The following is a 54239-nucleotide window of genomic DNA, read 5'->3' as shown; positions in this document are numbered from 1 at the left end:
CGTTGCGCAGTCGATGGCGGATGAACAGGGACAGCAGCGGTGCGCCGAACATCTGCCGGCCGTACCCGCTGAGCAGCCCACCCCGGGTGTACGTGCCGCCGACCAGCGCCAGGGTGCCGCCCGGGGTGAGGGCGCGGCGCATCAGCGACAGTAAGCAGTCGCCGCCGGTGTCGATGACCACGTCGTACACCGGGCCGTCCCGGTCGACCTCCTCGCGGGTGTAGTCGAGCACCTCGTCGGCGCCGAGGGAGCGGACGAAGTCGGCCCTGGCGGGGGCGCAGACCCCGGTGACGGTGGCGCCGTACGCCTTGGCGATCTGCACCGCCTGTGATCCGACGCCGCCGGAGGCCCCGATCACCATGACCCGCTGCCCCGGCCGCACTGTGCCGCTGTCGCGTACGGCGCGCAACGCCGTCATCCCGGAGACCGGCACCGCGGCGGCCTGGGCGAAGGACAGGTTCGCCGGCTTGTGGGCCAACCGTCGTTGCGAGGTGCCGACGAACTCGGCGTACGACCCGCGTAGGCAGGTGCCGAACACCTCGTCGCCCGGCCGGAACCGGGTGACCCGGGGACCGACCTCGGTCACCACCCCGGCCAGGTCCCGGCCGCGTACCGCCACCCGAGGGCGGCGCAACCCGCTGGCCAGGCGCACCACGTACGGCTGACCGGCCATGAGGACCCATACCCCGGGGTCCACCCCGGCCGCGCGTACCTGCACGAGCACCTCGTCGTCGCCGACGGAGGGCCGGTCCACCTCACCCAGCCGCAGTCCCTCGGGTGGTCCGTAACTGTCCTGAACGATGGCCCTCACGGTGCCACCTCCTCGGAGTCGGGGTACTGGAACACGTCGTCGAGCCGTACGCCGAACACCCGCGCGATCCGGAAGGCCATCTCCAGGGAGGGGGAGTAGCGCCCCTGCTCGATGGCGATCACGGTCTGTCGGGTCACCCCGATCCGTTCGGCGAGATCGGCCTGGGTCATCTCGTCGTGGGCGAAGCGCAACGCCCGGATGGTGTTGGTGACGCGGGTCGGTTTCACCACTGCGGAACACCCCTGCGGTAGACGATCACCTTCGCCAGGGAGCCGATCACGGCCGACAGGGCGAAGCAGAGGTAGATGACGTTGGCGATCCAGAACCAGTGCCACTCGGCCATCGCCATCAGCATCGCCGACACCGCGCCGATGATCACGAACGCCTGGCCGACATGGTCACCGAGGCGCCCGATCTCCCGGTCGCGGACATCTTTGACCCGGGAGGCACGCGGGTTGGCCATGCCCATCACGATCTCGGCCACGATGCTCGCGACCATGGCCCCGCCGACCGTCCAGAGCAGCGCGCCGACGTAGGGCACCGCGGTGAGCGACCCGCCGTCCTGTCGACCCAGCACGACCGCCACATAGCCGGCGTACGCGATCACGCTGACCACCAGCATGATCCAGGCCCGTTTCTCCTCGTGCGTCATGACGGCCTCCCGAGGTAAAGAATCTTTGACATCCTCAGAGTAAGGCGTTCTTGACACCATGTCTAGAAAGCTTTACATGAGAGTTGTTGGCGGGCGGTGTTTGGCCGCGAGGGCCCGGCGGCAGCGGGGGTTCACCGCTGGTTCACCCGGAACGCAAAGCTGATTCATAGCCTCGCCCGGTTGGATGTGCTGGTCCCTGTCCCCGCAGAGATCGGCTCACCTGCATGCGCTCGTGGCTCCGTCGGGCTACCTCTCCCGCCCAAGAACCGCCGCCAGCCCGCGCACCGTCCACCCCCGATGGTGGACCGGAGACCGGTGACGACCGGGGCGGCCATGCGCTGCGGGCACCGAGCAGGTTGCACGCCTTCAACCGGTACGAGATCAAGTATCTGGTGCCGACCGGCGACGTCCCGGCGTTGCGCGAGCGGTTCGCCGCCCGGATGGACCGGGACAGCCACGGCGGCGACACCGGGTACGGCGTGTGGAGCGTCTACTACGACACCGCTGAGCTGCGCTTCTACTGGGAGAAGATCGAGGGGCTGAAGTTCCGCCGCAAGCTGCGGGTGCGCCACTACGGCGAGGTGTCCACGGTCACCGATGACAGCATCGTGCACGTCGAGATCAAGCAGCGGGTCAACCGGGTCACCCAGAAACGGCGGGTGGCGTTGCCGTACCACCTGGCCCGTGACCTGTGCGACCGGCGGCAGTTGATCGAGCACGCCCCGGAGCAGCGGCCCTTCCTCGACGAGGTGCTGGAGCTGCTCTGCGGCCTGGACCTGCGGCCGGTGGCGATGACCGGCTACCAGCGGGAGGCGTTCGTCGGCCGGGACTCCGACCTCGGCCTGCGGGTCACCCTCGACCACCGGGTACGCGGCCGGGACCGCGACTTCCACCTCGGCGCGGACGCCGAGAACCGGCTCATCGTGCCGCCGAAATACTCCGTGCTGGAGATCAAGGCCAACGAGCGGGTGCCGTACTGGCTGACCGACCTGGCCGCCCGGACGAACCTGTCCATCGTCCGCATGTCGAAGTACTGCCAGAGCGTCGAGGCGTTCGGTCACGCCCCCCGCTCCCTCTTCCACGTTCCCGACGACGCCGACCGGGCTACCGCCGGCAGCCCCGTGAAAAGTGAGGCCTGAACCCCATGCCGTTCGAGTTCCAGGATCTGTCCGGCACCTTCAGTGTCGGCGACATCGCCCTGGCCCTGTCGCTGTCGTTCCTGCTCAGCGCCATGATCGGCTGGGTCTACCGGTTCACCCACCGCAACGTGTCGTACAGCCAGTCGTACGTGCAGACGCTGGTCATCCTGGGCATGCTCATCTCGCTGATCATGCTGGTGGTCGGCTCCAACATCGCCCGCGCCTTCGCCCTGGTGGGCGCGCTGTCGGTGGTGCGGTTCCGCAACGCCATCAAGGAGACCCGCGACGTCGGGTTCATCTTCCTGGTGATGGGCGTGGGCATGGCCTGCGGCACCCGGTTCTACCTGCTGGCGGTGGTCGCCGCCGTGACGATCAGCCTGATCATCGTGCTGATGTACCGCTTCAACTGGTTCGCCTCGAACGTCCAGCGCCAGGTGGTCAAGGTGCAGGTGCCGCCCGGCAGCCACACCACCCACATCCAGGACGTCCTGATCCGCTTCACCAGCGAGTTCGAGCTGGTCAGCATGGAGACCATCCGAGGCGGCGCACTGACCGAGATCATGTACACCGTGCGGTTGAAGAAGGGCACCGAGCCCGCCGAACTGATCAACGCGCTGGCCGAGCGGACCGGCGGCCAGCGGGTCACCGTACTGACCGGCTACGACCAGACGGACCTGTGATGCGCTGGAAGCACCGGATCCCGATCCGTGTCCGGCACTACTGGAAGTTCCTGGCGGGCTGCCTGGCGTTCGCGCTGGTGCTCACCGTGACCCTCAGCTCGGTGCCGATCCGCCCGTACGTGACCAGCACCAGCACCAGCACCGGCGACCTGGTCACCCAGAACATCGCCGGCACGGTCGACCTCTTCGACGAGACCGTCGCGCACCGCATCGAGTTGGTCTTCCGCGACGCCGACTACGAACGGATGCTGGACGCCTTCTACGACGAGGAGGAGAAGGAGTATCTGGAGGCCGACCTGGTCATCGACGGCACCACCATCCCCAGCGTCGGCATCCGGCTCAAGGGCAACTCGACCCTGCGCGGCCTGACCCGCAACGGCCAGACCCCGCAACGCGGCGGCGGCCCGGAAGGCCCCGAGGGCCGGGTGGCCCCGGGCGGACCGGATGGTCAACGCCGACCCGGCGGCCAGGACGGCCCGCGCGGCCCCGGCAGACCCGGCGGTCAGTTCGGGCCGGGTGGTCAGTTCGGGCCGGGTGGTCAGTTCGGGCCGGGTGGTCAGTTCGGGCCGGGTGGGCAGACCGCGACTGATGGTCAGACCGCGCCCGATGGTCAGACCGCGCCCGATGGTCAGACCGCGCCCGATGGTCAGACCGCGCCCGATGGTGAGGCTGGGCCTGGTGGTCAGGCTGGGCCGGGCGGTGCCGCGATGCCGGGCGGGTTTTCTCGGACGTCGTTGCGGGCTGAGGAGCCGGAGACCTTGCCCTGGTTGATCCGCTTCGACGAGTACGTGGACGGTCGCCGGTATCAGGGCCACCGGGAGATCAGCCTGCGCGTCGGCGGGATGGGCGGCGGCACCTCCGTGCTCAACGAGGCGGTCACCCTCAACCTGCTCGCCGCCGCGGGCGAGGTGACCCAGGAGTACGCCTACACCAGCTTCACGGTCAACGACCGGCCGACCACCGCCCGGCTGATCGTGGAACATCCCGACGAGCATTTCGCCGAGGACTTCGACGGCGCGGGGGTGCTCTACAAGGCGTTGGCCACCAGTCGGTTCACCGACCAGGGCGACGACCAGACCGCGTACGCCGACGACTTCAAGCAGATCACCATGAAGGGCAGCCAGGACCTGCAACCGGTCATCGACCTGATCAAGTGGGTGGACGCGGTCGGCGACGCCGAGTTCGACGAGCAGCTCACCGACCGGCTCGACGTGACCTCCTTCGCCCGGTACCTCGCCTGGCAGAACCTGCTGCTCAACTCCGACGACATGGCCGGTCCCGGCCGCAACTACTACCTCTGGTACGACCTTGACGCGAAACGGTTCACGGTGATCGGCTGGGACTACAACCTGGCGTTCAGCGGCAGCGCCGACCAGGGGCCGCACGACGAGGGCCGGTTCGGCGCTCGGGGCAACGCAGGCCCCGGCGCTGGTGATCCCGGCGCTGGTGACCCCGGTGGCGCTGAGGGCCCCCGCGCTGATGGCGCGGGCGGCCCTGGTGGCATCGGTGGCCCCGGTGGCGGTGGTCACCGGCTCAAGGAACGCTTCCTGGCCAGCGAGAAGTTCACCCAGTTGTACGAGGACGCGTACCGCGACCTCTATCAGCGGGTCTACCGCGACGGTGCGGCGCTGGCTGCGGTGGACGCGATCAGCGGGGTGCTGGCCACCGTGGACGGGTACGACGCTTCGGTCGCCACCGGCGATGCGCAGCGCCTTCGTACCCTGATCGAGCAGCGCACCACGAGCCTCGCCACCAACGAGGTGATCACCCGCGACTGAGTCGGGGTCAGCCGCCGGTCGACCGGGCCGACAGCAGCGCGTCGAGGGAGTCCAGGGCCCAGGCCCAGGACTGCTCGCTGTCGGGGAGGCTGTGGCTGAACGCGCCGGCGAGTTCCAGGCTGGCGAAACCGTGGAACACGCTGCCGAGCAGGCGTACCGCGTGGGTCTGCTCCGGCTCGCCCAGTTCGTAGCAGCGCAGGACCGCGCGGGCCAACTGGGCGTGCCGGGGGCCGGCGCTTGCCGCCGCCGTCTGCGGGTCGAGCCGCAGACGGCTGGCGGCGTACCGGCCGGGGTGCTCGCGGGCGTAGTCGCGGTAGACGTCACCGAGGGCGACCAGGGCGTCCTTGCCGGCCCGGCCGGCGACGGCCTCGGCCGCCCGGTCGGCCAACTCGTCCAGCGCGAACAGCGCGATGCGGACCTTGAGGTCCTGGGTGCTGCGGATGTGCGAGTAGAGGCTCGCCACCTTGACGCCGAATCGCTGCGCCAGTGCCGAGGCCGTCACCCGGTCGAAGCCGACCTCGTCGGCCAGTTCCGCACCTTCGGCCGCGAGCCGCTGCGGAGTCAGTCCCAGCCGTGCCATGTTCCCTCCGAGGTCCGTGTTCCATGACACCTTTAAAGGTTTTGCCTAAACTCTTTAGGAACAATACCTTGGCCTTATGGAAGCACTGACCGAGTCAGAGATCCGTGCCGCCTTCGTCAACTGCAGCAAGGGGGAGGCCAAGCGCCTGTACGTGCCGCGCGACCTGGCCACCCGACCCTGGGCCGACCTGGATTACCTGGGCTGGCGCGACCCCAAGGCGGAGGACCGGGCCTACCTGGTCACCGAGCAGGCGGGCCGCCCGACGGCGTTGGTCCTGCGCAGCCCGAGCGCCTCCGCCGGGCGAGGCAGCCGCAACATGTGCGCGATCTGCCTGACCTCTCCGGAGGCCGGGGTCAGCCTGCTGGTCGCCCCCAAAGCCGGTCGAGCCGGCCGGGACGGCAGCTCGGTGGGCACCTACCTGTGCAGTGACCTGTCCTGCTCGCTCTACCTGCGGGGCAGGAAGGACGGCGGGGCCGGGGCCCGGCTGCCCGAGACGATCAGCCTGGACGAGAAGATTGCCCGCACCACGACCAATTTGGCAGGCTTCATAGCCAAGGTGATGAACTGACCGGTTCGTCATCACCAGCTAGCTGGAAGGATGCGATTGTGCTCAGCACCACCCGCCGTACCCGTGCCGCTGTGCTCGCGGCCGTTCTGACGGCCGGGCTGCTCACCGGCTGCTCGTCCGACACCCCGACCGGGCCCGCGTCGCCGACCACCCCGTCAGGCACTCCGTCGGCGACCCCGTCGGCCGGGCCGGTAGCGGTCGACTTCGGCCCGCTGGAGCGGGAGTTCGACGCCCGCCTGGGGGTGTACGCCGTGGACACCGGCACCGGGCGCACCGTCGAGCACCGGGCCGACGAGCGTTTCGCGTACGCCTCGACCTTCAAGGCCCTGGCCGCCGCCGCGGTGCTGAAGGCGACCACCACGGAGGAGTTGGACCAGATCGTCCGCTACTCCCGCGAGGACCTGGTCACCTACTCGCCGATCACCGAGAAGCACGTGGCGACCGGCATGACCCTGCGGGCGATCGCCGACGCGGCCGTGCGCTACAGCGACAACACCGCCGCCAACCTGCTCTTCGACCGGCTGGGTGGTCCGGCCGGCTTCAAGCAGGCGCTGCGTGACATCGGCGACGAGGTCACCGAGCCGGCACGGATCGAGACCGCCCTCAACGAGGCCGCCCCGGGCGATGTCCGCGACACCAGCACCCCCCGCGCCCTGGCCACCTCCCTGCGGGCGTACGCGGTCGACGACGCCCTCTCCACCGAGGACCGGGAGGTGCTGGTCGACCTGCTCAAGCGCAACACCACCGGTGACAAGGTGATCCGAGCCGGTACCCCGGACGGCTGGGTGGTCGGCGACAAGACCGGCTCCGGCGGCTACGGCACCCGCAACGACATCGCCGTGATCTGGCCCCCCGGCCGCGACCCAATCGTGCTGGCCCTCCTCTCCACCCGCCACACGGAGGACGCCCAGCCCCAGGACGCCCTCCTGGCCCGAGCCACCGAACTAACCCTGACCGCCCTGCCCTGACCCACCCCCCTCCCCACCCTCCGCGCCAGGGGAGGGGGTGGTTAGGGGATGGGCCATTCGTGTACTGGGCGGTTGCTGTGCATCAGGTCCACGTAGTGGCGGACCATCTCGCGTAGTGCTGTCGGGCGGTCCAGGTGGTCGGTGGACTCCAGGCGGTGCAGGGTGGCGATCTGCCAGGTCGCGCCGTTGCGTCCGGTCAGGCACCGTTGCTCGATGATGCTCAGCAGGCGGTCCCGCTCGTCCGGATCGAGTCCCCACCGGTCCAGGCCGTACTGGGCCAACGGCAGCAGGCGCCGCAGCACCAACTCGGTGACCGGCAGGTAACCCAGGCCGGGCCAGAAGACGTGCGCGTCGATGCCGTGCCGGGCACAGGTGTGGAAGTTCTCCTCGGCCGCACTGAACGACATCTGGGACCACAGGGGCCGGTCGGCCTCGGCCAGGGCCCGGATCAGTCCGAAGTAGAAGGCCCCGTTGGCGACCGTGTCCAGCACGGTCGGCCCGGCGGGCAGCACCCGGTTCTCCACCCGCAGGTGCGGGCGACCCCGGAACACGTCGTAGACCGGCCGGTTCCACCGGTAGACCGTGCCGTTGTGCAGTCGCAGTTCACCGAGGGTGGGCACCCCGCCGGCGGCCAGGGTCGCCGCGGGATCCTCCTCCTCGCAGACCGGCAGCAGGGCCGGGAAATAGCGCACGTTCTCCTCGAACAGGTCGAACACGGAGGTGATCCACCGTTCGCCGAACCACACCCGGGGTCGTACGCCCTGGGTCTTGATCTCCTCGGCGCGGGTGTCCGTGGCCTGCTGGAACAGCGGGATGCGGGTCTCCCGCCACAACTCCCGCCCGAAGAACAGTGGCGAGTTGGCGCCGAGGGCCACCTGTACCCCGGCGATGGCCTGGGCGGCGTTCCAGTAGTCGGCGAACTGGTTGGGGCCCACCTGCACGTGGAACTGAGTGCTGGTGCAGGCCGCCTCCGGGGTGATGGTGTCCGCGGTGACCGCCAGCCGCTCCACCCCGTTGATGGCGATCCGCAGATCCTCACCCCGGGCTGCGAAGATCTGCTCGTTGAGCAGGGCGTACCGGGGATTGGCCGACAGGGTGGCCGCGGTCAGGTGCTCCGGCAGCACGGTCGGCAGGATGCCGATCATCACCAGGTGGGCCCCGACCGTACGGGCCCGCTGGTCGGCGGCGTTGAGGGTGTCCCGCAGGTGCTGCTCGAACTCGACCGTGCCGGTACCGGCCAGGCGCCGGGGGGTCACGTTGATCTCGATGTTGAACTGGCCCAGCTCGGTCTGGAAGCTCGGATCGGCGATCGCCCGCAGCACGTCGGCGTTGCGCATCGCCGGCATCGAGTCCTCGTCGAGCAGGTTGAGTTCGATCTCCAGCCCGGTCATCGGCCGGTCGATGTCGAAGCGGGACTCGCGCAGCATCTCGGCGAAGACGTCGAGGCAGCGACGAACCTTGTCCCGGTAGCGAGCCCGATCCTGACGGCTGAAGGTCTGTACGCCGACTTCCTCGCCCATGGTCACCACCTTGTCACCACTGGTACCCCCAACGTCGCATGTCCATGCACTCCGGGAAAAGTCCGGACGTCCGGTTGTCCACCATCCGGTGCACGGATGTCCGGCCTTGCTGCCCGACCCGGCCTCGCCGTGCCGACCCGGCCTCGCCGTGCCGACCCGGCCTCGCCGTGCCGACCCGGCCTCGCCGTGTCGACCCGGCCTCGCCGTGTCGACCCGGCGTCGCGGGCCGGGGCGGCAGCGGCACTACCATGGCCCTCGTGCGCGACAAGGTGACCCGGTTGTTCGTGATGGCGGCGATCGCGGAGGCGATCTCCTGGGCCGGCCTGTTGGCCGCAATGGCGGTCAAGTACGGCCCGCCCGGCAACGAACTGGGGGTGCAGATCTTCGGTCCGGTGCACGGCGCCCTGTTCGTGATCTACGGGGTGCTGGTGCTCGCGGTGGCCCGGCTGCGGGGCTGGCGCATGACGACCGCGGTGGTCGCGCTGATCTGCGCGGTACCCCCGTTCGCCACCATCGCCTTCGAGCGCTGGGCCCGTCGGCGCGGCCTGCTGGGGAGCACCGAACCGGTACGCGAACCCGCCCCGGTCGGCTGACCTGGCCGCCGCGGACGCGGCGGCACCTCAGCGTCACCGGCTGCGGCACCCTCAGGTCAGGGCGGTGCAGGCACCCAGCCCGGCGATCAGCAGCACCCCAAGGGTGGCCTGCAACAGCAGCGGGGGCCCGAGATGCGACCACATGGTGGCCGTACGCGGGCGCAGCAACTGTCCGGTGGTCAGGTTGACGATCCGCTCGATCTTCGGCGCCAGGTCGGGGTCCCCCTGGTCGCGCAGGGTCAACTGGACGAGGTCGGCCGAGTGCAGGGCACTCTGCGGCAGATGCCCGTGCAACTCCACCTCGTACAACCGGCCGTTGTCGTCGCGCAGCCGGATCGGGGTGACCAGGTATTCCGGGCCCTTCTTCAGGTCCTTGAACTTGCGTCGACCGCTGCCCGAACCGGCGGACAGGGCGGCGCGGACCAGCTTGGCCAGCAGGCCGACCACCCCGGCCGCCGCCAGTACCAGGACCAGCGCGGGCTGCTTCACCCGTACCTGTCGGGGATAGCCCTCCATCAGGCGGACCACCCGGGCGGTGAGGATGCGGCCGGTGGGGTGCAGGCTGCGCCGGGAATACGATGTCGTGTCCATTTCCCCACCACCCTGAGTCCGCGACTGTGCACAGATCGTATCGATCCGCACGATTGATCAACATGAATGAAATTCGGTCATGTGATTGGTCATGCGGTCGGTCACCCGGCGACGAGGAGGTGACAAGCCGGGTGGGGCGGGTAAGCGCGGGGCCGAGCTGGAAAGGGGTCGAGCATGCAGTTGTCTTTTCTGCGCCCGCTCTACGACCGTCCTGGTCCGTGGTGCTCGGTCTACCTGGACGCCTCCCTGGACACCGAGGACGCCCACGCGGCACTGGATCTGCGCTGGCGTGACCTGCAACGGCGACTGGCCGAGCAGGGCGCCGACGAGCCGACGATCGCCGCCATCGACCGGGTGATCCGGGGTCACGATCCCATGCCCGGCGACTACGGCCTGGCCGTCTTCGGCACCCGGGGCAGAGTGGTGCTCTCCGAGTACCTGTCCGCCCCGCCGCGTCGTGACCTGGCCGCCTACTCGGCGCTGCCGCACGTCATGCCGCTGCTGGCCCAACGCGGCGAGCAGGTGGCCTGGGTTCGGGTGCTGGCCGACCGCACCGGGGCCGACGCGATGTCGGTGAGCGCCGGTGGGGTGCCGCGTCGGGCCCAGGTCGTCGGCCGGGAGGACTTCCAGTTGCGCCGGGTCCAGCCCGGCGGCTGGTCACAGTCGCGCTACCAGCGCGCCGCCATGGAGGCGTGGCACCACAACGCCGGAGATGTCACCGCCGCCACCGTGGAGCTGGCCGAACGGGTCGGCGCCGAGGTGGTCGTGGTCGCCGGGGACATCCGCGCCACCGGCATGATCGCCGCACAGATGCCGCAGCGCTGGCAGGACCTGGTGGTACGCACCGATGCCGGCTCCCGGGCCGGGGGCGCCGACCAGACCCTGCTGGACGACATCACCGTGCAGACCGTCGCCGAGGTCGCCGACCAGCGGATCAGCGCGGCCCTGGACCGCTTCGGCATGCAGGAGGATGTCGGCGCCGGGCTCGACGCCGTGGTGGCCGCCCTGCAGCGTAACCAGGTCGACACCATGCTGATCGTGGACGACGCCTCCGCCGACGGTGAGCTGTGGATCGGCCCGGCCGCCACCGACATCGCCACCGAGCCGGATCAGCTTCCCGGGGTCGGGGACCCCGAGCGGGTACGCGCCGACGCGGCCCTGGTCCGCGCCCTGGTGGGCACGGACGCGGAACTGACCGTCCTCGGCCCCGACGAGGCGCCGGAACTGGCGGACGGAGTGGGTGCGGTGCTGCGGTACGTCGACCCCGCCACTCCGGGACGGGGCGGTGCCTGATCCACGGCTGTCGGACACGGTCGTCGCACGGCTGGCGGCCTGGCGGGTACCACGGGTGTTCGGCATCCCCGGGGAGCCGGTCGCGGAACTGGTCGAGGCGTTGCACGCGGCCGGCGGTGAACCGGAGCTGGTGCCCGTCCGACACGGCGGGAACGCGGCCGCCATGGCCATCGCGCACGCCCGGCTCACCGGCGGGGTCGGCATCTGCCTGAGTCCGGCCGGACCGGCCGCGTACGGGCTGCTCGGCGGCCTGGACGCGGCCCGGCGGGACACCCCACCGGTGGTGGCCATCATCGGTGGGGAGGACCCCGTCCGGGTCGACCAGGTGGTCGCCGGGCTGTGCCGACAGGTGTGGCATGTCGAGGATCCGCGACGGGCACCGGCCCGGGTGGACGAGGCGGTACGCGCGGCCCTGGCCGGCCGGGGACCGGTCTGCCTGGTGCTGCCCGGTGCCCTGGGCGGCCCGCGGCCCACCCCCGCCGACCCGGCCGGGGCGGTCGTCGAGGAACTCTCCGCCCGGTTACCCCCGGCGGCCACCGTGACGGTGGACGGGGAACCCGACCTGATCCGCCACGCCGGCCGACTGCCGTCCGACGCCACCGTCCTGGCCTGCGCCGCCCACGAGGCCCCCGGGGCGGCGCTGTCCTGTGCCGTGGCCGCCAAACTGGCCGACCCGGACCGGCCGGTGTTCGCCCTGGTCACCGACGACGGGATGCGCGCACAGGGGTTCACCGAGCTGGTCACCATCGCCCAGGGCTGGCCGAGGTGGCCCGATCCCCGGCTGGTCGTGCTGGTGCTGCACACCCGGGCCGGTCACCCGGCCGACGAGGTCCCCTACGCCGGCTGGGCCCGCCTGCTGGGCCTGCACGGCGTACGCGTCACCCGCCCGCCCCTGCTAGGCCCCGCCGTCACCCAAGCCCTGACCGCCGACCGCCCCTCCGTCCTCGACGTCCCCCCCACCCCCCACCCCTGACCCACCCCACCACCCCCCGCCCTCGTCGCCCCGCCCGCCCCCTTCACCCCTCGATCTTGCACTTTGTGTCGCCTTTATGCACTGTTTGCGCCCTTTGTCGGGGCAGGAAGCGCATGATCGCCGCGTGAGGGTGTTCGCCGCGTGGGGGTGTGGGGTGGTGTCGGGAACGGTCAAGATCCGATGGTTGATGCCGATGGGTGGGGTGATGCCCTGTTTAACCCGCATCCGGGCGGGAAGCCGGGGCGCGTGAGCGAACGGGGCAGGGTGGGGCCGGTGCGCAAGGTGCGGCGGGAGGTCATCGCGGCGGGTGCCGGGTTGGCCGGTGACCGGGTGGTGGCGATGGGCAGTACCGCCCGGGTCCTGGTCGCGGCCATCGCCCGGGGACTGCGCGGGGAGGACTGCGCCGATCTCGGCCAGGTGGGACCGATGTCCCGGTTCGTCGGCACTCCCGATCCGGTCCGCCGGGCGGTGGCCGTACGCTCCGCCGGTCGGGTGGCCCTGACCGCCGGGCAGGCCGCCGAGGTGGACGCGGCCCGGGTCGCGGAGTGGTTCGTCGGTCAGTATCCGGCCGGCCGCTACCCCGGGGTGCTGCTGGGCTCGCCGCACGGCGCCGCCGCCCACCTGGCGGTGGCCCTGGGGGTGCCCTGGCTGCCGGCGGGGTTCGAGATGGTCGCGCACTGGCCCAAGGGCTCCGTGGACCGCCCCCGGGCCGCCCTGGACCACGGCGCCGCCCTGGCCGGACGGATGCTCGCCGGCAACCCCGACCTGCACCTGCGGCAGGTGCACTGCCCGGCCAGCCGGGGCGCGCTGGCCTCGGCCACGGTGGCGATGACCGCCCGGTGGCTGAGTCTGCCGCAGGCCTACCGGCGCTTTCTGGCGCAGCGGCTGGAACCGGGGGCCCCGGTGGTGGTGCTGCGCGACGCCCGGACCTGGCCGGTCTTCGAGGCCGCCGAGGGGCACAGCTTCCAGGTGGGCTGCCCGGCCAGCGGGCTGGACCCGGTGGACTTCCACCCTGACAGTCACACCCTGCGTCAGGTGCTGCGGTCCGCCGGGGGCGACGGGGTGCAGTGGGAGCCGCCGGAGATCTCCACCCCGCCCGAGGGCGCCGAGCACGGGGTGGAGGCCGGTTTCGACAGCAGTGTCGCCGGCTGGGCCGGGCGCGAGGGGCATGCCCTGCACCAGATCGTCGTCCCCAGTCCCGCGGCGTTGAGCGCGGCCACCGCCGACCTGTACCGCCGCTGGCTGCGGGCCGCCGGCAAGACCGGCAACCGTCTGGTGGTCGAGTGCGGCCGGCTGCTGGACCCCTGGCAGGTGGTCCGCGCCGGCATGGTGCCGTACTGGTGCGAGAACGCCACCCGGCGCTGTGTCGAGCAGGCCGAATGGTGGCTGGCCGGCAGCGAGCCCTTCACCTCGGTGGACGTCCTGCCGGAGCCGCCCGGGGTGCGGTCCCCGGCCCTGGCCGGGCTGCCGCAGTGGCTGGCCGTCGCCGGCTTCGGCCGCCGTCGTCGGGCCCTGGACCGAACGGCTGCCCGCGGCTACCCGGTCACCTCGGTACCCACCCGCCGGGCCACCGAGGTGCTCCGCGCCCAGCCGTACGACCTGCCCACCCCGCCCCGCATCGAGGTGGCAGACGCCCTCGCCGCGCTGCGGGCCGGCAGCGCCGCGCACGGCCTGCTGGTTCGTTGACCTGGCGAAACATCCTCGCGAACCCGCGCTCCCGTGATTGAGTACCTACGGAGCGGGAACACCGCCGGCTGCGACAGGCTGATCACCTTGGCGTGGCAGAGGGCCGTCGCCCGCTCGCATCCCAGTCATGTAACCCAGTCCACCGGCCCGTGCGTGTCCACGCCCGGGTGCGGTGCCGGCCGAATCCGGGCGGGGTCCTTCCTGAGGGAGGCGCGGATGTTCGGACAGACCACCACGACCACACCACCATCCACCGATCGGGGCCTGGAGGACCTCGACGCGGCGGCGCTGGCGTACGCGGCACGGATCGAGGGGCTGCCCCCGGAACGTCGCCATGAGGCGCGCGACGACCTGGTGCGCTTCGCGATGCCCTTCGCCGGACGTCTGGCGCGCCGGTACCGGGGGCGTGGGGAGCCCCTGGAGGATCTGGAGCAGGTGGCCCGGTTGGGTCTGGTCAACGCCGTTGACCGGTACGACCCGGAACGGGGCTCGTTCACCGCCTACGCGGCGATCACCATCGTGGGTGAGATCAAGCGGCATTTCCGGGACCGCACCTGGGGTGTGCATGTGCCCCGTCGGCTGCGGGACCTGATCCTGGAGGTGGGGCAGGCTACGGCGGCCCTGACCAGTGAGCTGTCCCGGGCCCCGACGGTGGCCGAGTTGTCGAAACGGCTGGAGACCCCGGAGGAGGAGATCCTCGCCGCCCTGGAGTCGGCCGCCGGGTACAGCCCGGCCTCGCTGAACGCGCCCGTGGGTGGGGAGAGTTCGGCCGAGTTCGGTGACCTGGTGGGCGAGTCGGACATCGCGTTGGAGTCGGTCGACGACCGGGTGACCGTCAGCGGGCTGCTGCACCGCCTGCCCTGGCGGGAGCGGCGGATCCTGGCCATGCGGTTCTACGGCAACCAGACCCAGGCGGAGATCGCCGCCCGGTTCGGCATCTCCCAGATGCACGTGTCGCGGCTGCTGTCGCGGGCCCTGACCTGGCTGCGTCAGGCGATGCTCGCGGACACCCCGCCACCCTGGCAGAACGGGACCGCCGAGACAGAGTCGGCCAACCCAACCGTCCCGCCTCGGTACGGGCCCGTTGACACCCTGACCGGCGGAGACGGACGGTCAGCAGGGCGGCACCGACCGGTGCCGCCCTGCTGACGCGCGTACTCCCGCTCAGTTGTCCGGGGTGTCGCCGTGGCCGCGCGGATGCCGCCACTGGTCGGAGGACTGCGGACCGCGATCGGCGCCCAGGGGGTTGTCCTCCGGCTCGTCGGTCTCCTCGAAGCCGGGCCGGAGCACCTCGTCCGGTTCCGGCACCTCGACCGGTCGGGCTCCGGAGCGGGGATCGGGATGGTAGGCGGTGGCCTTCTGGGCGCCGTGCGCCCCCTCGGCGCTGGGCGACTCGGGCCGGTGCTTCTCCCGGTGCATCTCGTCGTGCAGTTCCTGGGGTGGGCGGGTTGCCCGCTGCGGCAGGTCACCACCCAGATCGGAGACGTACGGCCCGTACTTGGCGTCGAAGGCCGGGCGTTCGGAGCGGATCCGGGGCATCTGGTCGAAGTTGCGCAGCGGCGGCGGGCAGGTGGTGGCCCACTCCAGCGAGTTGCCGAATCCCCAGGGGTCGTTCACGGTCACCACGGCGCCGAACCGCCACGACTTCCAGGCGTTCCAGATGAAGAACAGGGTGGAGGCGCCGAGGACGAAGGAGAAGATGCTGGAGATCGTGTTCAGCGTGGTGAACCCGTCCGTGGGCAGATAGTCGGCGTACCGGCGGGGCATCCCCTCGTTGCCCAGCCAGTGCTGCACCAGGAAGGTGCCGTGGAAACCGATGAACATGGTCCAGAAGTGCAGCTTGCCGAGCCGCTCGTCGAGCAGCCGCCCGGTCATCTTGGGCCACCAGAAGTAGAAGCCGCCGAAGAGGGCGAACACCACCGTGCCGAACAGCACGTAGTGGAAGTGGGCCACCACGAAGTAGCTGTCGTGGGTGTGAAAGTCCGCCGGCGGGCTGGCCAACTGCACCCCGGTGAGCCCGCCCAGCAGGAAGGTCACCAGGAAACCGATCGCGAACAGCATCGGGGTCTCGAAGGTGAGCTGCCCCTTCCACATCGTGCCGATCCAGTTGAAGAACTTCACCCCGGTCGGTACGGCGATCAGATAGCTGAGGATGCTGAAGAAGGGCAGCAGCACCTGGCCGGTGGTGAACATGTGGTGCGCCCACACCGTCATCGACAGCACGGTGATCGCCACCGTGGCCAGCACCAGACCGGTGTAGCCGAAGATCGGCTTGCGGGAGAAGACCGGGATGATCTCGGTGATGATGCCGAAGAACGGCAGGGCGATGATGTAGACCTCGGGATGGCCGAAGAACCAGAACAGGTGCTGCCACAGCATCGGCCCGCCGGTGTCGGCGTTGTAGACCTGCGCGTCCAGCAGCCGGTCGGCGCTCAACGCCAGCAGGGCGGCGGCCAACAGCGGGAACACCAGGATCACCAGCACGCTGGTCAGCAGGATGTTCCAGGTGAAGATCGGCATCCGGAACATGGTCATGCCGGGCGACCGCAGGGTCAGGATCGTGGTGATCAGGTTGACCGCCCCGAGGATGGTGCCCAGCCCGGAGATGACCAGGCCCATCACCCACATGTTCGTGCCGACCCCGGGGGAGTGCTGGGCGCCGCTCAACGGGGTGTACGCGGTCCAGCCGAAGTCGGCCGTCCCCTGGGGGGTGAGCAGCCCGCCGAGGACCATCAGCCCGCCGAACAGGTACAGCCAGTAGGCCAGGGCGTTCAGCCGGGGGAACGACACGTCCGGGGCGCCGATCTGGATCGGCACGATGTAGTTGCCGAATCCGAACGCCGCCGGGGTGGCGAACAGCAGCAGCATCACCGCGCCGTGCGAGGTGAACAGCTGGTTGTACTGCTCGGGGGAGAGGAACTGCATCCCCGGCCGGGCCAGTTCCGCGCGGATCAGCATCGCCTCGATCCCGGCCACCAGGAAGAAGCCGAACGAGGTCATCAGGTAGAGCAGCCCGATCTGTTTGTGATCGGTGGTGACCAGGAACCGGACCAGCTTGCCGCCCGGCAGGGTCTTGTTCAGGGCGCCGGGATAGCCGCCGAACTGGGCCGGTGCGAGGATGGCCGGCCCACGGTCCTGGCCGGTCTCGGTCGGTACCCGCTTGGGCATGATGCTTCCACCCCGTCGACGACGCCAAAGGACGGGCGTGACTACCCGACCCGCCGACCATGTAACCAGGCGAGAGGGGGGAATTCGGTCAATTCGCCAGTAGTGTTGCCCAGACGGCCTTTCCGTCGCCGGCCGGTGCGCTACCCCACCGGGCGGCCAGTTCACGGACCAGCAGCAGGCCCCGGCCACCCTCGTCGCGCTCACCGGGACGGCCGGGCTCGGCCGTCTCGGGGCTGCCGTCGACCACGGTCAGGTGCAGCCAGGGCCGGCGCAGGGTCAAGGTCACCTGCATCGGGGTGCCGGCATGCCGGACCACGTTGCCGACCAGTTCGCTGAGCACGATCGAGGCCGGTTCGACGGCCGCGGGCAGATCCCACCGGGCGCAGGCCTCGGCGACCAGTTCCCGCGCGCGTCGGCAGGCCGCCGCGACCGGCTCCAGCCGCAGCCGCACCCGCGGCACCGCCGAGGCGCCCGCCACCCGGGCCGCCTCGTCGCAGTCGTGGCGTACCGGCACCGCCCGGCAGGCCGGGGAGGCGGCCAGCGAGGCGGCCGGGTCCGGGTGCGGCGCGCAGATCACCATCGGCACCACCGGCCAGCCCGCGGCCTGCCGCGCCGCCGCCGTGAACACCGCCACCGCCAACGGGTCGTGCACGGTCAGCCCGGTCAGGTCGACCACGAGCGCGTCGGGCTGGGTGGCCAGACACCGGTCCAGCGCCGCGAAGGCCTGGCGGGTGGTGGTCAGATCCAGGCTGCCGGCGAGGCGTACGACGGTGACAGGTGTCCCGTCGTCCACGTCGCAGGTGATCCGGCTCGCCATCTCCGCCCTCGTTCCGCCGGTGTCGCAGGGCTGTCAACTACCCGGCGTCCCGCCCACCGAAACGGCCTCCCCGGGCCGGGTGGGCCCTCATGTGGGGCGGGTCACGCCGCGGCCACCCGGCGTGGCAACCGGTGGCGCAGTTCGGCCAGGGGCGGCCGTTCCTCGACCCGTACGTCACTGACGACGATCTCCCGGTCCAGGTTCGGCAGCGCCTCGGAGCCACCCCGGCGGAACTGGGTCAGCACGGCCGTGGGCAGCATCTCCGGGCTGGCCCAGCCCCGACGCTGCAACCGGGACCAGACCGTCAGCATGATCTGGGCGGACATCCGCCCCAGGGCGGCGGTGTCCTGGTGCCGGTGCTTGCGTTCACCCAGGTCGACCTGGGCCAGGGCGTCCAGGCCGACGAGTTCGAGCAGGTCGATCAGCATGGCGGTCTCGACACCGTAGCCGGAGACGAAGGGCACCCGGGCCAGCACCTCGCGGCGGCCCGCGTACTCACCGGCCAGGGGCTGCACGAAACCGGCCAGTTCCGGCCAGAACAGGTTGAGCATGGGGCGGGCCATCAACTCGGTAACCCGGCCACCCCCGTCGGCCTCCACCGCGTTGCGGCCGATCAGCGGCCGGTGGTAGAACCCCTTCACGAAGTCCACCGAGGGGTCGGTGAGCAGGGGGCCGAGCAGCCCGGTGACGAAGTGAGGGCGGAACTCCCGCAGGTCGGCGTCGATGAAGGCGACCACATCCCCCTCGGCGGCGGCCAGCCCGGCCCACAGGGCGTCGCCCTTGCCGGTCAGCCGGGGCAGCCCGTGGGTCATCGCGTCCTGGCTGACCACCTCCGCCCCGGCCGCCCGGGCCACCTGGGCGGTGCGGTCGGTCGAGCGGGAGTCCACCACGATCAACTCGTCGACCAGGGGCACCCGGTCCACCAGATGTTCGCGGATGGTCGACACGATCGCCCCGACGGTGGCCTCCTCGTTGCGGGCCGGCAACACCACACTGACCCGGCTGCCCCCCTTGGCCCGCAGCAGCCGCCGAGTCGGCCAGTCCGCGGCGGAACTGGTCCGGTAGGTGGCCCAGGCCTCGACAACCGGCGAGACCAGAGGTTCGGTGTTCCGCACAGGCACCCCCTTCGCGGGAGCACCGGGATTCCCCGGTGCTCCGTGTTAGCTAACCGGATCGCTGTCTCTAGCTTGATCACAGCCCTGCTCCGGGCAGGTTCCCGGCCGGTGAAGCTTTGATTGCGGTGCTGCTTTACGCCCGACTCTGCGCCCTGCTCCTCGCCCTAGTCAGCCGGGGTCGCCCCGGGTCGCCGAGGCGGTCGGTCCGGACGACGCGGCGGCCGGGCTACCTGGGCGTAACCTCAAGGCGCGCCGGGGAGGGCGCGAAAGAGGCCTCCGGTCGCGTACCGTTGCCGCTCATGGGTGTGTCGCAACGGTTGAAGACCAGGTTCCGCCGGTTCCTCCAGCGCCCGGGGACCACGGTCGACCTGGCCCCGCTGGAGAAGCTGCTGCCGGCCATCGAGGCCCGTGAGGAGAAGGTCCAGGCCTTCGACGACGCGGAGCTGACCGAGGCGGCAGGGGTGGCCTCGACCTACGAGGAGATCTGCGCCCTTGGGCGCGAGGCCGCCCGCCGCGGCCTCGACCAGCGGCCGTACGACGTTCAGCTGCTCGGCGCGATGTCGCTGCTGTCCGGCAAGGTCGCCGAGATGGCCACCGGTGAGGGTAAGACCCTGACCGCGGCCATCGCCGCCTACGGGCATGTGCGGCTGGGCAACGGCCCGGTGCACGTGCTGACGGTCAACGACTACCTGGCCCGCCGGGACGCGCAGTGGATGGAGCCGGTCTACACCCTGCTCGGGCTCACCGTGGGCTGGGTCAACGAGGCCTCGACCCCGGCGGAGCGGCGGGCCGCGTACGCCTGTGACGTCACCTATGTGGCCGTCAGCGAGGCCGGTTTCGACTTCCTGCGTGACCAGCTCGTCACCGACGTAGCCGACCGGGTCCAGCCGGCCCTGCGCACCGCGATCGTCGACGAGGCGGACTCGATCCTGATCGACGAGGCCCGGGTGCCGATGGTCCTCGCCGGCTCGGTCCCCGGCGAGCAGGACCCGGTGCACGCCGCCGCCGCGCTGGTGCGCGGCCTGCGCAAGGGCAAGCACTACACGGTCGCCGAGGACGGCCGCAGCGTCGCCTTCACCTCCGCCGGCCTGGCCGCCGTCGAGGCCAAGCTCGGCATCGACCTGTACGACGAGGAGAACGTCGAGCAGCTCTCCGCGGTCAACGTGGCGTTGCACGCGCACGCCCTGCTGCACCGCGATGTCGACTACATCGTCCGCGACGGCTCCGTGGAGCTGATCGACGAGATGCGCGGCCGGGTGGCCCAGCGCCGCCGCTGGCCGGACGGGTTGCAGGCGGCGGTCGAGGCCAAGGAGGGCCTGGACGCCACCGCCGAGGGTGAGGTGCTGGGCACCATCGCCGTGCAGGCGTTCATCGGTCTCTACCCGAAGGTGTGCGGCATGACCGCCACCGCCGTGCTGGTCGGCGACCAGTTGCGGGAGTTCTTCGGGCTGGAGGTCGCGGTGATCCCGCCGAACACCCCCTGCGTGCGGGTGGACGAGCCGGACCGCATCTACGCCACCCGGGCGGAGAAGGACGAGGCCCTGATCGACGAGATCCAGCGCTGCCACGCCGCCGGACGCCCGGTGCTGGTCGGCACCCTGGACGTCAAGGAGTCCGAGCAGCTGGCCGCCGGGCTGGGCGCCGTCGGGGTGCCGTGCGTGGTGCTCAACGCCAAGAACGACGATGAGGAGGCGGCGATCATCGCCGAGGCCGGTGCCCACGGCGCGGTGACCGTCTCCACCCAGATGGCCGGTCGAGGGGTGGACATCCGCCTCGGCGGCAGCGACCAGAGCGACCAGGAGCGGGTCGCCGAACTCGGCGGCCTCTACGTCATCGGCAGCGGCCGGCACGACAGCCGCCGGGTCGACGACCAGCTGCGCGGACGGGCCGGCCGGCAGGGCGACCCGGGTGGGTCGGTCTTCTTCGTCAGCCTGGAGGACGACCTGGTCGTGCGGCACGCCGGCGACACCGTCCCGCCGTCGCCCCGGATGAACGCCGACGGTCTGGTCACCGACCCGCAGGTGGACTACGCCGTGGAGCACGCCCAGCGGGTCGCCGAAGGGGTCAACCACGAGATCCACCGCAACACCTGGCGCTACAGCGTGGTGATCGAGCAGCAGCGCAAGGCCCTGGCCGAGCGTCGGGAACGACTGCTGACCAGCGACGTCGCCGCCCTGATGCTGCTGGACAAGATGCCGGAGAAGGCCGGGGAGATGGACGAGGACCTGCTCGCCCGGGTGGCCCGGTCGATCGCCCTCTACCACCTCGACCGGCTCTGGGCCGACCACCTGGCCGAGCTGTCCGAGGTCCGCGAGGGGGTGCACCTGCGCGCCCTGGGCCGACTGGACCCCCTGGACGAGTTCCACCGGGCGGCCGTGCCGGCCTTCACCAACCTGGTTCCGGAGATCGAGGCGCGCACCCTGGCCACCTTCACCGAGACCGAGTTCGACGAGGACTGGCAGCCGGACGCGGCGGAGCTGGTCCGGCCGAGCGCCACCTGGACCTACCTGGTGCACGACAACCCGTTCGGCTCCGAACTGGACCGGCTGATCGCCTCGGTCGGTCGACGGCTCAGCGGAGCGGGCGCTCGCTGAGGCGTACCGACCGATCCGGTCGCGGCCCCTCCCGGAGGTACCCGTACCCTGGGAGGGGCCCCGCTTTGCACCGTTTCGACCGTAGTTGTGGCGGGTAGTAGGGCGGGTCGTTGACGCCAGGGCCGCCGTCGGGGCCGCCCTGGTGCCTGTCTCGGAGCCGAGGAGGAGACCGTGAGGACGCTGGCCAGGCGTACGGGGGCTGCGGGTCGGTGAACCTGGAGACGAGTCCACCGCTGACGGAGACCCTCGGCGTGTTGGAGACGGCGGCCCTGTTGCGGGAGCTGACCGCCGGACTGATCGGTCTGGACGATTTCGACGAGGCGCTGTCCGCCCTGGTCCGCATCACCCGGGACGCCATCGCGGGGGTCAACTGGTGCGGGTTCACCGCCCTGCGGGCCGGTGAGCCGGTCGGGGTGGCCGCCTCCGACGCCCCGATGAGCGGGCTGGACGACCTGCGGTACGGCTCCGACACCCCGGCGATGGACGCCATCCGGCTGCGGGAGATGGTCCGGGCGGAGAACCTGGCCACCGAGCCCCGCTGGCCGCACTGGCGGGCCCAGGCCACCGAGTTGGGGGTACACGGGGTGATCTCCGCCCCGGTCGACGTGGACGAGCAGGTGATCGGGGCGATCAACCTCTACGCCGACCGGTCGGACGCCCTGACCACCGGCCACCAGCTCACCGCCATGCTCCTGGCCGAGCAGGCCGGTCTGCTGCTGGCCGCAGTGCGGGACCGGCAGCGGCGCAGCGCCCAGGCCGACGCCCGGGACGCCGCCCTGCTCGGCGAGGGGGTGATCGGCCAGGCCATCGGGGTGATCATGACCCAGCGGGGCTGCCCCCCGGAGGACGCCCTGGGGGTGCTGCGCAGCGCGGCCTCGTCGCTGTCCATCCCGTTGCGGGAGGTGGCCGAGCGGTTGGTCAGCACGGTCTCCCGCCCCAGGGACAACTGAGCCTCCCGGCCTCGGGACACTGAGTCCGGCTCTCGTTTCGCCCTGGTGGCCCCCGGGTAGCACCCTGGACTGGTGGGCTGATTCCAATCCCAGGGGGGAACGATGCAGAGCCGACTGCGGGTGCAGGGGCACCCCATTCAACCGATGCTGGTGACGTTCCCGTACGGGCTGTTCGTCTGCGCGACCATCTTCGACTTCGCCCAGGTGGTCGGCGGCCCGGCCCTGCTCGGCGAGGTCGGTTACTGGACCGTGGTGGCCGCCCTGGTGGCGGCGGGACTGACCACGGCGGCCGGCATGGTCGACCTGTGGGACGTGCCGCCGGACCGGACCCGCCGTACCGCGATCAGCTTCAACCTGGTCAACGCCGGCATGGCCGGGCTGTTCCTGCTCTCCTGCCTGGTGCGGGCGCAATCGCCGACCCGAGGTGCGACCGCCGTACTGCTGGTGGTCGAGGTCCTCGCCCTGGCCGTCGGGGGTCTAGGGGTGGCCCTGGGCGCCCGGCTGATGCGCCATTACGAGCCCGGTCGGGCGGAGCCGACCAGCTTCGACGCCCTGCGTGGCTCCGGCACCCCGCGTGCCGCCGCCCTCAGTGGTGTCGACGCCCGGACGGTCGAGATCGTCCGCCCCCGTCCGTAGCGAGCCGGGCCGGGGCGCCACCCGGGAAAAGGCGTTGCCGCCGGGCCGCCACCCCGGACACCCTGAGCCCGTGTCCAGACAGGCGAGTTTCGAGGAACTGGTCGCTGAGGGGGCGACCGCGCCGGTCGAGGGCTGGGCCTTCGACTGGCTCACCGGACGGGCCACCGAGGAGCGTCCACCCTGGGGGTACGCCCGCCTGGTGGCGGAGCGGATGGCGACGGTCGACACGGCGCTGGACATCGACACCGGCGGGGGAGAGGTGCTCGCCGAGGTGCCCCACCCGCCGCGGCTGCTGGTGGCTACCGAGGCCTGGCCGCCGAACGTGCCGGTGGCCCGGGCCCGGCTAGCCCGGATCGGGGCCCGGGTGGTCGCGGTGGGTCCGCACGCGCCGCTGCCGTTGCGCAGCGGCGCCTTCGACCTGGTGGTCAGCCGGCATCCGGTGCACACCGACTGGCCCGAGGTGGCGCGCGTGCTGCGGCCCGGTGGGACGGTGCTGTCCCAGCAGATCGGCCCGGGCACCGTACGCGAACTCAGCGAGGCGATCCTGGGGCCGCTGCCGCCCCCGGCCCAACGGCACCCGGAGCAGGCGGTCGCCGCCGCCGAGGCGGCCGGGCTGACCGTCGTCGACCTGCGTACGGCCACCCTGCGTACGGTGTTCCACGACATCGGTGCCGTGGTCTGGTTCCTGCGCAAGGTGGTCTGGACGGTGCCCGGTTTCACCGTGGCCGCCCACCGGCCGGCGTTGGCCCGGCTACACGAGCGCATCCGCGCCGAAGGCCCCTTCGTGGCCCACGCCAGGCGTTTCCTCATCGAGGCCCGGCGTTGAGGTCAGGCGGGGCGGAGCAGGGTGAGCATCTCGGACAGGTCGAAGAACTGCGCGGTCTCCACGGCGGAGGGGTTGCCGTGGTCCGGGTCGGCGCCGGCGGCCAGCAGGGCGCGTACCGCCTCGGCGTTGCTGCGGAACACCGCCGCCGCCAGGGCCGTCTGTCCCCGGTCGTTGGTCCGGGTGTGGTCGGCCCCCCGGTCTAGCAGCGCGGCCACCGTCTCCGGGTGGGCGTGGTACGCCGCCAGGATCAGCAGGGTGTCGCCCTTGTCGTTGGTCAGGTTGACCGGCAGCCCCGCGTCGACGTACCCGGACAGTTCGGCGGTGGCCCCGTCGCGCGCCAGGTCGAACATCCGGTGCGCGAACTCCAGGGTCTCGGCGTCGAGTTCCTCGCTCACCGGGTCAGGTTAGTCGCCCCGCCGAGGGGGCGCTCGGCCCGGCCATCCGTGACCCTCACTGGCTGGGGATGCGGTAGCCGTCGAAGGAATCATGTCCCGGCATTCGGGATAACCTACTAAACCTATAGGGTTTACATCCTAGACTGGTGGGGATCCTGCCGACCATCGCGAGGGACCTCATGCCTGCCCTGTTCGCCACCGAACCCGACCTGCTCGCCGTCGCCCGGCGCTGGGCCGGTGACCCGACCCGCTGGCCGGTACCGCTGCGCTTCGACCCGGCCACCCGGTGGTACGCCCGGCTGGCCGCCGACGACGACCACGAGGTGTGGGCCCTGAGCTGGTTGCCCGGACAGGGCACGGACCTGCACGACCACGGCGGCTCCTCCGGGGCCTTCCTGGTCGCCTCGGGAGTGCTCACCGAGCAGACCGTCAGCGGGGCGGGGCTGCGTCCACATCTGCTGGCCGCCGGCACCGGCCGCCGATTCGGCCCCCGGCACGTGCACATGGTCACCAACCGGCATCCCGAGCCGGCGGTCAGCGTGCACGTCTACCGCCCCGCCCTGCGTCGGATGACCCGCTACCACCTGGACGGAGGTCGGCTGCGCGTCACCGAGGTGGCCGAGGCCGGCGTGGCATGGTGAACCCCCTTCACCCCGCGCAACACCTGGAAGGAACGATGATGCCGCAGACCGACCCCGCCGCCCACTGTCCGACGCCCCCGCCGGGCTCCCGGGGGATCGAGGAGATCCTCAGCGCAGCCCGAGCCCGGCTGGACCGGCTCGACCCGGAGCAGGCCCACCTGGCGTACCGGGGCGGGGCCCTGCTGGTCGACATCCGACCGGCCGCGCAGCGGGCCGCGCACGGCACCGTGCCCGGGTCCCTGGTGGTCGAACGCAATGTGCTGGAGTGGCGCTTCGACCCCCGGTGTCCCGCCCGGCTGCCCCAGGCGGTCGGCTACGACCTGCCGGTGATGGTGCTCTGTCAGGAGGGCTACACCTCCTCGCTGGCCGCCGCGTCGTTGCAGGATCTCGGCCTGTTCCGGGCCACCGACGTGATCGGTGGCTTCGCCGCCTGGCGGATCGCCGGCCTGCCGGTGCTGGGCCCCACCTCGTTGATCCGCCCGTCCACCCCCGCGCCCCCGGCGACCGCCGGCCGGGTGTCCCACTGATCAGCCACGCCCACCCGGCGTGGCGGTAGCCCCCAGGAGGCCGTCGTGTCCGTCGTCGCCATCACCCCACGCCAACACCCCTCCGGCCGTACCCACCGGGGTCGCCGCCTCCGGCGACGCACCGGACCCACCCTGACCATCACGGTCGACCTGGCCGCCGCGGCGACGAGCCCGCGCCTGCATCGGCTGGTGGAACTGCTCGGCGAACTGGCCGAGTCGGGGGAGGGGCGGCTGTCCGGCGACCCGGTCGCCGCCCCGCCGGCCGATCCGAGCGTCCTGCGCATCCTCACCGGACCCCGGACCGTCCGGCAGGGCGACCGGGTGATCCCGCTGACCCGCATCGAGTACGACCTGCTGCTGTTCCTGGCCGAGCGGCCCCGGCGGGTCTTCACCCGCCTCCAACTGCTCAACCAGGTCTGGGGGTACGACCACGCGGTGGCCCGCACGGTGGATGTGCACGTGCGTCGGTTACGCGCCAAACTCGGCGTCGGTACCCCGCTGCTGACCACCGTGCACGGTGTCGGCTACCGACTGGCCGACGATGCCCGGGTGAGCGTCGAACGCTGAGTCGACGTCCAGCGTGGCGGGTCCCGGTCGGGGCCGCGCCACGCTGACCAGGTCCGGACCCGGAGTCTGGGCAGTTCGGCAGGCCCCCGTTCGGGCAGGTGATCGCGGCTCCCGACGAAAGGTGAACTCCGGTGTCGACCCCCCGTATCGGGTCAAGCTGGCGACTCTGCTGTAATCATCTGGCCTCGTACGCAGAGCGAGCGGACGGCTCCGAAGTGTCGGCCAATTGTCACATTCACACAACGCAGCCGCCCCTTGACCCGCACACCGGCGCCGGGAAACATCGATAAAGCGGCGTCCCGGGGCCGTGGGGAAAGCCCGGACCAGCCTAGGAGGACCATGTCGGTCAGCCCCGCTTCGTCGCGCGCCGGATGGCATACGTCCCAACCAGCGGTCCCCGGTCGGCCACCCGGCGGTCAACGCCGCCCCACCAGCACGGCGACCCCGGTCATCACGGTCACCCTGTCGATTCCGCTGGCCTGTGAGGAGTCCCTGACCCCGGCCGCCCGCCAGCTGTTGGAAGCCGCCAGGGAGCTGCTGGAGAACGGCGAGGGCACGATCGTCAACGGGGGCCCGGCGGTGCCGGAGCGGCGCACCGAGGTCGTACCGGCCGGGCGGGCACCGACCCGACCTCTGGCCCCGACCATCCCCACCCTGCACATCCTGGCCTCCTCACGGTCGGTGCTGCGCGACGGCGAGCCGCTGCCGCTGACCCGGCTGGAATTCGACCTGCTGCTGCACCTGGTGGTGCATCCCCGTCGGGTGTTCACCCGGCTTCAGCTGCTCAACGCCGTCTGGGGTTACGAACACGCCGGTGTGCGTACGGTCGACGTGCACGTACGCCGACTGCGCGGCAAGGTCGGGGTGGACGTCCCCCTGGTCACCACGGTCTACGGGGTCGGCTACCGGCTGGCCGACGAGGCCCGGGTCACCCTGGACGAGACCGGCTGAGCGCCACGGGCGATCGGTCCGAGGACCACCGGGCAGGATTGTCGGATGCGTGTGCGTCCCATCTCCCCGCAGCGACTGGTCACCGAACTGGCGCAGCGACTCGCCGACACCGACCCGACCCGGCGCCTGCGGGTGGCCGTGGACGGCCCGCGCGCCGCCCGCCCCGAGGAGATCGCCGCGGCCCTGGTGGATCCGCTGCGGGCGTGGGGTCGCCCGGCCCGGCACCTCCGCTCCGAGGATTTCCTGCGCCCCGCCTCGGTACGCCTGGAGCGGGGCCGGACCAACCCGGACTCGTACTACGAAGGCTGGGTGGACGAGGCCGGACTGCGCCGGGAGGTGCTCGATCCGGCCGGGCCGGACGGGGACGGGCGGATCCTGCCCTCCCTGTGGGACCCTCGCACGGACCGGGCCAGCCGGGCCGAATACGTCGAGTTGCCCCCGAACGGGATCGTCCTGGTCAGCGGCGCCTTCCTGCTCGGCGGAGGGCTGCCCTTCGAGATCACCGTGCACCTGGAGATGTCGGCCGCCGCCCTGGAACGGCGTACCCCTGCCGACCTGGCCTGGACCCTGCCGGCCCACGCCCGCTACGCCGAGGAGGTGGCCCCGGCCACCTTCGCCGATCTGGTGGTCCGGTTGGAGGACCCGCGCCGACCGGCGATCGTGGAATCCGTGCCGGACGCGGTTTGACCTTCGGGCCACCGGGGTAATCGCGGGGCTCACAGCGCCCGGGTGATCACCCGCCTGGGCGGTAGGACCGGGTGGGGTGGTCCCATCCGCGATGACGATGAGTCCCAGGAAGGCAGGCAGCCATGCTCGTCCACGACACGGTCGGCACGGGCCGATCCCAGACGGAGATCGATCAGATTCGGCTCTCCCTTCAGGCCCGCTACGCCGAACTGTCCGAGGAGTACGAGCAGGCCGTGCAGCAGAGCCAGGTGCTGCGGCTGGTGGAGGTCGGCGACACCGCGGGCGACGACCAGGCCGACAGCGGCACCAAGACCGCCGAACGGGACACCGCGCAGTCGCTGTTGCGCACCATCCTCGACCGCCGGGCCCAGTTCGAGCACGCCCTGACCCGGCTCGACGAGGGCACCTACGGCTTCTGCGAGGGCTGCACGGCACCCATCCCGGTGGAACGGCTGGAGATCTTCCCATCGGCCACCACCTGCGTGACCTGCAAGCAGACCCGGGAACGTCGGGCCGCGTGAGCGGGAGCGGTCGGCGGTCGGTCCGGAACGCGGAGCAGGGCACCCATGGGCGAGATCACCGTGGGGACCGCCTCCTGGACCGACCGCACCCTGCTGGACTCCGGGTGGTACCCCCAGACGGCGGACACCCCGGAGAAGCGGCTGGCCTACTACGCCCGGCAGTTCCCGCTGGTCGAGGTCGACGCCACCTACTACTCCCCGCCGGCTGAGCGGACCGCCCGGCTCTGGGCCGACCGCACCCCGCCCGGCTTCACCTTCAACATCAAGGCCTTCAGCCTGCTCACCGGCCACCCCACCAAGGTCAGCGCCATCTACCAGGACCTGCGGCCGGCCACGGACAAACGCAACCTCTACCCGGACGACCTGCCCCCGCAGGCGTACGAGGAGGTCTGGACCCGGTTCCTCAGCGCCCTGGACCCCCTGGTCGAGGCGGGCAAGCTCGGTGCCCTGCTGTTCCAGTTCCCACCCTGGTTCACCCTGCGCCGGGACAACAAGCAGTACCTGCTGGAGGTGACCCGGCGCTGCGCGCCGCTGCGTCCGGTCTTCGAGTTCCGGCACGCCTCCTGGTTCGACGGGGACAACGCCGCCGAGACCCTGGACTTCCTGCGTGAGCATCGGTTGGCCTACGTCAGCGTGGACATGCCGCAGGGACACCGGTCCTCTGTTCCGCCGGTGCTGGCGGCCACCTCGGATCTGGCGGTGGTCCGCTTCCACGGCCACAGCGACAAGTGGACCAGCCGTGACATCCACGAGAAGTTCGGTTACCGCTACTCGAAGCGGGAGTTGGCCGACTGGGCCCCCAAGCTACGCGAACTGGCCGACCAGACCCGGCAGACCCAGGTGCTGATGAACAACTGCTACCGGGACTACGCCCAGGTCAACGCCAAACAACTCCAGGCCCTGCTGACCGAATCCGACTGACCGCCGCCGGGGCATCTCACCCGGAGGGGGTGAGGGTGGGTCACCTCGCCTCGGCGCAGGGTGGTGGCAGCGCGGAGATCGTCCGCGCGAGACGACCGCACGGAGGTGGATGGCGATGACGGTGACACCGCATCGGCGGCGGAACGCCGTCCTGCGGGTCGTCGGGGCAGCCGACCGGGCTCGGCGGGCAGGTCCCGGGCTGGGCAGCCCGATCCGCCCGCGACCCGGGCCGGTGGGGCCGCCGCGACGCCCCGACGACCGACGGTGGGAGACCGACCTACGGAGGTGGACAGATGGCTGAGCGGTTCGAGTCGGCGATAGAGTCCTCGGTGGACAAGACCAACCTGATCCTCAAGGACATCGAGCAGGCGTACGGCTGGCCCAAGGCGCAGCGCAACCAGTCCTACGCGGCCCTGCGTACGGTGCTGCACCTGCTGCGCGACCGGATGCCGGTGCAGGAGTGCGCCCAGTTCTCCGCGCAACTGCCGATGCTGGTGCGGGGCCTCTACTTCGAGGGCTGGCAGCCGGAGAAGGTGCCGATCAAGCTGAACCGGGAGGACTTCCTCCAAGAGGTGCGTCAGGGCTTCCCCTACGACACGCAGGGCGGCCCACAGCGGGTGGTCCAGGTGGTGCTGGACACCCTGCGCCGGCACCTCTCCCCGGGCGAATGGGAGGACGTCCGGTCCACCATGCCGGAGGATCTCGTCCCGCTCATGCCCTGACCGTCCGGCTCACCTTGATCGACTTCGCTACGCCGGAATGGCGGTTTCCCGCAGCCCTGGATCCCGCCGTTTCGGCGTAACGGCGCGGGCTACCCACCCTGCCGGCCTACCAGAGGTCGAAGTGGAACACCTCGAACGAGGTGCCGTAGCGCACCCCCAGCCGGGTGCCGACCGGTCGGGCCCCACCTTCCAGGAACTCCTCGGCGTCGAAGCTGCCGTCACCCAGCCCGGTCAGGTACGCCTCGTGCGCCAGCAGGGAGGCCACCCCCTTGTCGAAGGTCTCGGTGGTGTCCACCCCGTGCTTCGACCGGGGAGAGGAGGCCGCCCAGACCTGGCGTACCCCGCCCCAGGGCTCGATCGCCTCGGTCAACTGCTCCGGGAAGATCCACCGGTTGCCGGCGTCGCGTACCGCGTCCAGGGTGGCCCGTCCCACCGCGATGTGATCGGCCTGGTTGAGGGTGTCGGCGCCGTCCCAGGTGGCCCGGAAGTTGCTGGTGATCACGATCTCCGGCCGGTGTCGACGGACCACGGCGGCCAGTTCCCGGCGCAGGGGCACCCCGTACTCCAGGATCCCGTCCGGCAGGCCCAGGAACTCGACCGTGTCCACCCCCACCAGGGCCGCGGAGTCGCGCTGCTCCTGCTCGCGTACCTGCCGGGCCTGCGGTGGTGGCATCCCGTCGATGCCGGCCTCCCCGCTGGTGACCAGGCAGTAGACCACCTGTTTACCCTGCCCGGTCCAGCGGGCCACCGCGGCGGCGGCGCCGAACTCCAGATCGTCGGGATGGGCCACGATCGCCAGGGCGCGCTGCCAGTCCTCGGTCACCGGCTCCAGGGGTTCCAGTGCTTCGGTCATCGCCACCTCCGTACTGCTCGGCTCGCCCCATCCTGTCACTGTCGGGCCGTATTGCACCGGAATCGACCTTCGCCACCGCAGCCCGCACGCCGGTCCCTCGGGTGGGGGTACCGAGCGGGGCGAACCGGGCGTGTCGCGGCGAATCGGCGTCTACGGTGGGTGGCACTGGTTTAGAGAAGATCGCGCGTGGGGTACCACGCGCGGCACGGCAAACCCCACCGACGGCGGGGGCTGGTTTCATCCGAGGGAGCACGATGCCACTCAACGACGACGACATCCAGAGCACCAGCGGCGGCGGCCTGGAAGGCCCGGCCGACGGCGGCGCGACCCCCGGTCAGCACGATGGTGGGGCGGACGGCAGCGCCGAGGGTCCGGCCGATGGTGGTGCCACGCCTGGTCAGCACGATGGTGGGGCGGACGGCGCCGCCGAGGGTCCGGCTGACGGTGGTGCCACGCCGGGTCAGCACGATGGTGGGGCGGACGGCAGCGCCGAGGGTCCGGCCGATGGTGGTGCCACGCCGGGTCAGCACGACGGTGGTGCCGACGGTGCTGCCTGACAACCGAGCACGATGACGCGACTCGATGCGCCGGGCGGCGGTGTCCGCCCGGCGGTTGCGTACCGGCCGTCGGCGCTGGCCCGCTGTGTCAGCGTCGAGCCGGAGAAGTTCGCCACCGCCCACTGGGGACACACTCCGCTGCTGTCCCGCGCCGCCGAACTGCCCAACCCGGCCGGCTTCACCGACCTGCTGAGCCCGGAGGACGCCGACGAACTGCTCAGCCGCCGTGGTCTGCGTACCCCCTTCCTGCGGGTGGCCAAGGACGGCCAGGTGCTGCCGGCGGCGCGTTACACCGGCGGCGGTGGGGCCGGCGCCGAGATCGGCGACCAGGTCCTGGACGAGAAGATCCTGGAGTTGTACGCCGGGGGCGCCACCCTGGTGCTTCAGGGTCTGCACCGCAACTGGCCACCTCTGATCGACTTCACCCGCGACCTGAGCCTGGCGGTGGGGCAACCGTTGCAGGTCAACGCCTACCTGACCCCGCCGGGCAGCCAGGGCTTCGCCACCCACTACGACACCCACGACGTGTTCGTGCTCCAGGTCGACGGGCGCAAACACTGGCGGATCCACCCGCCGGTGCTGCCCGATCCGCTGGAGCGCCAACCGTGGGGCGGACGGGCCGACGAGGTCGCCGCCACCGCCGCCGGACCGGCCACCCTGGACGTGGTGCTGGGGCCGGGTGACGCGCTCTATCTGCCCCGGGGCTGGCTGCACAGCGCCCAGGCACAGGAGTCCAGTTCCCTGCACCTCACCGTCGGCGTCCGGGCCCTGACCCGGTACGCCCTGGTCGAGGAGTTGCTGGCGCTGGCCACCGAGGACCCCCGGCTGCGGGCAGCCCTGCCCTTCGGCATCGACCTGGCCGACCCGGAGGCCATCGAGCCGGAACTCACCGAGACCGTCGAGGCGCTGCGCGACTGGTTGTCGCACGCCGACCCGGCGGCGGTGGCCGCCCGGCTGCGGCAGCGGGCCTGGTCGGCGTCCCGACCCGCCCCGATCCGCCCCCTGGCCCAGGCCGCCGCCCTGGCCACCTTGACGGTCGACAGTCGGGTCACCGTCCGCCCCGGCCTGCGCTGGCAGTTGACCCTCACCGGCGACCAGGTCACCCTGCGCCTGTTCGACCGCACCATCACCCTGCCCGCCTACTGCGAACCCGCCCTGCGCGCCCTGCTCACCGGCGAGGTGACCCGGGTAGGCGACCTCCCCGCCCTGGACACCGACACCGACCGCCTGACCCTCACCCGCCGCCTCCTCCAAGAAGCAGTCCTAACCCCCTAACCCCTCCCTCCCTCCCTCTGCGCGCCGATCTTGCACTTTCGGTCGCTGATTCGCCCCGATTCGCGGCTTCTGCGGCGACGAAAAGTGCAAGATCGATGCGCAGATAGAGGGGCGGGGCGGGGAGGGGTGGGGTTAGAGGGTGGTTAGGAGGAGGAGGGTGGTGGTCAGGCCGGCGGACACCACCAGGAGGACGGGGCGGGGGGTCAGGACGGCGTGTTGGCGGTCGGCGATCAGGCGGGCCGGGAGCAGGCCCAGCACCGGGCCGAGGAGGGTGATCACCAGAGCCAGCACGGGTAGGCCGACGGCCAGTTCACCCTCGCTGCGGGCGCCCAGGGCCCGGGCCCCGACCCCCAGGGCGTACGCCAGCACGGCACCGCCCACGCCGCACAGCAGCATCAGCGGGTTGACCTTGCCGGACAGTTCGGCCCGCTGCCGGGTACGCCGCAGCAGGTCGCGTACCCCCTCCAACAGCGGCAGGGGGTCGCCGATGGCATCGGCCCTCGGTGTCGGTGGCGCGCCGGCGCGGCGTCCGCCGCCGCCCAGCCGGGCATTGAGTTCCTGCCACAGCACCGAGACCTCGGCGTCGACCCGCTCCTGGGTCTCCCGGGCGGCCACCAGTTCCCGCTCGGCCCGGTTGACCTCCTCGGCGGACTCGGCCACCGCCCGGTCGGCCACCGCGCACTGCTGCTCGTACCAGCTGTGCGCCTCGGCCTGTTGCTCCCGCACCCGGGCGGTCAGTTCGGCCAGGCGCCGCAGCGCCGCCGCGTAGGTCTGGCTGGTCACCGGTTCGTTCATCGGGCCGGTCCGTAGGGGATGATGGTCTGCCCGGTGCGGTGCACCGCCCGGTCGAAGAACAGACCCCGCCACGGCCGGGGATACCAGTCCGGCCCGGTGCCGGGGTAGAGGGAACCCAACTCCCCGCCGTGGGTGTCCAGGGCCACCCAGGCCCCGATCTGGTCGGTACGGGCGCTCGGTCCGCCCAGGTCGGCACGCATCCGGGCGATCCCCCGCCACCAGGCCAGCACATGGGTGCGCCGTTCCGGGCCGTCGTGCAGGATCCGGCGCAGGTGGGCGCCCCCGGTGGCCTTTCCGATCCGGGTGGCCAGGGCCCCGGCCGCCGCGTCGACGGCGAACAGCAGCAGATAGTGGGGTGCCTGGCTGACCCCGGGGGCACCCAGCCCCTCGGCGGTCTCGGCCAGCAGTTCGGCCACGCTCTCCTCGTCGTACCAGGCGGCGTCGTCGGCCAACTCCTCGTACAGGGCCCGGGCCGCCGGGTCGGCGTCCGGGTCCAGGCAGGCGATGGAGAACCGGGCCGTACCCGGACGGTGCTGGCGGGCCAGGGACCGGGCGGCGGCGTCCAGCACCGCGCAGGCCTCGTCGACCCGGGTACCGAGCACCGCCAGGTTCCGCCCGGGCGCGCGGGGCAGTCGTAGAGCAGCCGACCGGGCCTGTACGTCGATGATCTCGCCGAGCAGGGCCACCGGGCCGCGGGGGGTGCCGATCTCCGGGGCGGTCAACGCCCGGAAGTCCGGCGCGTCCGCCAACCGGGGGATCGCATCGCCGTCGAACAGCCGCGCCGGTGCCGCCTCGGCCGGACGCATCCGCCACAGCCGGTGCTGAAGCTCGCTCCAGGTCTCCCAGTCACTGGCTGACGGGATCCGGGCCACCTCGTTGCCTTCGGGCAGGCCCGACTCGGCGTTGACCACCGCGTGGAACTTCGGTAGCGACTGGGCGGCGTCGTTGCGTTCGGCCAGGATCCGCAGGGCCTTGGGCAGGGCGATACGCAGGGTGAACTGGGCCACCAGGGCCGGGCGTCCCCACAAGGCCTCGATGCCGCGTACGTCCTGGGAGGCCAGCACCAGGTGGATGCCCTGGGAGCGGCCCCGCCGGGCCAGGTCCTCCAGCAGGTCGGCGGCCTCCCGGGCCACCGCATCCCGTCCGGCCAGCAGCATCTGGAACTCGTCCACCACGGCCACGATCCGGGGCCAGTGCCCGGTGGGGTCCACCGCCCGCAGCTCGGCCAGCTTGGTGACCTCGTGTTTCTTCGCCGCGTCGGCCCGGCGGCGCAGCTCCTCGGCGAGGAAGCGCAGCAGTGCCAGACCGAACTCCCGGTCGGTGTTGACATTGATGCCGACCAGTCGCATGTGCGGCAGCCAACTGGGGTCCCGCCGACCCTGGGCGAACCGGGCGAAGGACACCCCCTCCTTGAAGTCGAGCAGGTAGAACTCCAGCTCGGCGGGGGAGTAGCGGGCGGCCAGGGCGCCGATCCAGGCGAAGATCAGGTTGGTCTTGCCGGTGCCGGAGGGCCCGCCGATCAGCGCGTGCGGCGGATAGTCGCCGAGGGTGACCAGCACCGGGCGGCCGTGCGGCCCCTCGCCGATCGGGGCGGTCAGCCCGGTCGCGGAGTCCTCCCGCCACATCTGCTCCGGGGCGGGCAGCAGATCGGTGAAGGGGGTGGGGGCGGGACCGGCGTTGACCACCGAGGCGATCTGGCGGCAGGTCTCGGTGACCAGGGCGGCCGGCGGGGGCGGGTCCAGGTGCACCGGCAGGGTGTCGACCCGGGCCTGGGCCCCGGTGACCCGTATCCGGGTGACGGTCGGTTCCGCCGGCAGCGGCACACCCTGCACGATCAGGTGGACCCCGCAGGCCGCGCCGGCCCGGACCACCCGGTCGAGTTGGCCGCGTTCGTGGCGGGACAACTCCTCCCCGCCGAGCAGCACCGCCACCCGCCAGGGCTCGGGTCGGCGGCCGGTGGTGGCGGCCAACTCGCGCAGGGTGGCGTGTTCACCGGCGAGCACGGTCTCGTTGATCCGGCGGATCTGCTCCACCAGGTCGTCCAGCAGCCGACCCAGCCCACCCGGCCCGACGAAGGTGAGCAGCCCGGCGGTGCCCAGGGGGGCGAATCCGGCCAGTCCGCCGCCCAGGTGATCGGGGTCGTAGCCGACCACCCGCACCCCTCCCGGCACGGCCCGGCCCAGGCTGCGCAGCAGCAGGGCGGAGACCACGGCGGCGCAGCCCTCGGGGTCTCCGTCGAGTGCCACATGGCCGGCGTCGAGCAGGGCCACCAGCGCCGGCACCGGGTCGACATCGGGCAGTTGCACCGTACCGATGCGGGTTGCGCCCGGGGGTTCGGCGCGATCGGCCGGGGTGGGCCGCCATCGTTCCCACGGCACCGAGCCCGCCCCGGGCGCCTCCCGGGCCGCGGCCTCTGCCGCCTGCCGGGCCAGGGCCGCCAGCCGCGCGGTGTGCTGGGCGTCGATCTCGGCCAGGCGCTTGTCGCGTTCGGCACCCACCCGCTCGGGTACGCCGAGGGCGGCCCGCCGCACCCGTACCGCCCGGTCCCGGGCGGTGGCCAGGGCGGTCTGTGCGGCCTCCGACCTGTTCCGGGCGGAGCCGAGGGCGTCGGCGAGCATCTCCCGGACCCGGATGACGAGCTGGTTGCGCCGATCAGCCATCGATCCCGTTCCCGGGCCGGCCGTTCGTCCCCTGCTCGGTGGTGGGCCGTCTCGGTGGGCCGGCCGACGGTGGCTCGCGCCGGGGCTGGCGGGCCTCGGCGGCTCCGGTCGGCTCCCCCGGGGTGCCGGCGCTCTCCGGCAGGTCGCGGCCGAGCCGGTCGAGCAGGACCCCGGTGAGTACGCCGGCGGTGACCGCCGGATCGGCCGCGTGCGGCTGCTCGCCCTCACCGCGTCGCGGCGGTGGCATCCGGCAGACCCGGGTCAGCATGGTGTCCAGCACCGGGGCGGGCAGACCGGGCAGCAGGTCCCGCACCCGGCCGTCCAACTCGCGGTGCAGCCGGGGCAGATCGTCGCCCCGGGGCGGGTGGCCGAGCAGTTGCCCGGCCAGATCACGCAGCAACGGGGGTGCCACCGCGGCCAGCCCCAGGCCGACGTCGGCGTGGGCCCCCCGCAACTCCCGGTGCAGCCGGTCCCGGTCACCGGCGCGTACGCCGTGCACCACCCGGCGCAGCAGTTCCCGGGAGTCGGTGACCCGTTCGTCGGGCTGCTCGCCCGACCCCTCGCCGCCGCCGGTCAACTCCGCCACCCGCACCGCCCACCAGCGGCGCAGCCGCACCTCACCGGCCGCCTCCGGGGCGTCCTCGGCGACCGGTTCGCTGGCCGGGGGAGCGTCGTGGGCGGGTCGACGCTGGGGTGCGACCGGCGGTGGTGCCGCCCCGTCGGGGGCCAGCCCGATCGCGGCCAGGTATTCGGTCAGCTGCTCCTGGGCCACCCGCAGCGCGTACCCGGCGGTCTCGGCGTGCTCGACCGCGGCGGACAGCTCCGGCACCCCCATCGGGCTGGCCGACTCCTGCCGTACCCAGCGCAGCCGCTCGGTGGCCAGCCCGAACTTCTCCAGGGCCTGCGCCAGCAGGCCCAACGGCAGTTCCTCGGCGGTGGCCCGGACCTGTGCGCCGACATCCTCGACGATGGACACGCCCGGCCCCTAGAGTGTCGCGACGTACTGCTGGGCCTGCTCGACCGCGACGAGCGTCGCGGCGAGGCACTCCTCAAGCTCCTGACTGGCCTGGGTCAGCGACGCCTGCGCCGCCTCGACGGTGGTGTGTCCGCTGCCCTCCAGGGCACCGGCGAGGGTCTGCTGCGCCTCGGCCAGTTTCTCGCCGGCGGCCTGGACGGCGCTCTGGCCGTCACCGATCTGTTGGAGCGCTATCTCGATGGCTGCCTTGAGCTCGGCGACGCTCGCCACGCGGGAACCTCCTGGGGGCGGGGAGGACTCCATTAGAGCCTATGCCGGTTACGGAACGGACATCCGCCCTGTCAGTGTTGCTGCCTCGTTGACCGGTTGTCGACCGCAGGGGACGTGAGTCCGATTCGTGAGACCCGGGGTCGTGAGATCACCAAACGTGATCAATGCCTGGTCGCAGCGGCGTACGGGCGGGATCAGGGGCGCAGCCATCGGGGGCCGTACACCTCGGCGCCGAGCACGGTGACCCGATCCCGCAACGCCCGGTCGGCGGTGACCACCAGGCGTCGCCGGTCGCTCGCGTCGGCGACCAGCTCGACCACGGCGTCGTCCCCGGAACCGGTGGCGGAGACCACCCGCACCCCCTCGACCCCGGGCACCTTGCGGGCCGCACCCTCGACCACCAGCACCACCTCCACCGGCGGGGGCAGATCCGGCGGCACCCCCTGCCCACTCAGCGGCACCAGGGTGTCCCGCAGGCGGGCGGTCGCCCCGGCCCGGTCCCGCCACCAGCCGTCCGGCCGGGATCCGACCACGTTGGCGGCGTCCACGATGAGCAGCGGAGTCGCGTTCATCGGCCCACCATGCCACCCGGCCCAGGGCGCGGCGTGACCGCCGCGCCGGGCGGCCTGGGTCGCCCACCCGCCGTCCCCGCTCCCGCCGTTTCGGCGAAACGGCGGCCTCCTGCTGCCGCGGACACCGCCATCGCGCCGAAACCGAGTCGATCAAGCAGCCGGGGTGGCGTTTGTCCGGCCGGGGGCCGGGTAGCCCGTGCCGACCCGTCTCGCGCCCGACCGCGGAGGAAGACATGATTGGACCCGGCGACTTCGGTTCGGACCCGTGGGACGAGTTCCTGGCCCGGTACTTCGGTCGGGGTGAGGGTGGGCGTCGGTCCGCCCACCGGGTCGACATCACCCGACTGATGACCGCGGACGCCCGGGAGATGCTCGCCGACGCGGCCCGGCGGGCGGCGCAGCGCAAGAGCAACGACCTGGACACCGACCACCTGCTCTGGGCCGCCCTGCAACGGGAACCCCTTCAGGATCTGGTGCGTCGCGCCGGGGCCGATCCGGACACCCTGATCAACGCGTTGGGTGGGCGGGGCGACGGTGCTCCCCGGGGCGAGGTGCCACACAACCTGTCCTTGACCCCGGCGGCCAAGCGGGCCCTGCTGGACGCCCATCAGCTGTCCCGGGCGATGGGCGCCAACTACATCGGTCCCGAGCACATCCTGATGGCCCTGCCGCTGAACCCGGAGTCGCCGGCCGGTCGGATGCTCGCCGCCGGGCGGATCCAGCCGGAGTCCTTGCAGGCCGCCAACGCCGAGCGGGGGCCGATGGCCAACCCCCGCCCGGATCGCGGCACCCCCACCCTGGACCAGTACGGCCAGGACCTCACCGAGCTGGCGCGCAACGACCAGATCGACCCGGTCATCGGACGGACCGCCGAGATCGAGCAGGCGGTGGAGATCCTGTCCCGGCGGACCAAGAACAACCCCGTGCTCATCGGCGAGGCCGGGGTCGGCAAGACCGCGATCGTGGAGGGCCTGGCCGAGCGGATCTGTGACGGTGACGTGCCGCAGACCCTGCTCGGCAAGCGGGTGATCCAACTGGACCTGGCCGGTCTGGTGGCCGGTACCCGCTACCGGGGCGACTTCGAGGAACGGCTGAAGAAGGTGATCGACGAGATCCGGGCCCACCGGGAGGAGCTGATCATCTTCCTGGACGAGATCCACACCCTGGTCGGTGCGGGCGGTGCCGGCAGCGAGGGCGGCATGGACGCCTCGAACATGCTGAAACCGGCCCTGGCCCGCGGCGAGCTGCGGGTGATCGGCGCCACCACCCTGGACGAACACCGCCGCAGCATCGAGAAGGACGCCGCCCTGGCCCGCCGGTTCCAGCCGGTGTTCGTGCCCGAGCCCAGCGTCGAGGACACCGTGGCCATCCTGCGCGGCCTGCGGGACCGCTACGAGGCCCACCACCAGGTGCGGTTCACCGACGAGGCCCTGGTCGCCGCCGCCGAACTGTCCGACCGCTACATCACCGACCGCTACCTGCCGGACAAGGCCATCGACCTGATCGACCAGGCCGGGGCCCGGGTCCGGCTGCGCACCCGGACCCCGGCCGCCGACGTGCGCGACCTGGAGCAGCAACTCGAGGAGGTACGCCGGGACAAGGAGCAGGCGGTCGCCGACGAGCAGTACGAACGCGCCTCCGCCCTGCGGGACCGGGTGGCCGAACTGGAGGAGCAGGTAGGCCGGGCCCGTGGCGAGGACGGCGGCGCCAACCAGGTACCCGAGGTGGGGTCGGAGGAGATCGCCGAGGTGGTCTCCCGGGCCACCGGCATCCCGGTCAGCCAGCTCACCGAGGAGGAACGCGACCGGCTGCTGCGCCTGGAGGGGCACCTGCACCAGCGGGTCATCGGCCAGGACGACGCGGTCAACGCGGTGGCCGAGGCGGTACGCAGGTCGCGTACCGGGTTGGCGGACCCGAACCGCCCGATGGGCAGCTTCCTGTTCCTGGGCCCCACCGGGGTGGGCAAGACCGAGCTGGCCCGGGCCCTGGCGGAGGCGTTGTTCGGCGAGGCGGACCGGATGGTCCGGGTGGACATGAGCGAGTTCCAGGAACGCCACACGGTCAGTCGGCTGGTCGGCGCCCCACCCGGCTACGTCGGGTACGAGGAGGCGGGCCAGCTCACCGAGGCGGTACGCCGCCGACCGTACGCCGTCGTGCTGCTGGACGAGATCGAGAAGGCGCACCCGGACGTCTTCAACATCCTGTTGCAGGTGCTCGACGACGGTCGGCTGACCGACAGCCAGGGCCGGACGGTCAACTTCAAGAACACCGTCCTGATCATGACCAGCAATCTGGGCTCCGAGTTGATCACCGGCACTCAGCGGTCGGTCGGCTTCGGTGCCGGTGCCCCCGGCGAGAGCCAGGAGAACGACGAACTGCGGGAGCGGCTGATGCGCCGCCTCAAGGAGAACTTCCGCCCGGAGTTCCTCAACCGCATCGACGAGGTGATCATCTTCCGTCGGTTGGAGGCCGAGCAGTTGCGGCAGATCACCGGCCTGATGCTGGAGGAGACCCGCCGTCGGCTGCACGCCCAGGACATCGAGGTGGACTTCACCACCGCCGGGGTCGACTGGCTGGCCGAGCACGGCTACCAGCCGGAGTTCGGGGCCCGACCGCTGCGCCGGGTCATCCAGCGGGAGGTGGACAACCAGTTGTCCCGGATGCTGCTGGAACAGCAGGTGTCCCCGGGGCAGCGGGTGATCGTGGACGCCCGCGAGGGCCACCTCGACTTCGAGGTGGCGGCCGGGGAGAGCGGCTACACGGCCGCCTCCACCACCCATCCCCGCTGATCGGAATGTCCCCGGACCGGGAGGGTACAGATGACCGAACCGGAGGAGAACCGCGACGAGGACCGGGCCGACCCGATCGTCGCCCCGCCGACGGCCAACCCCGCCCGGGTGCAGGTGCCGGCGGAGGGACCGGGTGGGCCGATCGACGAGGGGGACCCGGAATCACCCGGGTCGCCGCCGGCAGAGGAGGGCTGATGGTACGCGAACAGCGACTCGAACCCGAGGTGGAAGTGCTCTGGGACGACTTCCACGCCGAGGTCAACGTGCCGTCCGAACAGCTACGGCAGTGGCTGCTGACCCGTGGTTCCGGTGAGGAGGCGTTCGGCCCCGGCCCGGATCTGGACCTGCCCGAACCGGGGCGGCAGATCCTCGCCGTACTGCGCAAGCGCAAGGTCGACCTGACCCCGGAGGACATCGAGGTGATGCGGGAGGCCGTGGAGCGCATCCGGGAACTGACCGCGGCCCGGCCCAGCCGGGGCAACGCCGACGACCAGTGGCGGCACTCCCTGCTCGACCTCGGACACGACGTCCTGGTGGTGGAGCGGTAGGGCCACGCGCCAGCGCCGCCGTCGGGACCCCCGACGGCGGCGCCGACGCTACTCCGTGCCCAGACTGGCGATGGTCAGACCGGCCGCCTCCGCGGCGGCCGTCCGGTCGGCGCGGGTCTGCTCCTCCCGGGTGAGCAGGTCGGCGTACTCGGTCAGGTCGGCCGGGTCCGGAACCTCCGGCAGCCGACGGAGGAAGGCTTCCACCTCCCGGACGGCGGTGGTGTGTCGCGCGGCCGCCTCGCGGAGGACCTCGCGGTCGTCGGCGGCGGGGTAGAGGTCGGTCATGGCCGCCCTTTACCCGCCCTCAGGCCGTTCGCACCCCGGGGTCCACCACCACCGGCGCCGTCGCCCGCAACCCGAACGCCGGGTTGCGCAACAACCAGGCCAGGTACGCCGGGTGTGGGGCCAGGGAGTCGGTGTACGAGGTCAGCGCCGTCTCCAACACCAGATCGGCCATCCGGGCGGCCGGTGACTCCGGATGCCAGCCCAGCATCAGCCGCCACCGCAGGGGGCTACCGGTCAACCGCCGGGTCACCAGCCCGGCCACCGGCCGGAAGGTGGCCTGACACAGGGCCACCGCCTCACCGGCGTCCACCAGATCTATGCAGCCGCGCACGTCGGTCTCGTACACCTTGCGGGGGGTGAACCCGGCCCGGGCGCAGGCGGCGGCGAAGCAGTCGCCGAAACAGCCGTCCCCCGGGGCGGCCACCCACTGCTCGTGGCGCAGGTCGGCCAGCGCCACCTCGTCGCGCCGGGCCAGCGGATGGGTCTCCGGCAGCAGCACCATGATCGGGTCTACGGCCACCTCCCGCCAGCTGAGCCCGTAGTCCGCCGAGGGGGTGGAGTCGCCGCACACCCCGGTCAGGGCGAAGTCCAACCGCCCACCGGCGACCAGCTGCGCCAACTCGTCCACCGACCAGGAGGCGTAGGTGGTGATCTGGGCCTGCGGCTGCTCGGCGGCGAGCCGGTGCACCAGCCGACCCAGGATCGGGCTGTTCACTCCGCCGAACCGGTAACGGCGTGGGGCGTCCCCCGCGCCGGCCAACCGGGCCGCCTCGTCCTGAAGGCCCTTCATCGCGGGCAGCAGCACCCGGGCCCGGGCCAACACCAACTCGCCGAGGGCGGTGGGCCGGGCCCCCCGACGATCCCGTTCGAACAGCGGCCCGCCCAGGGTCCGCTCGATGCGCTGGAGCTGGGCGGTGAGTGCCGGCTGAGCTAAGCCCAGCGTCGAAGCCGCCTTGGTCACGCTCCCGGTCTCCGCGATGGCGCAGACCACCCGCAGGTGGCGCAACTCCAGGTTCATAGCGTGACGGTAGGGCCACGGAGCAGTTGGCGGTAGTGCCTGGAGGTATCAACGGCCATGAACATGCTCACTCAGCGCCCGGGCCGCTCCTCCAACTCGCTGAGCTGTGTGTGTCGGCCGGTCACCGCGTCCCGGAACTTGTCGACCAGGGCCACCGCGGGCTCGACGATCCGGTTCCACGGCGGGGTGTGCGGCACCCCCGGATGCGGGCGGGTGGGTGCGGCCTCCTCGGCGATCTCCAGCCGGTTGCCGAGCCGGACCAGTTCCTCCTCGGTGGCGGCTTGACACAGCCGCTGCACCAGCGGGTCGACCGCCGACACGTGGGTCTCGACCAGTTGGGCGACCATCGCCAGCCGGTCCTCGGTCAGCCCCCGCAACGCCATGAGCAGCGCGGCGTCGCCGGCCAGCACCTCGGCCACCGGCTCGTCGGCGTCCTCGAGGGCCTGGCGGACGGCCGGCAGCAGGTACTGCTCCTCCGCCGACAGGTGCCGGGACAGGGCGGCGACCAGGATCTCCCGGCCGTGCGCGGGGTCCGGGCCCGGCTCGACCAGCCGCCGGGCGAGCGCCAGCAACTGCCGGTGCTCCTCGGCGATGGTGTCGGCGATGCTGCGCCCCGGGGGCTGGTAGCCGTCGCCGGGGGTGGGCGGTAGCGGCGGCAAATGGACGGACACGGTCCCTCCTCGGCGGGGCGGTGGAGGGCCGATGATATGGCAACCTCGGCGCGGGGCAGTACCCGCACCGGTCGGTGTCGAAACCGTCTCACCACGGCGTCGGCTGTACCGCTGCCGCACGCGCCTGACCTGCGGGCTGGTATGAAGAGGCGATGACGAGTGACGCCCGCCCCGCCCTTCCCGCGCCGACCGACGAGGTCGTCGACCTCTGCCGGGATCTGCTGCGCATCGACACCACGAACACGGGCGACAACGCCACCAGCGTCGGGGAGCGCCTCGCCGCCGAGTACGTAGCGGAGAAGCTGGCCGAGGTCGGCATCGACCCGGTGCTGCACGAGTCCGCCCCGGGCCGGGCCAACGTGATCGCCCGGATCCCCGGCACCGACCCGAGCCGGGGAGCCCTGCTGGTGCACGGCCACCTGGACGTCGTACCGGCCGACCCACACGAGTGGTCGGTGCATCCCTTCTCCGGTGAGCTGCGCGACGGCTACCTGTGGGGCCGGGGGGCCATCGACATGAAGGACTTCGACGCGATGGTCCTGGCGGTGGTCCGCCACTGGCAGCGCACCGGGGTCCGTCCGCCGCGCGACATCGTGCTGGCGTACACCGCCGACGAGGAGGCCGGCAGCGACTACGGCGCGCACTTCCTGACCACCCGGCACCGGGAGCTCTTCGACGGGTGCACCGAGGCCGTCGGCGAGGTCGGCGGATTCTCGTACAGCGTGGACGAGAACCGGCGGCTCTACCTGATCGAGACTGCGGAGAAGGGCATCGACTGGCTGCGCCTGCACGCCAGGGGCCGCCCCGGGCACGGCTCGATGGTGCACGACGACAACGCGGTCACCGCGCTGGCCGAGGCGGTGGCCCGGATCGGGCGGCACCGCTTCCCGGTGGTCGTCACCGACACCGTCCGGGCCTTCCTGGAGGAGGTCTCCGAGCTGCTCGACATCGAGCTGGACCCGGAGGACCCGGAGGCGGCGATCGCCAAGCTGGGTCCGATCGCCAACATCATCGGGGCCACCATCCGCAACACCGCCAACCCCACCCGGCTGGCCGCCGGCTACAAGGAGAACGTCATCCCCGGCAGCGCCAGCGCCACCATCGACTGCCGCAGCCTGCCCGGCCAGTCCGAGCTGCTGGAGCAGCAGCTGCGGGAGCTGATCGGCCCGGACATCGCGATCGAGTACATCCAGCGGCAGCCCGCCCTGGAGACCACCTTCGACGGTGACCTGGTCGAGGCCATGTCCGCCGCGCTGCGGGCCGAGGACCCGGGGGCGCACCCGGTGCCGTACATGCTCTCCGGCGGCACGGACGCCAAGGCCTTCTCGCACCTGGGCATCCGCTGCTTCGGTTTCGCACCGCTGCGGCTGCCGGCCGATCTGAACTTCTCGGCGTTGTTCCATGGCATCGACGAGCGGGTTCCGGTGGACGGACTACAGTTCGGCGTGCGGGTTCTCGACCGGTTCCTGCGTACCTGCTGATGCCGCGCCCGGTCCGGGCCCGGCAGCTGACGAAACTGCCTGAAAGGGACGCCTCCTATGACCGACCAGCACGGTGAGCTGGATGCCGCTCTCGAGCGCGTGATCGAAGCGGCCCGCCACCACCTGGCCGCCGTCCGCGCCGCGCAGGGCCGGATCGACGACGACGACGTCTGGCGGGCGTACGTCGCGTTGAACAACGCGTCCTTCGCCTACGACGAGCAGCTCATGGACGCCTTCGGTGAGGTCACCCCGTGGGATGTCGAGTCGATCGACCCCGACGAGGTCGACCAGCGCCTCGGCGCGGCCGACGGGGTGGAGGCGACCGACCCCCACCCCCAGGTGATCTCGGTACGCCAGCGGCGCGACTACCGGGTGCCGAGCGTCTCCGCGCTGATCCGGATCGCCGAGGCGGCCCGGCGGGAGGGCATCCCGGCCGAGGAGGAGGTGCCCCCGGTGGAGGGGGTCGGCGAGGCCGTGCTGGAGCTGCTGCAGAGCGGCGACGGTTCACTGTCCGCGCTGGACGTGCCCGAGTTGGAGCCGCTCGACGGGGTCGTCATGGTCAGCGAGGTCGGCACCCCGGTCGACCTGGAGTCCTTCGACGACGACGATGCGGTCGGCCCCTTCCAGCCGGCCACCGGTGACCGGCTGGTCGGGCGGCTCGACGAGCACCCCTTCCTCGACGACGAGGCCGAGCACGCGCACTGATTCCATGACCGCCGGGCCGCTGCCGTCATCCGACGGTGGCGGCCCGGGGGGCGCATCGACCCCGGGTCACGGGGTGTGCTGGGGTCGCTTCGACAGGGCCAGCAGCAGCATCACCACGATCAGCGCCCAGGTGATCACGTAGGTGACCATCGGCCGTTGCTCACTGGCCGCCCCGACATATCCGCCGATCGCATAGCTGGCCAGGCAGAGCAGGCCCAGCCCGGCGATTCCGTCGGGCGCCGCTGGTGTCCCCGCGCTCGAAGACCCAGTCGGCCAGCCCTCGGGTGGTCCGCAGCACCGTGCCGGTCTGGAAGGAGGTCGCGGTCTGCACCCCGAAGGTGCGGGTGACCAGCCCGCCGAGGATGCCGACCGGGAAGGCGCACAGGGCGGTCAGCACGGTCCGCTCGGTCAACGAGTCCCGACCCGAGTCGAGGGACTTGTCCACCAGCCCCCACAGCACCAGCAGGGCCAGCATCGCGAGTAGTTCCCACCCGGGGGGTCGCAACGGACCCGCAGTGGGGAACCGGCGCAGCCCGGCGCCGAGCAGACCGCCCAGACCGAACGCGATGATCGACGCCAGGGCGGACGGCCACGCCGGGAGATGCCCGGCCAGGCCTATACCGATGAAGGCCACGTTTCCGGTCTGGATTCCGACGAACACCTTGTACCGCAGGAACGAGAAAGCGTCGACGACTCCCGCCAATCCGGTTCCCAACATCAGGGCGAACAACGGATACCGAAAGTCGAGTTGGGTCGTGTTCCACCGTTGTGGGGACCCTCGCCCTGCTGGTCCGGTTCTGCCTTGACGATTGGACATTGCGCACCCTACCCGGACGCCTGATCCGGTAAACGCCGGCGCTTTCCGTCCTTCGTCGCTGGAACGGATTCCACCGAATGGCGCGATCGCGTGATTCCGCGTACGCCAATTGCGGGCCAGGATCACAGGTAGGCGCCCAGCCGTGCCGTCGCACCATGGACGGCCACTTCTTGCCGGGCGCTTTTCCCGCGACTCCTGAGGAGGTCCGTCATGGATCTGGTCTCCATGGCCAGATTGCGCGTCAAGCTCTACTCGTTCGCCGCTCTGGCCGCCGCCGGAGTCGCCATCGACGCGCCGATCTGGAGCATCACGGCACTCGTGTTCCTGTGTGCCGCGATCCCGTTCGCAGTCGCGCTCCAGGGCACTGGACGTGTCCGCGCGCTCTTTCTTCCGTCCCGGGACGCCACCATGGCGGCCCCTCAACGAGAGGTTGTTCGCGATGCGCAAGTCCGATGAGTTCGGCATGGGATCCAACGGCGGCGGTTCGCTGGTGGGCACCCTGCCGCGTAACCCGGCGATCGACGACACCCACCCCGACCTGGTCACTCCGCCCTCGACCGACGACGGCCTGCTGCCCAACATGGTGTTCCCCTTCTCGCTGGCCCACACCCGCAGGGAGAGCGGCGGCTGGACCCGGGAGATCACCGACCGGCTCCTACCGATCGCGCACGACCTGGCGATCATCGACATGAAGCTGGACCCGGGGGCGTACCGGGAACTGCACTGGCACATCCAGTCCGAGTGGTCGATCATCCTCAAGGGCAGCGGCCGGATCGGGGCGGTGGACCAGGAGGGACGCAACTTCCTGGAAGACGTCAAGGCGGGCGACCTCTGGTACTTCCCGGCGGGCATCCCGCACTACATCCAGGCCTTCGAGGAGGGCATGGAGTTCCTCCTGGTCTTCGACGACGGGTGCTACTCCGAGGACGCCACCTTCCAGTTGACCGACTTCCTCGCCCACGTGCCCAGGTCGGTGATCGCGAAGAACTTCGGCTGGACCGAGGAACAGATGCGCAACCTGCCGGAACGCGAGAAGTACATGTTCCACGGGCAGGTGCCGCCGCCGCTGGCCGAACAGCGGGTCTTCAGCCCCACCGGCGACGTGCCGCGTACCTTCAAGCACGCCTTCCTGTCGCAGACCCCGGAGCGGTTCGAGGGCGGCAGCGTACGCATCGCCGACTCGACCAACTTCGCCGCCGCGACCACCACCACCGTGGCGATGGTGGAGTTGGAGCCGGGGGCGATGCGGGAACTGCACTGGCACCCCAACGGCGCCGAGATGCAGTACGTCATCTCCGGTCAGGGCCGGATGGGGGTGTTCAGCGGCGGCTCCACGGCCCGGACCTTCAACCTGCAACGCGGTGACGTCGGGTACGTGCCGATCTCGCTGGGCCACTACGTGGAGAACCTCGGCGACGAGCCGTTCGTGTACCTGGAACTGTTCCGGACCGCGAAGTTCGAGGACATGTCGCTGGCACAGTGGCTGGCCAACGTACCGCCACAGGTGGTCGCGGACACCCTGAACATGCAGCGGCAGGTCATCGAGGTCCTGCCCAAGGTGAAGAACGCCGTGCAGCGGCACTGAGCAGCGGACGCGGAAGCCACGACCTGCCAGCGGGTCGTGGCTTCCGCGTACCGGCCGGGCCTGCGTTCAGGAGGGTCGGTGGGCGTCCCAGAGGCGGGCCAACTGCACCCGGGTGCGGATGCCGAGCTTCGCGTAGATCGCCCGCAGCTGGGTGTCCACGGTGTGGAAGGAGACGAACAGCTCGTCGGCGGCCTGCTGTTTCGTGGCGCCCCGGGCGAGCAGCTCGGCCACCCGCGCCTCCGCGGGGGTGAGGGCCTGGACCCCGTCCGGCCGGGCCGTGGACCGCTCGCGGTCACCCGTGGCGAGATGGCGGCGGAGCTGCCGGGCCCGATCGTGGTCGCCGGTGGCACCGAGGCGCGCGTAGAGCGCGGCACACTCGTCGAGTACGTCGACCGCCTCGCGCCGAGGTAGGTGCGGCGAGCGCCCCAGGTCGAACATCGCGTCCGCCAGCGCCGGACGGGCCGTGGTGGTCCGCAGCCGGGCCACCGCGGTGGCCAGGGTCGACGGGTCGCCGCTGATGATCCCGTCGGCCTGGTGGGCGATGCCCTGCCACAGCCGGTTGTTCACCGTGCCGGCTACCCGCTTGAGGTGGTCGGCGAGGATCTGGGCGTGCCGGTGGTCGTCGAGCAGCAGGGCGGCGCGGACCAGTCGCGGACCGTGGTGGGGGACCAGCAGCAGGGGAGCCGCCGCCCGGTGCGACATCCGCAGCATCGCCCGCAGCAGGGGTGCGTGCCGTTCGGGTTCCGGATCGGCGGCCGCGGCAGCCCCCAGGCGAAACCACTGCAGGCCGTCCGGCCAGTCCAGGGCGGGTTTCTCCGGTGCCAGCAGGGCCCGGGCCATGGAGACCTCGTCGCGCCGCAGCAGCTCCTCCACCACGGTGCCGAGCAGGGTGGCCCGGGCCTCGTCGGGCAGCGCCTCGGCGGCCGGATCCTCCAGGGCCAGCCGGGCCCGCGCCGAGGCCTCGGCGAACTCGCCCACCGCCAGGCGGGCGACACAGTCCAGGGCGGTGACCAGGGGTCGGGCCACCCCGCCGAGGGTGTCGATCTCCTCGGTGACCGCCTCCAGGGCGCTTCGCGCGTCCGTGAACTGGCCGAGGGAGAGCTGGTTGGCGATCCGGTCCACCCGCAGGAAGACCACCTGGCTGCGGGCCCCCGGTGCGCTGGTGTCCACCTCGTGCAGGATCCGGGCGGCCCGGGGCAGGTCGGCGCCGACCGTGGCCTGGGCCGCCTGGGCCAGGGCCAGCCGGATCCCACCCTCGGGGGCCGGGGCGGTGCGGTGCGCGCGCTGCGCCTCGGCCAGCAGGTCACCGCTGTCCGGGTAGCCGAAGCGGGCGGCCACCGAGGCCCGCATGGCCAGGGTCCAGCTCCGTTCGGGGCCGCCCAGGTGCTCCTCCAGGGCCCGCTCCAGGTAGCGCATCGACAGTGAGGGGCGCTGGGTGGCGTGGTAGGCGCCCAGCCGACCCAGCAGGAGGGCCCGCTGGTGTGCGGCGCAGCGGGCTACGGCGAGTTCGGTGCGCAGCAGGAGCATGGCCTCGGGCAGCCGTCCGGCGAGGAAGAGGTGGTCGGCCGTGGCGACCAGCCAGTCCAGTTGGTGATCGGGCGCGCCGGGTGCCCCGCAGGCCAGCAGCAGGTCCGCCGAGAGGGTGGGGCTGACCGCCGGGTCGGTAGCCAGCCGGGCGGCCAAGGTCCGAGCACCCTGTCCCACGGTCGGCATGGCCTGGAGCAACCGGCGGGCGGCCGGGGCCGGGCGGCCCGCCTCGGCCAGCACCTCGGCGGCGCTCTCGTGCAGTCCCCGCTGCATCGACAGCGGCAGCTCCGCCAGCACCCCCTCGCGCAGTCGCGGCGACGCCAGCCGCAACCCGGTCGGGCCGTCGACGAGGGTCCCCCGGGCGATCAGCTCCTCCACGGCCGTCTCCAGCGCCAGCCGGGTGCCGACACCCGCGCGGGCCAGCAACCGCGCCAGGAACCAGAGTTCGCAGGGCGGGTCCGCGAGGGCGACCATCCGTACGAGGTACCGCTGAATGTCGCTGGTCGCCGGTGACCCGCCGGTGGACATCTTGGGACGCTGTACGGATGCCTCGGGCATCGGAATCACCGTCAATGCCTCCCCGAATTCGGTTCTCCGCGGCCTGTTGTGGCCGCCGGGAGCCGTTAAGGGGAGGCTAACCAGGCGGGCGGGACATTCGCGAGGAAAACTCCGATCCACTGCTGTCGGCGGGCGAATTCGATTACCGGGTCATCCGGTGGTATTCGCCCTTTCGGTGACCCGGGTTCGGTAAGTTGCGAAATCATCGGCACCGGTCGCAACGACGCATGACTTGCCGGACCGCCCGAACGGCCAGCCAGGTGTGGAGAACCGATGTCGAGTGCCGAACCGCCCGTCGGGGGGAATCGGATCGGGGCCGATCCGGCGGACGTCTACCGCGAGTTCCGCCATCCGATCCTCGTCCTGGGGGTGAGCACGGTAGTCGCCGGGGCCCTGGACGCCTTCGCCTTTCTGCGGTACGGGGCCTTCGTGGGCAACCAGTCCAGCAATGTCCTGTTCCTGGGGATCGGACCGGCCGGTGGGCATCCTGCCTGGCCCACGGCGGCGGCCTCGATGGTGGCGTTCGTGGTCGGGACAGGTCTGACCACCCGGCTGCGTGCCGTGCCGAGTCGGTGGACCCCGGTCTCCCGGGGCCTGGCCCTCGCGGTGGCCGCGGTAGCGCTCTGGGGGCCCTCAACGTGCTGTTCGAGTACGGCCGGGACAGCCCCCGGCTTCGGGCCCTGCTGGCCGCCGTCGGCGGGTTCGCGATGGGTGCCCTGGCCACCCTGTTCGTCCGCACTGCCGGGACAGCCACCACCATCACCTACCAGTCGGGCACGGTGGCGAAGACCGGTGAACGGATCGTCGGCTGGCTGCTCGGCCCACCCCAGGGTCGCGGCAGAGCCAGAAAAGGCTTCCTGCTCGGCCTGCTGACCCTCGCCGGTTACGCCTGCGGTGGCGGGATCGGCACCCTGGCCCAGCATCGACCGCTGTGGGTGCCGGCCTGGGCGGCCCTGGCCCTGCTGGCCGTGGCGCCCCTGATCCGCCACCGGGGATGACCCACCGGCGGATCGGCGACCACCCTCAGTACGACAGTCCCGGCTGCGGCTGGTTGACCCGGCGGCGACGCAGCACCACCTGCCGGGTGCCGTCCCGGTACAGCCGCACCCGGGCCAGTTCCCAGCCGGAGAACTCCGCCTGGATGGCCAACTGCGCCGCGGCGGTCAACCGGTCGACATTCGGCGGCAGCCGCAGCGGCGCGTATTCGTAGTCCATGGACCCTATGCTGCCCAGCCCGACCCCTCCGCCGCCACCCTGCCGCTGACCTGGCGCGAAAGGTACCGGATCAGCCGTCCCGTTCGGGGTAGCCGACCTCCAGCGCGGAGACGTCGTCCAACGCCGTGGTGATCTCCTCGGGCAGGGTCATCCGCTCCACCTGAAGGGCGCCGAGCAACTGCCCGCAGGTGCGGGCGCCGAGGATCGGGGCGGTCACCCCGGGCCGGTCCCGGATCCAGGCCAGCGCCACCTCCAGGGGGGACACCCCCAGGCCGGTGGCGGCGGTCGCCACCGCCTCCACGATGCTGGAACAGCGCGGCTCCAGGTAGGTGGCGACGAACCGTTCGAAATGCGGCGACACCGCCCGGGAGTCCGCCGGTCGGCCGTGCCGGTACTTGCCGGTCAGCACCCCGCGACCCAGCGGGGACCAGGGCAGCACCCCCAACCCCAGGGCGTCGCAGGCCGGCAGCACCTCCCGTTCCACCCCTCGCTCCAGCAGGGAGTACTCCACCTGGGCGGCCACCACTGGGGCCCGCCCCGGCCAGGCCGCCTGCCAGGCCGCCGCCCGGGCGGTCTGCCAACCGGAGAAGTTCGACACCCCGACGTAGCGGACCCGGCCACTGGCCACCGCGTGGTCCAGCGCGGCCAGGGTCTCCTCCAGGGGGGTCTGCGGGTCGTAGCCGTGCACCTGGAACAGGTCGACATGATCGGTGCCCAGCCGGCGCAGCGAGGCGTCCAGGGTGCGCAGCAGGTGCCCCCGGGAACCGTCCCGACGTCGGCTGCCGCCGGGCCGCAGACCGGCCTTGGTGGCGATCAGCAACTCCTCGCGCGGCACCAGACTGCCCAGCAGCGAGCCGATCACCGACTCGGCGTCACCGTCGCCGTACACGTCGGCGGTGTCGATCAGGTTTCCACCCGCGTCGAGGTAACTCTTCAGTTGGGCGGCCGCGTCGTCGGCGTCGGTGTCCCGACCCCAGGTCATGGTGCCGAGCGCGAGCCGGGAAACCGCCAGCCCGCTTCGGCCGAGCGGTCGCTGCTGCATGGTTGAACCTTATTTCGAACCGGGCCAGACGGATATCCTCGCTCCTGTCGAGTCTGCTGGCGATTCGGGGTGAGCCGGTGATCGTCCCCAGCGCCGCGATTGCGTAACCTGATGCGACTGCGGATAGGGGAGGACTCTGTGCGACTCGGGCTAAGCCTCGGATACCAGACAGCGTGGAGCACACCGGCTGATCATCTGGCCCTGGCTCAGGAGGCGGACCGGCTCGGTTACTCGGTGGTGTGGGCGGCCGAGGCGTACGGCTCCGACTCGCCCAGCATGCTCGCCTGGATGGCCGGGCAGACCGAGCGGATCGACATCGGCAGCGCCGTGATGCAGATCCCCGCCCGGACCCCGGCGATGACCGCGATGACGGCCGCCACCATCGACTCGCTCTCCGGCGGCCGGTTCCGGCTCGGCCTGGGGGTCTCCGGCCCGCAGGTCTCCGAGGGCTGGCACGGCGTACGCTTCGCCAAGCCCCTGGCCCGGACCCGGGAGTACGTCGACATCGTCAAGCTGGCGGTGGCCCGCAAGGAGGTCGCCTACGACGGCCAGTTCTACACCCTGCCGTTGCCCGACGGCCCCGGCAAGGCGCTGCGGCTGGGCTTCCACCCGCCGCGCGAGCACATCCCGATCTACCTGGCCGCGGTCGGCCCGAAGAACCTGGAACTGGCCGGTGAGATCGCCGACGGCTGGTTGGCCATCTTCTACGCCCCGGAATTCGCCCAGGAGCAACTGGCCTCGGTCGCCGCCGGTCGGGCCCGGGCCGGCAAGGAACTCGCCGGGTTCGACGTGGTGCCCTCCGTGCCGGTCGTGGTCGGCGACGACGTCGACTCCTGCGCCGAACTGGTCCGCTGGTACACCGCCCTGTACATCGGCGGCATGGGCAGCCGGCAGCAGAACTTCTACAACCAGCTGGCCACCCGGATGGGGTACGGCGACGCCGCCCGCGAGGTGCAGGACCTCTACCTGGCCAAGCGGCAGCGTGACGCCGCCGCCGCGGTGCCGCTGGAGTTCATCGACCGCACCTCCCTGCTCGGCCCCAAGGAGCGCATCGCCGACCGGATGCGCCAGTACGCCGAGGCCGGGGTGACCACCCTCTCGGTGACCCTCTTCGCGGCCGACCGGGACAGCGGAGTGCAGACCCTGCGTACCGTCGCCGAGGCCCTGGAACTCTCGGGAGTCGGGGAGTGACCTGGGTCGAAGCCATCGTCCTGGGCATCGTCCAGGGACTGACCGAGTTCCTGCCGGTCAGCTCGTCAGGCCACCTGCGGATCACCTCGGCGATCTTCTTCGACCAGGACGCCGGGGCCTCCTTCACCGCGGTCACCCAGCTGGGCACCGAGGCGGCCGTCCTGCTCTACTTCGCCAAGGACATCTGGCGAATAGGCCGGACCTGGGTCGTCGGCATCTGGGACTCCTCGGTACGCAGCAGCCTCGACTACCGCATGGGCTGGTACGTGATCGTCGGTTCCATCCCGATCGGCCTGTTCGGCTTCCTGTTCAAGGACCAGATCCGGGAGACCGCCCGCAACCTGTGGGTGGTCGCCACCACCCTGATCGTGTTCGCCTTCATCCTGGCCTTCGCCGAGTACTGGGGCCGGCAGACCCGGACCCTGAAGGACTTCCGGATGCGCGACGGCGTGGTCATGGGTTTCGCCCAGGCGCTGGCCCTCATCCCCGGGGTGTCCCGTTCCGGGGCGACGCTGACCTTCGGCCTGTTCCTCAACCTGACCCGGGAGACCGCCGCCCGCTACTCCTTCCTGCTGGCCATCCCGGCCGTGGTGATGTCCGGCATCTTCAGCCTGGGTGACGTCTTCGAACCCGCAGCCCCGGGCACCTCGGTGCCCAGCGTCGCGCAGATGGTCGTCGCCACCGTCATCGCGTTCGCGGTCGGGTACGCGGCCATCGCCTGGCTGCTGCGCTATGTCGCCCACCACACCCTGTACATCTTCGTGCTCTACCGGGTGGCGGTCGGGACCCTCGTCCTGGCCCTGCTGATGACCGGGACGATCAGCGCTACCTGAGTTCGGGTTTTGGGTGGTTGCGGTGTGGGCTGGGGCGACCGTGCCCGGCTTCGGGCGGTCAGGCTCCAAACCAAACCCCGGCACGGGCCCCCCACCCCCACCCCCGCGCCCATAGACAGCCGCAGAAAGACGGGTATTGAAAATCA

56 protein-coding genes and 2 pseudogenes (1 of these 58 running past the window's edge) are annotated in these 54239 nt (G+C 71.7%); 35 read left to right on the top strand and 23 right to left on the bottom strand.

Features of this window, described 5'->3' with window-relative positions:
• The 3 genes in view from ABZ795_RS20330 to ABZ795_RS20320 are tightly spaced (each overlapping or abutting the next) and all read right to left on the bottom strand, a layout consistent with a single transcriptional unit that may run on beyond the window.
• Positions 1 to 811: the 5' portion of an NAD(P)-dependent alcohol dehydrogenase gene (locus ABZ795_RS20330; protein WP_357531487.1), read on the bottom strand. The gene continues 167 nt to the left of window position 1, outside the view; the window shows 811 of its 978 coding nt (coding positions 1-811); its start codon is at positions 809 to 811; the stop codon falls past the left edge of the window.
• Positions 808 to 1041 (bottom strand): helix-turn-helix transcriptional regulator, encoded by a 234-nt coding sequence (locus ABZ795_RS20325; protein ID WP_204292885.1) that lies wholly within the window; start codon positions 1039 to 1041, stop codon positions 808 to 810. The genes ABZ795_RS20330 and ABZ795_RS20325 overlap by 4 nt, the downstream gene beginning before the upstream one ends.
• On the bottom strand, positions 1035 to 1463 hold the full coding sequence (locus ABZ795_RS20320) for a hypothetical protein (RefSeq protein WP_357531486.1): 429 nt from the start codon (positions 1461 to 1463) through the stop codon (positions 1035 to 1037). Before ABZ795_RS20320 ends, ABZ795_RS20325 begins: the two co-directional genes overlap by 7 nt.
• A 224-nt stretch (positions 1464 to 1687) precedes the next feature.
• Here ABZ795_RS20320 and ABZ795_RS20315 point away from each other — a divergent pair, with 224 nt between their 5' ends.
• The 3 genes from ABZ795_RS20315 to ABZ795_RS20305 are packed head-to-tail and all read left to right on the top strand — an operon-like array spanning position 1688 to position 5060.
• Positions 1688 to 2602, top strand: a complete 915-nt coding sequence (locus ABZ795_RS20315) for a polyphosphate polymerase domain-containing protein (RefSeq protein WP_357531485.1) — start codon at positions 1688 to 1690, stop codon at positions 2600 to 2602.
• Between the two features lie 5 nt (positions 2603 to 2607).
• Positions 2608 to 3282, top strand: coding sequence for a DUF4956 domain-containing protein (locus ABZ795_RS20310; protein ID WP_357531484.1), 675 nt, complete (start codon positions 2608 to 2610; stop codon positions 3280 to 3282).
• Entirely contained in the window at positions 3282 to 5060 is a 1779-nt protein-coding gene (locus ABZ795_RS20305; RefSeq protein WP_357531483.1) for a CotH kinase family protein, read from the top strand. The genes ABZ795_RS20310 and ABZ795_RS20305 overlap by 1 nt, the downstream gene beginning before the upstream one ends.
• A gap of 7 nt (positions 5061 to 5067) precedes the next feature.
• Here ABZ795_RS20305 and ABZ795_RS20300 read toward each other — a convergent pair whose 3' ends face one another.
• Positions 5068 to 5640 carry a TetR-like C-terminal domain-containing protein gene (locus ABZ795_RS20300; protein WP_357531482.1) on the bottom strand — a complete coding sequence of 191 codons (573 nt, stop codon included), beginning with the start codon at positions 5638 to 5640 and terminating at the stop codon, positions 5068 to 5070.
• 76 nt (positions 5641 to 5716) lie between these two features.
• On the opposite strand from ABZ795_RS20300, the gene ABZ795_RS20295 reads away from it, so the two are divergent.
• A complete protein-coding gene (locus tag ABZ795_RS20295; protein ID WP_357531481.1) occupies positions 5717 to 6208 on the top strand; it encodes an FBP domain-containing protein in 492 nt (163 codons plus the stop codon).
• Positions 6209 to 6246: 38 nt separating this feature from the next.
• A complete protein-coding gene (bla, locus tag ABZ795_RS20290) occupies positions 6247 to 7176 on the top strand; it encodes a class A beta-lactamase (protein ID WP_357531480.1) in 930 nt (309 codons plus the stop codon).
• Between the two features lie 41 nt (positions 7177 to 7217).
• On the opposite strand, the gene ABZ795_RS20285 is transcribed toward bla, so the two are convergent.
• Positions 7218 to 8696 (bottom strand): glutamate--cysteine ligase, encoded by a 1479-nt coding sequence (locus tag ABZ795_RS20285; protein WP_327025487.1) that lies wholly within the window; start codon positions 8694 to 8696, stop codon positions 7218 to 7220.
• 248 nt (positions 8697 to 8944) lie between these two features.
• Here ABZ795_RS20285 and ABZ795_RS20280 point away from each other — a divergent pair, with 248 nt between their 5' ends.
• Positions 8945 to 9289 carry a DUF3817 domain-containing protein gene (locus ABZ795_RS20280; protein WP_357531479.1) on the top strand — a complete coding sequence of 115 codons (345 nt, stop codon included), beginning with the start codon at positions 8945 to 8947 and terminating at the stop codon, positions 9287 to 9289.
• Between the two features lie 51 nt (positions 9290 to 9340).
• Here the strand turns inward: ABZ795_RS20280 and ABZ795_RS20275 are convergent, their stop codons facing one another.
• Positions 9341 to 9880 (bottom strand): hypothetical protein, encoded by a 540-nt coding sequence (locus tag ABZ795_RS20275; protein WP_357531478.1) that lies wholly within the window; start codon positions 9878 to 9880, stop codon positions 9341 to 9343.
• A 174-nt stretch (positions 9881 to 10054) separates the two neighbouring features.
• On the opposite strand from ABZ795_RS20275, the gene ABZ795_RS20270 reads away from it, so the two are divergent.
• The 4 genes and pseudogenes from ABZ795_RS20270 to ABZ795_RS20255 all read left to right on the top strand — a co-directional run.
• A complete protein-coding gene (locus ABZ795_RS20270; RefSeq protein ID WP_357531477.1) occupies positions 10055 to 11173 on the top strand; it encodes a Vms1/Ankzf1 family peptidyl-tRNA hydrolase in 1119 nt (372 codons plus the stop codon).
• A complete protein-coding gene (locus ABZ795_RS20265; RefSeq protein ID WP_357531476.1) occupies positions 11166 to 12146 on the top strand; it encodes a thiamine pyrophosphate-binding protein in 981 nt (326 codons plus the stop codon). The genes ABZ795_RS20270 and ABZ795_RS20265 overlap by 8 nt, the downstream gene beginning before the upstream one ends.
• 339 nt (positions 12147 to 12485) lie before the next feature.
• Positions 12486 to 13832, top strand: a complete 1347-nt coding sequence (locus ABZ795_RS20260) for a hypothetical protein (RefSeq protein WP_357531541.1) — start codon at positions 12486 to 12488, stop codon at positions 13830 to 13832.
• A 216-nt stretch (positions 13833 to 14048) separates the two neighbouring features.
• A pseudogene (locus ABZ795_RS20255) lies at positions 14049 to 14882 on the top strand (SigB/SigF/SigG family RNA polymerase sigma factor); the annotation flags it as partial.
• A gap of 114 nt (positions 14883 to 14996) precedes the next feature.
• Here the strand turns inward: ABZ795_RS20255 and ctaD are convergent.
• The 3 genes from ctaD to ABZ795_RS20240 form a co-directional block, all read right to left on the bottom strand.
• Positions 14997 to 17000: a cytochrome c oxidase subunit I gene (gene ctaD / locus ABZ795_RS20250; protein WP_357531475.1), complete on the bottom strand. Its 2004-nt coding sequence runs from the start codon at positions 16998 to 17000 to the stop codon at positions 14997 to 14999.
• Between the two features lie 88 nt (positions 17001 to 17088).
• Positions 17089 to 17817: an ATP-binding protein gene (locus tag ABZ795_RS20245; protein ID WP_357531474.1), complete on the bottom strand. Its 729-nt coding sequence runs from the start codon at positions 17815 to 17817 to the stop codon at positions 17089 to 17091.
• 101 nt (positions 17818 to 17918) lie between these two features.
• Positions 17919 to 18932 (bottom strand): glucosyl-3-phosphoglycerate synthase, encoded by a 1014-nt coding sequence (locus ABZ795_RS20240; protein ID WP_357531473.1) that lies wholly within the window; start codon positions 18930 to 18932, stop codon positions 17919 to 17921.
• A 299-nt stretch (positions 18933 to 19231) separates the two neighbouring features.
• Between ABZ795_RS20240 and secA2 the strand changes: the two genes are divergently transcribed.
• The 4 genes from secA2 to ABZ795_RS20220 all read left to right on the top strand — a co-directional run bounded on the left by secA2 (position 19232) and on the right by ABZ795_RS20220 (position 23938).
• Positions 19232 to 21526 carry an accessory Sec system translocase SecA2 gene (gene secA2, locus ABZ795_RS20235; RefSeq protein WP_357531472.1) on the top strand — a complete coding sequence of 765 codons (2295 nt, stop codon included), beginning with the start codon at positions 19232 to 19234 and terminating at the stop codon, positions 21524 to 21526.
• 209 nt (positions 21527 to 21735) lie between these two features.
• Complete coding sequence (locus ABZ795_RS20230) at positions 21736 to 22476, top strand: GAF and ANTAR domain-containing protein (RefSeq protein ID WP_357531471.1); 741 nt, start codon at positions 21736 to 21738, stop codon at positions 22474 to 22476.
• 102 nt (positions 22477 to 22578) lie between these two features.
• The gene (locus ABZ795_RS20225; RefSeq protein ID WP_357531470.1) at positions 22579 to 23112 is read left to right on the top strand and encodes a DUF2231 domain-containing protein; all 534 of its coding nucleotides are present in this window, start codon (positions 22579 to 22581) and stop codon (positions 23110 to 23112) included.
• 70 nt (positions 23113 to 23182) lie between these two features.
• Positions 23183 to 23938 (top strand): class I SAM-dependent methyltransferase, encoded by a 756-nt coding sequence (locus tag ABZ795_RS20220; RefSeq protein WP_357531469.1) that lies wholly within the window; start codon positions 23183 to 23185, stop codon positions 23936 to 23938.
• A gap of 2 nt (positions 23939 to 23940) precedes the next feature.
• Here ABZ795_RS20220 and ABZ795_RS20215 read toward each other — a convergent pair whose 3' ends face one another.
• The gene (locus ABZ795_RS20215) at positions 23941 to 24333 is read right to left on the bottom strand and encodes an ankyrin repeat domain-containing protein (protein WP_327025500.1); all 393 of its coding nucleotides are present in this window, start codon (positions 24331 to 24333) and stop codon (positions 23941 to 23943) included.
• A gap of 179 nt (positions 24334 to 24512) precedes the next feature.
• Here ABZ795_RS20215 and ABZ795_RS20210 point away from each other — a divergent pair, with 179 nt between their 5' ends.
• The 8 genes from ABZ795_RS20210 (at position 24513) to ABZ795_RS20175 (ending at position 29870) form a co-directional block, all read left to right on the top strand.
• On the top strand, positions 24513 to 24974 hold the full coding sequence (locus tag ABZ795_RS20210) for a cysteine dioxygenase family protein (protein ID WP_327027094.1): 462 nt from the start codon (positions 24513 to 24515) through the stop codon (positions 24972 to 24974).
• Positions 24975 to 25009: 35 nt separating this feature from the next.
• A complete protein-coding gene (locus ABZ795_RS20205) occupies positions 25010 to 25501 on the top strand; it encodes a rhodanese-like domain-containing protein (protein WP_327025501.1) in 492 nt (163 codons plus the stop codon).
• Between the two features lie 45 nt (positions 25502 to 25546).
• Positions 25547 to 26068, top strand: a complete 522-nt coding sequence (locus ABZ795_RS20200; protein WP_357531468.1) for a winged helix-turn-helix domain-containing protein — start codon at positions 25547 to 25549, stop codon at positions 26066 to 26068.
• A gap of 339 nt (positions 26069 to 26407) precedes the next feature.
• Entirely contained in the window at positions 26408 to 27019 is a 612-nt protein-coding gene (locus ABZ795_RS20195; protein WP_357531467.1) for a winged helix-turn-helix domain-containing protein, read from the top strand.
• A 45-nt stretch (positions 27020 to 27064) separates the two neighbouring features.
• Complete coding sequence (locus ABZ795_RS20190; protein ID WP_357531466.1) at positions 27065 to 27706, top strand: uridine kinase; 642 nt, start codon at positions 27065 to 27067, stop codon at positions 27704 to 27706.
• Between the two features lie 122 nt (positions 27707 to 27828).
• The gene (locus ABZ795_RS20185; protein WP_357531465.1) at positions 27829 to 28227 is read left to right on the top strand and encodes a TraR/DksA C4-type zinc finger protein; all 399 of its coding nucleotides are present in this window, start codon (positions 27829 to 27831) and stop codon (positions 28225 to 28227) included.
• A 45-nt stretch (positions 28228 to 28272) separates the two neighbouring features.
• Positions 28273 to 29148, top strand: a complete 876-nt coding sequence (locus ABZ795_RS20180) for a DUF72 domain-containing protein (protein ID WP_327025506.1) — start codon at positions 28273 to 28275, stop codon at positions 29146 to 29148.
• Between the two features lie 293 nt (positions 29149 to 29441).
• Entirely contained in the window at positions 29442 to 29870 is a 429-nt protein-coding gene (locus ABZ795_RS20175) for a DUF2267 domain-containing protein (protein ID WP_327025507.1), read from the top strand.
• A gap of 106 nt (positions 29871 to 29976) precedes the next feature.
• On the opposite strand, the gene ABZ795_RS20170 is transcribed toward ABZ795_RS20175, so the two are convergent.
• Entirely contained in the window at positions 29977 to 30723 is a 747-nt protein-coding gene (locus ABZ795_RS20170) for a PIG-L deacetylase family protein (protein ID WP_357531464.1), read from the bottom strand.
• A 254-nt stretch (positions 30724 to 30977) separates the two neighbouring features.
• Here ABZ795_RS20170 and ABZ795_RS20165 point away from each other — a divergent pair, with 254 nt between their 5' ends.
• Both ABZ795_RS20165 and ABZ795_RS20160 read left to right on the top strand, forming a co-directional pair.
• Entirely contained in the window at positions 30978 to 31280 is a 303-nt protein-coding gene (locus tag ABZ795_RS20165; protein WP_357531463.1) for a hypothetical protein, read from the top strand.
• Between the two features lie 12 nt (positions 31281 to 31292).
• Complete coding sequence (locus ABZ795_RS20160) at positions 31293 to 32555, top strand: cupin domain-containing protein (RefSeq protein WP_357531462.1); 1263 nt, start codon at positions 31293 to 31295, stop codon at positions 32553 to 32555.
• 132 nt (positions 32556 to 32687) lie between these two features.
• Here ABZ795_RS20160 and ABZ795_RS20155 read toward each other — a convergent pair whose 3' ends face one another.
• The 5 genes from ABZ795_RS20155 to ABZ795_RS20135 form a co-directional block, all read right to left on the bottom strand.
• Complete coding sequence (locus ABZ795_RS20155) at positions 32688 to 33350, bottom strand: hypothetical protein (RefSeq protein ID WP_357531461.1); 663 nt, start codon at positions 33348 to 33350, stop codon at positions 32688 to 32690.
• Complete coding sequence (locus ABZ795_RS20150; protein WP_357531460.1) at positions 33347 to 36010, bottom strand: FtsK/SpoIIIE domain-containing protein; 2664 nt, start codon at positions 36008 to 36010, stop codon at positions 33347 to 33349. Before ABZ795_RS20150 ends, ABZ795_RS20155 begins: the two co-directional genes overlap by 4 nt.
• Complete coding sequence (locus ABZ795_RS20145; protein WP_357531459.1) at positions 36003 to 36986, bottom strand: hypothetical protein; 984 nt, start codon at positions 36984 to 36986, stop codon at positions 36003 to 36005. The genes ABZ795_RS20150 and ABZ795_RS20145 overlap by 8 nt, the downstream gene beginning before the upstream one ends.
• Positions 36987 to 36995: 9 nt before the next feature.
• Positions 36996 to 37256: a hypothetical protein gene (locus ABZ795_RS20140; RefSeq protein WP_327025514.1), complete on the bottom strand. Its 261-nt coding sequence runs from the start codon at positions 37254 to 37256 to the stop codon at positions 36996 to 36998.
• Positions 37257 to 37450: 194 nt separating this feature from the next.
• Entirely contained in the window at positions 37451 to 37828 is a 378-nt protein-coding gene (locus ABZ795_RS20135; protein WP_357531458.1) for a hypothetical protein, read from the bottom strand.
• Positions 37829 to 38061: 233 nt separating this feature from the next.
• Between ABZ795_RS20135 and ABZ795_RS20130 the strand changes: the two genes are divergently transcribed.
• The 3 genes from ABZ795_RS20130 to ABZ795_RS20120 are packed head-to-tail and all read left to right on the top strand — an operon-like array spanning position 38062 to position 41165.
• Positions 38062 to 40617 carry an ATP-dependent Clp protease ATP-binding subunit gene (locus ABZ795_RS20130; protein ID WP_357531457.1) on the top strand — a complete coding sequence of 852 codons (2556 nt, stop codon included), beginning with the start codon at positions 38062 to 38064 and terminating at the stop codon, positions 40615 to 40617.
• Positions 40618 to 40647: 30 nt separating this feature from the next.
• Positions 40648 to 40812: a hypothetical protein gene (locus tag ABZ795_RS20125; RefSeq protein WP_327025517.1), complete on the top strand. Its 165-nt coding sequence runs from the start codon at positions 40648 to 40650 to the stop codon at positions 40810 to 40812.
• Entirely contained in the window at positions 40812 to 41165 is a 354-nt protein-coding gene (locus tag ABZ795_RS20120; protein ID WP_357531456.1) for a DUF3140 domain-containing protein, read from the top strand. Before ABZ795_RS20125 ends, ABZ795_RS20120 begins: the two co-directional genes overlap by 1 nt.
• 48 nt (positions 41166 to 41213) lie before the next feature.
• Here ABZ795_RS20120 and ABZ795_RS20115 read toward each other — a convergent pair whose 3' ends face one another.
• The 3 genes from ABZ795_RS20115 to ABZ795_RS20105 form a co-directional block, all read right to left on the bottom strand.
• A complete protein-coding gene (locus ABZ795_RS20115) occupies positions 41214 to 41450 on the bottom strand; it encodes a hypothetical protein (RefSeq protein ID WP_357531455.1) in 237 nt (78 codons plus the stop codon).
• Positions 41451 to 41469: 19 nt separating this feature from the next.
• A complete protein-coding gene (locus ABZ795_RS20110) occupies positions 41470 to 42468 on the bottom strand; it encodes a LysR family transcriptional regulator (RefSeq protein WP_327025520.1) in 999 nt (332 codons plus the stop codon).
• 71 nt (positions 42469 to 42539) lie between these two features.
• Positions 42540 to 43139, bottom strand: coding sequence for a hemerythrin domain-containing protein (locus ABZ795_RS20105; protein WP_327025521.1), 600 nt, complete (start codon positions 43137 to 43139; stop codon positions 42540 to 42542).
• Positions 43140 to 43291: 152 nt separating this feature from the next.
• Here ABZ795_RS20105 and ABZ795_RS20100 point away from each other — a divergent pair, with 152 nt between their 5' ends.
• Together ABZ795_RS20100 and ABZ795_RS20095 are read left to right on the top strand one after the other, a co-directional pair.
• Entirely contained in the window at positions 43292 to 44620 is a 1329-nt protein-coding gene (locus ABZ795_RS20100; protein ID WP_357531454.1) for a M20/M25/M40 family metallo-hydrolase, read from the top strand.
• A 57-nt stretch (positions 44621 to 44677) separates the two neighbouring features.
• Positions 44678 to 45325 (top strand): hypothetical protein, encoded by a 648-nt coding sequence (locus ABZ795_RS20095; protein WP_327025523.1) that lies wholly within the window; start codon positions 44678 to 44680, stop codon positions 45323 to 45325.
• Positions 45326 to 45485: 160 nt separating this feature from the next.
• Here the strand turns inward: ABZ795_RS20095 and ABZ795_RS20090 are convergent, their stop codons facing one another.
• Entirely contained in the window at positions 45486 to 46043 is a 558-nt protein-coding gene (locus tag ABZ795_RS20090) for a YoaK family protein (RefSeq protein WP_357531453.1), read from the bottom strand.
• A 309-nt stretch (positions 46044 to 46352) separates the two neighbouring features.
• On the opposite strand from ABZ795_RS20090, the gene ABZ795_RS20085 reads away from it, so the two are divergent.
• Both ABZ795_RS20085 and ABZ795_RS20080 read left to right on the top strand, forming a co-directional pair.
• Positions 46353 to 46598 carry a hypothetical protein gene (locus ABZ795_RS20085; RefSeq protein WP_357531452.1) on the top strand — a complete coding sequence of 82 codons (246 nt, stop codon included), beginning with the start codon at positions 46353 to 46355 and terminating at the stop codon, positions 46596 to 46598.
• Complete coding sequence (locus ABZ795_RS20080) at positions 46582 to 47727, top strand: cupin domain-containing protein (protein ID WP_327025526.1); 1146 nt, start codon at positions 46582 to 46584, stop codon at positions 47725 to 47727. The genes ABZ795_RS20085 and ABZ795_RS20080 overlap by 17 nt, the downstream gene beginning before the upstream one ends.
• A gap of 66 nt (positions 47728 to 47793) precedes the next feature.
• Here ABZ795_RS20080 and ABZ795_RS20075 read toward each other — a convergent pair whose 3' ends face one another.
• Positions 47794 to 49812: a LuxR C-terminal-related transcriptional regulator gene (locus ABZ795_RS20075; RefSeq protein WP_357531451.1), complete on the bottom strand. Its 2019-nt coding sequence runs from the start codon at positions 49810 to 49812 to the stop codon at positions 47794 to 47796.
• Positions 49813 to 50085: 273 nt separating this feature from the next.
• Between ABZ795_RS20075 and ABZ795_RS20070 the strand changes: the two are divergent.
• Both ABZ795_RS20070 and ABZ795_RS20065 read left to right on the top strand, forming a co-directional pair.
• Positions 50086 to 50376, top strand: a pseudogene (locus ABZ795_RS20070) (DUF1275 family protein); the annotation flags it as partial.
• A gap of 74 nt (positions 50377 to 50450) precedes the next feature.
• Entirely contained in the window at positions 50451 to 50810 is a 360-nt protein-coding gene (locus ABZ795_RS20065; RefSeq protein ID WP_357531450.1) for a DUF1275 family protein, read from the top strand.
• Between the two features lie 25 nt (positions 50811 to 50835).
• On the opposite strand, the gene ABZ795_RS20060 is transcribed toward ABZ795_RS20065, so the two are convergent.
• Both ABZ795_RS20060 and ABZ795_RS20055 read right to left on the bottom strand, forming a co-directional pair.
• A complete protein-coding gene (locus ABZ795_RS20060; RefSeq protein WP_013734349.1) occupies positions 50836 to 51027 on the bottom strand; it encodes a DUF5703 family protein in 192 nt (63 codons plus the stop codon).
• A gap of 70 nt (positions 51028 to 51097) precedes the next feature.
• Positions 51098 to 52069 carry an aldo/keto reductase gene (locus ABZ795_RS20055; protein ID WP_357531449.1) on the bottom strand — a complete coding sequence of 324 codons (972 nt, stop codon included), beginning with the start codon at positions 52067 to 52069 and terminating at the stop codon, positions 51098 to 51100.
• A 138-nt stretch (positions 52070 to 52207) separates the two neighbouring features.
• Here ABZ795_RS20055 and ABZ795_RS20050 point away from each other — a divergent pair, with 138 nt between their 5' ends.
• Entirely contained in the window at positions 52208 to 53260 is a 1053-nt protein-coding gene (locus tag ABZ795_RS20050; protein ID WP_357531448.1) for an LLM class F420-dependent oxidoreductase, read from the top strand.
• On the top strand, positions 53257 to 54093 hold the full coding sequence (locus ABZ795_RS20045) for an undecaprenyl-diphosphate phosphatase (protein WP_357531447.1): 837 nt from the start codon (positions 53257 to 53259) through the stop codon (positions 54091 to 54093). The genes ABZ795_RS20050 and ABZ795_RS20045 overlap by 4 nt, the downstream gene beginning before the upstream one ends.
• Positions 54094 to 54239: the final 146 nt, after the last annotated feature.

Source organism: Micromonospora sp. NPDC047134, assembly GCF_040643455.1.
Lineage (GTDB): Bacteria > Actinomycetota > Actinomycetes > Mycobacteriales > Micromonosporaceae > Micromonospora.
Note: the sequence above shows the minus strand (reverse complement) of the source record. Positions and strands in the feature narration are given on the sequence as shown.

What these genes read in the sequence shown, in the direction of transcription:
- ABZ795_RS20320 (WP_357531486.1), bottom strand. Translation starts at nt 1,463, where the DNA reads ATGACGCACGAGGAGAAACGGGCCTGGATCATGCTGGTGGTCAGCGTG.
- ABZ795_RS20315 (WP_357531485.1), top strand. Translation starts at nt 1,688, where the DNA reads ATGCGCTCGTGGCTCCGTCGGGCTACCTCTCCCGCCCAAGAACCGCCG.
- ABZ795_RS20310 (WP_357531484.1), top strand. Translation starts at nt 2,608, where the DNA reads ATGCCGTTCGAGTTCCAGGATCTGTCCGGCACCTTCAGTGTCGGCGAC.
- ABZ795_RS20305 (WP_357531483.1), top strand. Translation starts at nt 3,282, where the DNA reads ATGCGCTGGAAGCACCGGATCCCGATCCGTGTCCGGCACTACTGGAAG.
- ABZ795_RS20300 (WP_357531482.1), bottom strand. Translation starts at nt 5,640, where the DNA reads ATGGCACGGCTGGGACTGACTCCGCAGCGGCTCGCGGCCGAAGGTGCG.
- ABZ795_RS20295 (WP_357531481.1), top strand. Translation starts at nt 5,717, where the DNA reads ATGGAAGCACTGACCGAGTCAGAGATCCGTGCCGCCTTCGTCAACTGC.
- ABZ795_RS20285 (WP_327025487.1), bottom strand. Translation starts at nt 8,696, where the DNA reads ATGGGCGAGGAAGTCGGCGTACAGACCTTCAGCCGTCAGGATCGGGCT.
- ABZ795_RS20280 (WP_357531479.1), top strand. Translation starts at nt 8,945, where the DNA reads ATGGCCCTCGTGCGCGACAAGGTGACCCGGTTGTTCGTGATGGCGGCG.
- ABZ795_RS20275 (WP_357531478.1), bottom strand. Translation starts at nt 9,880, where the DNA reads ATGGACACGACATCGTATTCCCGGCGCAGCCTGCACCCCACCGGCCGC.
- ABZ795_RS20270 (WP_357531477.1), top strand. Translation starts at nt 10,055, where the DNA reads ATGCAGTTGTCTTTTCTGCGCCCGCTCTACGACCGTCCTGGTCCGTGG.
- ABZ795_RS20260 (WP_357531541.1), top strand. Translation starts at nt 12,486, where the DNA reads ATGGGCAGTACCGCCCGGGTCCTGGTCGCGGCCATCGCCCGGGGACTG.
- ctaD (WP_357531475.1), bottom strand. Translation starts at nt 17,000, where the DNA reads ATGCCCAAGCGGGTACCGACCGAGACCGGCCAGGACCGTGGGCCGGCC.
- ABZ795_RS20245 (WP_357531474.1), bottom strand. Translation starts at nt 17,817, where the DNA reads ATGGCGAGCCGGATCACCTGCGACGTGGACGACGGGACACCTGTCACC.
- secA2 (WP_357531472.1), top strand. Translation starts at nt 19,232, where the DNA reads ATGGGTGTGTCGCAACGGTTGAAGACCAGGTTCCGCCGGTTCCTCCAG.
- ABZ795_RS20225 (WP_357531470.1), top strand. Translation starts at nt 22,579, where the DNA reads ATGCAGAGCCGACTGCGGGTGCAGGGGCACCCCATTCAACCGATGCTG.
- ABZ795_RS20210 (WP_327027094.1), top strand. Translation starts at nt 24,513, where the DNA reads ATGCCTGCCCTGTTCGCCACCGAACCCGACCTGCTCGCCGTCGCCCGG.
- ABZ795_RS20205 (WP_327025501.1), top strand. Translation starts at nt 25,010, where the DNA reads ATGATGCCGCAGACCGACCCCGCCGCCCACTGTCCGACGCCCCCGCCG.
- ABZ795_RS20195 (WP_357531467.1), top strand. Translation starts at nt 26,408, where the DNA reads ATGTCGGTCAGCCCCGCTTCGTCGCGCGCCGGATGGCATACGTCCCAA.
- ABZ795_RS20190 (WP_357531466.1), top strand. Translation starts at nt 27,065, where the DNA reads ATGCGTGTGCGTCCCATCTCCCCGCAGCGACTGGTCACCGAACTGGCG.
- ABZ795_RS20185 (WP_357531465.1), top strand. Translation starts at nt 27,829, where the DNA reads ATGCTCGTCCACGACACGGTCGGCACGGGCCGATCCCAGACGGAGATC.
- ABZ795_RS20180 (WP_327025506.1), top strand. Translation starts at nt 28,273, where the DNA reads ATGGGCGAGATCACCGTGGGGACCGCCTCCTGGACCGACCGCACCCTG.
- ABZ795_RS20175 (WP_327025507.1), top strand. Translation starts at nt 29,442, where the DNA reads ATGGCTGAGCGGTTCGAGTCGGCGATAGAGTCCTCGGTGGACAAGACC.
- ABZ795_RS20170 (WP_357531464.1), bottom strand. Translation starts at nt 30,723, where the DNA reads ATGACCGAAGCACTGGAACCCCTGGAGCCGGTGACCGAGGACTGGCAG.
- ABZ795_RS20165 (WP_357531463.1), top strand. Translation starts at nt 30,978, where the DNA reads ATGCCACTCAACGACGACGACATCCAGAGCACCAGCGGCGGCGGCCTG.
- ABZ795_RS20160 (WP_357531462.1), top strand. Translation starts at nt 31,293, where the DNA reads ATGACGCGACTCGATGCGCCGGGCGGCGGTGTCCGCCCGGCGGTTGCG.
- ABZ795_RS20155 (WP_357531461.1), bottom strand. Translation starts at nt 33,350, where the DNA reads ATGAACGAACCGGTGACCAGCCAGACCTACGCGGCGGCGCTGCGGCGC.
- ABZ795_RS20150 (WP_357531460.1), bottom strand. Translation starts at nt 36,010, where the DNA reads ATGGCTGATCGGCGCAACCAGCTCGTCATCCGGGTCCGGGAGATGCTC.
- ABZ795_RS20135 (WP_357531458.1), bottom strand. Translation starts at nt 37,828, where the DNA reads ATGAACGCGACTCCGCTGCTCATCGTGGACGCCGCCAACGTGGTCGGA.
- ABZ795_RS20130 (WP_357531457.1), top strand. Translation starts at nt 38,062, where the DNA reads ATGATTGGACCCGGCGACTTCGGTTCGGACCCGTGGGACGAGTTCCTG.
- ABZ795_RS20125 (WP_327025517.1), top strand. Translation starts at nt 40,648, where the DNA reads ATGACCGAACCGGAGGAGAACCGCGACGAGGACCGGGCCGACCCGATC.
- ABZ795_RS20120 (WP_357531456.1), top strand. Translation starts at nt 40,812, where the DNA reads ATGGTACGCGAACAGCGACTCGAACCCGAGGTGGAAGTGCTCTGGGAC.
- ABZ795_RS20115 (WP_357531455.1), bottom strand. Translation starts at nt 41,450, where the DNA reads ATGACCGACCTCTACCCCGCCGCCGACGACCGCGAGGTCCTCCGCGAG.
- ABZ795_RS20110 (WP_327025520.1), bottom strand. Translation starts at nt 42,468, where the DNA reads ATGAACCTGGAGTTGCGCCACCTGCGGGTGGTCTGCGCCATCGCGGAG.
- ABZ795_RS20100 (WP_357531454.1), top strand. Translation starts at nt 43,292, where the DNA reads ATGACGAGTGACGCCCGCCCCGCCCTTCCCGCGCCGACCGACGAGGTC.
- ABZ795_RS20095 (WP_327025523.1), top strand. Translation starts at nt 44,678, where the DNA reads ATGACCGACCAGCACGGTGAGCTGGATGCCGCTCTCGAGCGCGTGATC.
- ABZ795_RS20090 (WP_357531453.1), bottom strand. Translation starts at nt 46,043, where the DNA reads ATGTTGGGAACCGGATTGGCGGGAGTCGTCGACGCTTTCTCGTTCCTG.
- ABZ795_RS20085 (WP_357531452.1), top strand. Translation starts at nt 46,353, where the DNA reads ATGGATCTGGTCTCCATGGCCAGATTGCGCGTCAAGCTCTACTCGTTC.
- ABZ795_RS20080 (WP_327025526.1), top strand. Translation starts at nt 46,582, where the DNA reads ATGCGCAAGTCCGATGAGTTCGGCATGGGATCCAACGGCGGCGGTTCG.
- ABZ795_RS20075 (WP_357531451.1), bottom strand. Translation starts at nt 49,812, where the DNA reads ATGCCCGAGGCATCCGTACAGCGTCCCAAGATGTCCACCGGCGGGTCA.
- ABZ795_RS20060 (WP_013734349.1), bottom strand. Translation starts at nt 51,027, where the DNA reads ATGGACTACGAATACGCGCCGCTGCGGCTGCCGCCGAATGTCGACCGG.
- ABZ795_RS20055 (WP_357531449.1), bottom strand. Translation starts at nt 52,069, where the DNA reads ATGCAGCAGCGACCGCTCGGCCGAAGCGGGCTGGCGGTTTCCCGGCTC.